Source organism: Aquimarina sp. ERC-38, from assembly GCF_026222555.1.
Taxonomy (GTDB): Bacteria; Bacteroidota; Bacteroidia; order Flavobacteriales; family Flavobacteriaceae; genus Aquimarina.
Genome location: NZ_CP098511.1, coordinates 340,515 through 398,185 on the forward strand (window position 1 = coordinate 340,515; position 57,671 = coordinate 398,185).

General features: G+C 35.7%; 45 protein-coding genes (2 of these 45 cut by a window edge). 12 read left to right on the top strand and 33 right to left on the bottom strand.

The genetic code is table 11. The annotated features are described in order from the left end of the window. The 4 genes from NBT05_RS01570 to NBT05_RS01585 all read right to left on the bottom strand — a co-directional run. Positions 1–1,099, bottom strand: the 5' portion of a protein-coding gene (locus tag NBT05_RS01570) for an OmpP1/FadL family transporter (RefSeq protein ID WP_265771665.1). It extends 155 nt beyond the left edge of the window; the window shows 1,099 of its 1,254 coding nt (coding positions 1–1,099); it begins with the start codon at positions 1,097–1,099; its stop codon lies off the left edge, out of view. A gap of 124 nt (positions 1,100–1,223) precedes the next feature. Continuing rightward, the gene (locus NBT05_RS01575) at positions 1,224–1,988 is read right to left on the bottom strand and encodes an alpha/beta fold hydrolase (protein ID WP_265771666.1); all 765 of its coding nucleotides are present in this window, start codon (positions 1,986–1,988) and stop codon (positions 1,224–1,226) included. 126 nt (positions 1,989–2,114) lie between these two features. Then, entirely contained in the window at positions 2,115–3,071 is a 957-nt protein-coding gene (locus NBT05_RS01580; RefSeq protein WP_265771667.1) for an expansin EXLX1 family cellulose-binding protein, read from the bottom strand. A gap of 260 nt (positions 3,072–3,331) precedes the next feature. After that, positions 3,332–4,048: a pyridoxine 5'-phosphate synthase gene (locus tag NBT05_RS01585; protein WP_265771668.1), complete on the bottom strand. Its 717-nt coding sequence runs from the start codon at positions 4,046–4,048 to the stop codon at positions 3,332–3,334. Positions 4,049–4,144: 96 nt separating this feature from the next. Here NBT05_RS01585 and NBT05_RS01590 point away from each other — a divergent pair, with 96 nt between their 5' ends. The 8 genes from NBT05_RS01590 to murI all read left to right on the top strand — a co-directional run bounded on the left by NBT05_RS01590 (position 4,145) and on the right by murI (position 12,223). Next, complete coding sequence (locus tag NBT05_RS01590) at positions 4,145–4,801, top strand: CBS domain-containing protein (RefSeq protein ID WP_265771669.1); 657 nt, start codon at positions 4,145–4,147, stop codon at positions 4,799–4,801. A 5-nt stretch (positions 4,802–4,806) separates the two neighbouring features. Continuing rightward, a complete protein-coding gene (locus NBT05_RS01595; RefSeq protein ID WP_265771670.1) occupies positions 4,807–5,691 on the top strand; it encodes an NAD kinase in 885 nt (294 codons plus the stop codon). Between the two features lie 100 nt (positions 5,692–5,791). Continuing rightward, positions 5,792–6,475, top strand: coding sequence for a DUF6089 family protein (locus NBT05_RS01600; RefSeq protein WP_265771671.1), 684 nt, complete (start codon positions 5,792–5,794; stop codon positions 6,473–6,475). Between the two features lie 7 nt (positions 6,476–6,482). Continuing rightward, positions 6,483–7,220 carry an isoprenyl transferase gene (locus tag NBT05_RS01605; RefSeq protein WP_265771672.1) on the top strand — a complete coding sequence of 246 codons (738 nt, stop codon included), beginning with the start codon at positions 6,483–6,485 and terminating at the stop codon, positions 7,218–7,220. Then, the gene (locus NBT05_RS01610) at positions 7,153–9,900 is read left to right on the top strand and encodes a BamA/OMP85 family outer membrane protein (RefSeq protein ID WP_265771673.1); all 2,748 of its coding nucleotides are present in this window, start codon (positions 7,153–7,155) and stop codon (positions 9,898–9,900) included. The genes NBT05_RS01605 and NBT05_RS01610 overlap by 68 nt, the downstream gene beginning before the upstream one ends. A 36-nt stretch (positions 9,901–9,936) precedes the next feature. Then, complete coding sequence (locus tag NBT05_RS01615) at positions 9,937–10,767, top strand: OmpH family outer membrane protein (protein WP_265771674.1); 831 nt, start codon at positions 9,937–9,939, stop codon at positions 10,765–10,767. A gap of 48 nt (positions 10,768–10,815) precedes the next feature. Beyond that, positions 10,816–11,325: an OmpH family outer membrane protein gene (locus tag NBT05_RS01620; protein ID WP_265771675.1), complete on the top strand. Its 510-nt coding sequence runs from the start codon at positions 10,816–10,818 to the stop codon at positions 11,323–11,325. A 103-nt stretch (positions 11,326–11,428) separates the two neighbouring features. Then, on the top strand, positions 11,429–12,223 hold the full coding sequence (gene murI, locus NBT05_RS01625) for a glutamate racemase (RefSeq protein ID WP_265771676.1): 795 nt from the start codon (positions 11,429–11,431) through the stop codon (positions 12,221–12,223). A gap of 64 nt (positions 12,224–12,287) precedes the next feature. On the opposite strand, the gene NBT05_RS01630 is transcribed toward murI, so the two are convergent. After that, positions 12,288–13,328, bottom strand: a complete 1,041-nt coding sequence (locus NBT05_RS01630; protein ID WP_265771677.1) for a type IX secretion system membrane protein PorP/SprF — start codon at positions 13,326–13,328, stop codon at positions 12,288–12,290. A 221-nt stretch (positions 13,329–13,549) separates the two neighbouring features. Here NBT05_RS01630 and NBT05_RS01635 point away from each other — a divergent pair, with 221 nt between their 5' ends. From NBT05_RS01635 to NBT05_RS01645, 3 genes are all read left to right on the top strand, one after another. After that, positions 13,550–14,464: a NifU family protein gene (locus tag NBT05_RS01635; RefSeq protein ID WP_265773194.1), complete on the top strand. Its 915-nt coding sequence runs from the start codon at positions 13,550–13,552 to the stop codon at positions 14,462–14,464. Positions 14,465–14,740: 276 nt separating this feature from the next. Continuing rightward, positions 14,741–14,941, top strand: a complete 201-nt coding sequence (locus NBT05_RS01640) for a dodecin family protein (RefSeq protein WP_265771678.1) — start codon at positions 14,741–14,743, stop codon at positions 14,939–14,941. Positions 14,942–15,649: 708 nt separating this feature from the next. Then, entirely contained in the window at positions 15,650–16,345 is a 696-nt protein-coding gene (locus NBT05_RS01645; protein WP_265771679.1) for a hypothetical protein, read from the top strand. Between the two features lie 215 nt (positions 16,346–16,560). On the opposite strand, the gene tsaB is transcribed toward NBT05_RS01645, so the two are convergent. From tsaB to NBT05_RS01780, 27 genes are all read right to left on the bottom strand, one after another. Continuing rightward, complete coding sequence (gene tsaB / locus NBT05_RS01650; RefSeq protein ID WP_265771680.1) at positions 16,561–17,220, bottom strand: tRNA (adenosine(37)-N6)-threonylcarbamoyltransferase complex dimerization subunit type 1 TsaB; 660 nt, start codon at positions 17,218–17,220, stop codon at positions 16,561–16,563. Positions 17,221–17,247: 27 nt separating this feature from the next. Then, positions 17,248–18,630 carry a TolC family protein gene (locus tag NBT05_RS01655; protein ID WP_265771681.1) on the bottom strand — a complete coding sequence of 461 codons (1,383 nt, stop codon included), beginning with the start codon at positions 18,628–18,630 and terminating at the stop codon, positions 17,248–17,250. 50 nt (positions 18,631–18,680) lie between these two features. Then, a complete protein-coding gene (locus NBT05_RS01660) occupies positions 18,681–19,799 on the bottom strand; it encodes an efflux RND transporter periplasmic adaptor subunit (RefSeq protein ID WP_265771682.1) in 1,119 nt (372 codons plus the stop codon). 45 nt (positions 19,800–19,844) lie between these two features. Next, the gene (locus tag NBT05_RS01665; RefSeq protein ID WP_265771683.1) at positions 19,845–21,110 is read right to left on the bottom strand and encodes an ABC transporter permease; all 1,266 of its coding nucleotides are present in this window, start codon (positions 21,108–21,110) and stop codon (positions 19,845–19,847) included. Between the two features lies 1 nt (position 21,111). Then, positions 21,112–22,362, bottom strand: a complete 1,251-nt coding sequence (locus NBT05_RS01670; protein ID WP_265771684.1) for an ABC transporter permease — start codon at positions 22,360–22,362, stop codon at positions 21,112–21,114. Continuing rightward, a complete protein-coding gene (locus NBT05_RS01675) occupies positions 22,355–23,056 on the bottom strand; it encodes an ABC transporter ATP-binding protein (protein WP_265771685.1) in 702 nt (233 codons plus the stop codon). The genes NBT05_RS01670 and NBT05_RS01675 overlap by 8 nt, the downstream gene beginning before the upstream one ends. Before the next feature lie 238 nt (positions 23,057–23,294). Beyond that, entirely contained in the window at positions 23,295–23,441 is a 147-nt protein-coding gene (locus NBT05_RS18380; RefSeq protein ID WP_322874193.1) for a hypothetical protein, read from the bottom strand. A gap of 93 nt (positions 23,442–23,534) precedes the next feature. Next, positions 23,535–24,074, bottom strand: a complete 540-nt coding sequence (locus NBT05_RS01685) for a DUF420 domain-containing protein (RefSeq protein ID WP_265771688.1) — start codon at positions 24,072–24,074, stop codon at positions 23,535–23,537. Between the two features lie 2 nt (positions 24,075–24,076). After that, positions 24,077–24,802 carry an SCO family protein gene (locus tag NBT05_RS01690; RefSeq protein ID WP_265771689.1) on the bottom strand — a complete coding sequence of 242 codons (726 nt, stop codon included), beginning with the start codon at positions 24,800–24,802 and terminating at the stop codon, positions 24,077–24,079. A 21-nt stretch (positions 24,803–24,823) separates the two neighbouring features. Further along, entirely contained in the window at positions 24,824–25,477 is a 654-nt protein-coding gene (locus NBT05_RS01695; protein ID WP_265771690.1) for a hypothetical protein, read from the bottom strand. Between the two features lie 97 nt (positions 25,478–25,574). Further along, entirely contained in the window at positions 25,575–25,937 is a 363-nt protein-coding gene (locus NBT05_RS01700) for a cytochrome C oxidase subunit IV family protein (protein ID WP_265771691.1), read from the bottom strand. A 22-nt stretch (positions 25,938–25,959) separates the two neighbouring features. Beyond that, positions 25,960–27,045 (bottom strand): cytochrome c oxidase subunit 3, encoded by a 1,086-nt coding sequence (locus tag NBT05_RS01705; protein WP_265771693.1) that lies wholly within the window; start codon positions 27,043–27,045, stop codon positions 25,960–25,962. A gap of 110 nt (positions 27,046–27,155) precedes the next feature. Further along, on the bottom strand, positions 27,156–27,737 hold the full coding sequence (locus NBT05_RS01710) for a cytochrome c oxidase subunit 3 (RefSeq protein WP_265771694.1): 582 nt from the start codon (positions 27,735–27,737) through the stop codon (positions 27,156–27,158). Continuing rightward, positions 27,728–28,639 (bottom strand): heme o synthase, encoded by a 912-nt coding sequence (gene cyoE, locus NBT05_RS01715; RefSeq protein WP_265771695.1) that lies wholly within the window; start codon positions 28,637–28,639, stop codon positions 27,728–27,730. Before cyoE ends, NBT05_RS01710 begins: the two co-directional genes overlap by 10 nt. Positions 28,640–28,803: 164 nt before the next feature. Then, positions 28,804–29,556 carry an energy transducer TonB gene (locus NBT05_RS01720; RefSeq protein WP_265771696.1) on the bottom strand — a complete coding sequence of 251 codons (753 nt, stop codon included), beginning with the start codon at positions 29,554–29,556 and terminating at the stop codon, positions 28,804–28,806. Positions 29,557–29,716: 160 nt separating this feature from the next. Beyond that, positions 29,717–30,442 carry an energy transducer TonB gene (locus tag NBT05_RS01725; protein WP_265771697.1) on the bottom strand — a complete coding sequence of 242 codons (726 nt, stop codon included), beginning with the start codon at positions 30,440–30,442 and terminating at the stop codon, positions 29,717–29,719. A gap of 120 nt (positions 30,443–30,562) precedes the next feature. Then, a complete protein-coding gene (locus NBT05_RS01730; RefSeq protein ID WP_265771698.1) occupies positions 30,563–30,970 on the bottom strand; it encodes a VanZ family protein in 408 nt (135 codons plus the stop codon). After that, positions 30,942–31,322 carry a glycine cleavage system protein GcvH gene (gene gcvH / locus NBT05_RS01735; RefSeq protein WP_265771699.1) on the bottom strand — a complete coding sequence of 127 codons (381 nt, stop codon included), beginning with the start codon at positions 31,320–31,322 and terminating at the stop codon, positions 30,942–30,944. Before gcvH ends, NBT05_RS01730 begins: the two co-directional genes overlap by 29 nt. 340 nt (positions 31,323–31,662) lie before the next feature. Further along, on the bottom strand, positions 31,663–38,784 hold the full coding sequence (sprA, locus tag NBT05_RS01740) for a cell surface protein SprA (RefSeq protein ID WP_265771700.1): 7,122 nt from the start codon (positions 38,782–38,784) through the stop codon (positions 31,663–31,665). A gap of 137 nt (positions 38,785–38,921) precedes the next feature. Then, positions 38,922–39,503, bottom strand: coding sequence for a Holliday junction branch migration protein RuvA (gene ruvA, locus NBT05_RS01745; protein ID WP_265771701.1), 582 nt, complete (start codon positions 39,501–39,503; stop codon positions 38,922–38,924). 249 nt (positions 39,504–39,752) lie between these two features. Then, complete coding sequence (locus tag NBT05_RS01750) at positions 39,753–42,050, bottom strand: NADP-dependent malic enzyme (protein ID WP_265771702.1); 2,298 nt, start codon at positions 42,048–42,050, stop codon at positions 39,753–39,755. 183 nt (positions 42,051–42,233) lie between these two features. Further along, positions 42,234–43,160: a tRNA epoxyqueuosine(34) reductase QueG gene (queG, locus tag NBT05_RS01755; RefSeq protein ID WP_265771703.1), complete on the bottom strand. Its 927-nt coding sequence runs from the start codon at positions 43,158–43,160 to the stop codon at positions 42,234–42,236. Positions 43,161–43,165: 5 nt separating this feature from the next. Beyond that, on the bottom strand, positions 43,166–44,500 hold the full coding sequence (locus NBT05_RS01760) for a cytochrome P450 (RefSeq protein ID WP_265771704.1): 1,335 nt from the start codon (positions 44,498–44,500) through the stop codon (positions 43,166–43,168). Positions 44,501–44,547: 47 nt separating this feature from the next. Continuing rightward, positions 44,548–45,570, bottom strand: a complete 1,023-nt coding sequence (gene ruvB / locus NBT05_RS01765; RefSeq protein WP_265771705.1) for a Holliday junction branch migration DNA helicase RuvB — start codon at positions 45,568–45,570, stop codon at positions 44,548–44,550. 288 nt (positions 45,571–45,858) lie between these two features. Beyond that, on the bottom strand, positions 45,859–48,543 hold the full coding sequence (locus NBT05_RS01770) for a T9SS type A sorting domain-containing protein (RefSeq protein WP_265771706.1): 2,685 nt from the start codon (positions 48,541–48,543) through the stop codon (positions 45,859–45,861). 450 nt (positions 48,544–48,993) lie between these two features. After that, on the bottom strand, positions 48,994–52,023 hold the full coding sequence (locus NBT05_RS01775) for a carbohydrate-binding protein (protein ID WP_265771707.1): 3,030 nt from the start codon (positions 52,021–52,023) through the stop codon (positions 48,994–48,996). A gap of 278 nt (positions 52,024–52,301) precedes the next feature. After that, complete coding sequence (locus NBT05_RS01780; protein ID WP_265771708.1) at positions 52,302–54,869, bottom strand: RICIN domain-containing protein; 2,568 nt, start codon at positions 54,867–54,869, stop codon at positions 52,302–52,304. Positions 54,870–56,446: 1,577 nt separating this feature from the next. Here NBT05_RS01780 and NBT05_RS01785 point away from each other — a divergent pair. Next, the gene (locus tag NBT05_RS01785) at positions 56,447–56,722 is read left to right on the top strand and encodes a hypothetical protein (protein WP_265771709.1); all 276 of its coding nucleotides are present in this window, start codon (positions 56,447–56,449) and stop codon (positions 56,720–56,722) included. Between the two features lie 318 nt (positions 56,723–57,040). Here NBT05_RS01785 and NBT05_RS01790 read toward each other — a convergent pair whose 3' ends face one another. Then, on the bottom strand, positions 57,041–57,671 hold the final stretch of the coding sequence (locus tag NBT05_RS01790; protein WP_265771710.1) for a cytochrome c oxidase subunit I. The gene runs 1,196 nt beyond the window's last position; 631 of the gene's 1,827 nt are visible here — the last part of the coding sequence; its start codon lies beyond the right edge, outside the window — the gene reads right to left on this strand; it ends in the stop codon at positions 57,041–57,043.

Here is a 57,671-nt window from a genome sequence, read left to right on the forward strand (position 1 = left end):
CCAGGTTAGGTGTAATATTTACACTTACCCCACCGGTAAACCCATTGGAATCGTTTCTGGGCGTTTCCGGGGCAAAAAACCCGGATTGTACTGGAGATCCGTCAAAATAATACCCGGCACGTAAAGCAATATTTTCTGTAGCCATATATTGTAACCCGAATCGGTATGCAGATGAATTTTTATAATTACGGGGATTGTTTGAGACTAACCCGGTGCCAAATTCAATATCAAGGGATTCATAAACATCCCAGAATTGCCTGTTATAATCAAAGGCTAACAGCCATTTTTCTTTAAAGGCATAAGAAACACCTAGCGATAACTCTGCGGGTAACGGTAGACTAGCATTAAATGTGGTGTTCCCATTTTGAGGTAGTAAGGGCGTATCGGGAAAATTAGCAAAAGTAGCATCTCCACCTTCAGCTTCAACTGATATTTCACTCCGATAATTAAAACCTAAGTGTAAATCTTCGGTAGGGCTAAATAAAGCAGAAGCACTCCACCCCCAGTTAGTCACTCCGGATTCATCTACAGTAATACTGGATCGATTTCCTTCAATATCCGTTAACGTACGGCTGGCATTTCGATTAAAGTTTACGGATCCCTGTACGTAAATAGGACCTCCCCCAATACTTAATTTCTCATTAATTTTAATAGAAACCACGGGTTGAATATATACCGCAGCTAAATCTATGTTATTTACTAAATGAGAACCTTCCCAATCCGTGGGCCAGTCAACTGCACTTCCGTAAGGTGTATAAATCCCCAGACCTAAAACCAACCAATCATTGATTCGATAAGATGCGTACACATTAAACGGAGTTCCTACACTATTATCTGTTTCAGAAAATATATTTAGTTCTTCATTCTGAAAAATAACATCTGCAAAAATAGCACTGGCACCTACACTTACGTTTAAATCATTTTCAAGTTTGACCAAACCTGCCGGATTAAAAAAGACGAGTTCAGCGCTATTGACTACTGCTACCCCGGTATGACCCATAGCCATCGCTCTTTGTCCCTGAATACTTACCCTATACCCTCCGGCATAAGAGATAAAAGTACCAAGTGCAAAAAGAATTACAAATGATAGTTTTTTCATAATTTATTAAAATTAAATATGTTTTATTTAGAAATCCTTAATAAGATACTTCAAATTTAGAAGAAAATACTAATTTTCCAACAAATTAAAGAAAATATTATGCATACATAGTAAATCTAATGAATTATTCAACTAATTCCACTAATTTCTCTAAAAATTCCGGTTGATTTTCCGCATGTAACCAATGGCCAGCATTAGAAATAACCTCTAGATCTGCTTGTGGAAAATGATGCTTGATCAAAGTTTCGTCTTCTTTTCTGATGTAACTGGATTTTGCTCCCTTTAAAAATAGTGTTTTTCCCTTAAAAGAAAGATAATCCGGTAGTTTTTTTCCGATTTCACTTACGTTTGTTACTAAACTGTCCAACGCCATCCGAAGTCCAAAGGTTTTTTGATCAATTCGAACCAGGTTTTTTAATAGAAACATCCGTACTCCCGCGTCCGGAACAAATGGAGCTAGCGCCTGGTCTGCCTCATTTCGTGAAGTAATAGTATTAAAATCAAGGGCTTGCAGTCCATCTAGAATATCCTGATGGTGTAAAGGATAGTATTTTGGTGAAATATCCGCAATAATCAATTGATCTACCAGATTGGAATTTTCGCAGGCGAATTGCATCGCAGTCTTTCCTCCCATAGAATGACCTAGCAAAATACTTTTCTGTATAGTATGATCTGTAAAGTACTGATGTAAATCCTGAACCATAAGATCATAAGAAAATTGATCACTATGAGGACTTCGCCCATGATTTCGTTGATCTACCAGATGCACTTCAAAACCCTTTTCCGTTAGTTTTTTTCCTACGGTTTTCCAGTTATCTCCCATTCCTAAAAAACCATGAAGAATAATAAAAGGGTGTCCCTCTCCAAAAATATTCGAATATAATTTCAAAATTACCTACGTTTAAATGATTATTGTTTTAGTCGTAAAGCTAAAATAATAATCAAGAATATTTTTGAATTGCTTTTATTGAATTACAATCGATTAATCATCCGGAAGAATTTAATATAAATTAGCTTAAAAATTTCTTTTTATAAACCTATAAAAGGTATTTTCTTCAACCTGTATTAGATATACACCTTTGGCTAGAAGAGTAACATCTATTTTAGGATTTTTTCCATTTAGAAGTAATTTTCCGTTAAGATCCAGCAGTTTCCACTGCCTTTCTTCCAACCCATTGATAATAAGATAATCAGTTACCGGATTTGGAAATAAAGTCATAGCCTCATAATTTTCGCTATGGTTTAATTCTTCAATAGAAAGTAAATTATTACAAGTTTCCGGAGTATTAAACTGAAGCCTAGTTTGCTGATCTGTAGTTGTATTTATAGAGACATTCGAAATAATAAGTTGTTCTCCCAGTATTGAAGTAGCTCTTAATTCCATAGGACTGGTTATACCCTTGGGTTCAATAAAAAAATTAAACAGTTCCCTGTTCATTTTTATCCAGTTATTCGAACTGTTTTTATATTCCAGAGAAGCTACCGCATGATTTGTATTTCTTAGTTGAATTGCCGTCCAGAATGGGCTAGAACCTTCTTTAAAATGAACACTTATTTTTTGATTGGAACCTTGATTAAAACAGGGTACAAAATGCCATTTTATAGGTACTCTCCCATCGATGACTTCAGCGATTTCTGAGAACGCTTCTTGTGTCATATCCACATCCCCTTCTTTACATTCGGGACATCGATCGACCACTTTTAGTTTTACCTTACCTTTAGGGCCTTCAACCAGGATACAACTGCCACAAGCATTACTGCCATCATAATTAATATTGTTCAATGCCGCATGATAAAAGTCATTAGCGGCCACAAGTGACGAACAATTCCCCTTGGATCCGCCTGCAACTCCGTCATAATAGGTGCCCTCACCTTCTTTAACTACATCGTTACATTCCTGGCTGGTTATTGATATATGGACTAAGCATAATACGAATAAAAAACCAAATGTTAGCCTATTTAGCTTTTTCATCTTCCGAAACTATTATTTGTTATCATTAGTATCTGGTTAAAATAAATTCAAATCTATAAAGCATAGTAGCATACGATAATTCTAAACTTTAAAGTATGAGCTCATTGCTTTTTTACTATTTTTAAAAGTAATTTGTTCTTTAACATAAATATTAATTTGAAATAGTATCATCATTAGTCTTGGTTCTTGATTCTAGAAGCGATAGCGACCTGCCCGTCCGCAGGTGGGTCCGGAATCTTTACCGGAACACTACTAATTCGTTATTTCAATTTGTATAAATACATCTGTACCACGTTCTCCAACCCCATATATAAAGATTCACTAATTAAAGCATGACCTATAGAAACTTCTAATAAACCTTCAATATGTTGAGAAAAATAGGCAATATTATCTAATGATAAGTCATGTCCGGCATTGATACCTAATTCTAATTGATTTGCAATTTTTGAAGCTGCTACATATGGGCGTATGGCATCTTCTTTAGTTCCTTTATGATATCCGGTAGCATAATCCTCCGTATACAACTCAATCCTGTCCGTACCCGTTTCTTTTGCTCCTTCCACCATTTTATCCACCGGATCTACAAAAATAGAAGTTCGAATATGATTTTTTTTGAATTCAGCAATAACCTCTTTTAAAAAATCTTTGTGTCGGATAGTATCCCATCCGGCATTACTGGTGATAGCATTTACAGCATCTGGAACCAGGGTTACCTGGGTTGGTTTTACCTCTAGTACGAGATCCATAAATTTCCGGTTAGGATTCCCTTCAATATTATACTCCGTATGTACCACTTCTTTTAAATCCCTTGCATCTTGATACCGAATATGCCGTTCATCCGGTCGGGGATGTATTGTAATACCATGTGCTCCAAACCCCTGTATTTTTCTTGCAGCTTCCAAAATATCAGGAGTGTTGCCCCCTCTGGCATTTCTGAGTGTGGCAATTTTATTTATATTAACACTTAATTTTGTCATAGATATCTTTAAAAAGATGATTCCTGCAAAAATACAAAGTTGAACTCCCCGTGGTTACATAATTTTAATTAATTTGCAGAGCAAAGACCCCTTACTATGACAACAGATTTATATTTAGTTACAGATATGGAACCTCTTGACATTAATACTAGTGTGGTGGAGGCCCAACAATTATTTAATAATGTTACTTACTCTCATTTTCCTGTAATCAAAGAGGAAGTTTATCAGGGATGTATTGCAGAAACAGATATTCGTTGTTATGAAAGTGATAAGACATTAGTGCATTATCAATATGCTTTAGAAGGTTTTTATGTACGTGAAGACGCCAACTGGTTAGATATTCTGGAAGCTTTTGCCCAAAATAACAGTAACCTAATACCAGTGTTAGATCATAATAACACCTATCAGGGGTTTTTTGAGTTAAAAGATATTATGAATCTCTTTAATCAGACTCCTTTTTTAAGCGAACCCGGACATATTCTCATTGTCGAAAAAGGCTTTATGGATTATTCTTTTAGTGAGATATCTCAAATTATAGAGTCTAACAGTTCTCGGATCTTAGGTGTTTTTGTTTCTAATTTACAAAATGATGTAGCCCAGGTGACCCTGAAAATTACCAATAGTGATATTAATACTATAGTACAAACTTTTAGAAGATACAGTTATAATATCGTTTCTCAACATAGTGAAGACAGCTTTCTGAACAATTTAAAAGACCGTTCTAAATATTTGGATAAATACTTAAATATATAGATGGAATGAAAGTTGGAATTTACGGTCAGTTTTATCATGAACATTCAGGTACATATATTCAATTATTATTGGACACCTTGAAGAAAAACAAAGCCGAAATTTTTATTGAAAAAAATTTTCTGGAAGTAATTAACCAAAATGATGAAGTTGAAAAAAATTATTCAAGCTTTTCTGTTTTTGAAAATTTAGATACTTCTTATGACCTCCTGTTTAGCATCGGGGGTGATGGTACTATTTTAAAGACTATCACCTACGTAAAAGACCTGGGAATTCCCATTGCGGGTATTAATACCGGAAGATTGGGTTTTCTGGCTACTATTAAAAAGGAAGAACTGGAGGAGAGTATTACCTTACTACTTCATAACCACTATAAAATATCAGCTCGTACCTTGCTAAGTGTAAAGACGCAACCCCCGCACGCTGATTTTAATAATTTAGATTTTGCCATGAATGAGATTACGGTAAGCCGTAGAAATTCTACCTCTATGATTACCGTACGAACTACTTTAAATAATGAATATCTGACCACCTATTGGGCAGATGGTTTAATTGTAGCAACACCCACAGGTTCTACCGGCTATTCTTTAAGTTGCGGAGGCCCGGTAATGACTCCTGATGCCAGTTGTTTTGTATTAACGCCTATCGCTCCTCACAATTTAAATGCAAGACCCTTAGTAATTCCGGATAACCAGGAAATTAAACTGGAGGTAATAAGTCGCGAAGGTCAGTATCTCACCTCTTTTGATTCGCGAATGCATTCTTTACCTAATGAAACCACTCTGATTTTAAAGAAGGCTTCTTTTAAAATTAAAATGGTAGTCCTGGAACATGACAGTTTCCTAAAAACACTCCGTAAGAAAATGCTGTGGGGGGAAGATAAGCGCAACTAGTGCAATAAAATCATGTAAAAAAAGTTTTATTTTTTAACTACTTGAACCAAATACTATTGCAACCGGAGTTAATTAGTATATTTGCAAACTTTTAAGATTTATGAGATATTTCATTTGTGCGGTTATGACTTTACTAACATCACTGGCTCTACAAGCTCAAACCTATGAAGTAGGTATGATGTTAGGTGGGGCTAATTATATTGGTGATGTAGGGTCTACCACCTTTATTTCCCCAAATGATTTCTCGATCGGTGCTATTGCAAAATGGAATCGCAGTAAAAGACATGCGTTCCGTGCTTCTTTCCTATACGCAGGTATTAGTGCAGATGATGCGAACGGAGATGATCGTAGGGAAGTAAGGGATTTCTCCTTTACAAATTCAGTTAAGGAACTATCATTAGGGATAGAATATAATTTTTGGGAATGGTACTTATACGATGGTGAACCCCAGTTCACACCTTACTTATACACAGGTATTACTGCTTTCTCATATGGTGCTCAGGTGGTGGATGCTGGTGATAATAACCGTATTAAAACCTATGACAATACTATCAATATGGCAATTCCTATGGTGGTGGGCATTAAAAAAACGGTAAGTCGTTCCTTTGTACTCGGGGCAGAGATCGGTGCACGATATACGTTTACGGATAACCTGGATGGCAGTGATCCTGACAGTTCGGTAGGAAGCGGATTCGGAAACCTTAATAATAACGACTGGTATGTATTTACCGGACTTACCTTTTCTTTTACCTGGGGCCGAATTCCGTGTTATTGTACATTCTAATTAACTTATGATCACTAAAGAACAGCTTACCGCAAACATCCCGGAACATGTAGCTATTATTATGGACGGTAACGGAAGGTGGGCAAAAAAACAAGGATTTTTTAGGGCGGTAGGACATGAAAATGGTACAAAGGCAGTAAGAGAAGTAGTAGAGGGAGCCGTAGATGCCCGTATCAAATACCTAACCTTATATGCTTTTTCTACTGAAAATTGGAAACGACCCAAACTGGAGATAGAGGCTTTAATGAAAATTTTAGTAAATAGCCTTAAAAAAGAGGCTCCTACTTTCCATAAAAATCAGATACGATTAAATGCCATCGGCAACCTGGATGCTTTACCAAAGAAGGCAAAAAAAGAACTTTTTGAAGTTATTGAAAGCACAAAGGAATATCGTAGAATGACATTAACCCTTGCTCTGAGTTATGGTAGCCGGGAAGAGCTTATAAAAACTATCCAAGAAATAAGTATTAAAGTTAAAAATAGTGTAATTTCGCCACATCTTATAAATGAAGAAGTCATTAATGAGCATTTGTATACCTCAGGTTTGCCAGATGTGGATTTATTGATACGAACAAGCGGAGAACAACGTATCAGTAATTTTCTTTTGTGGCAAATAGCGTATGCGGAATTATATTTTACGGATATATTATGGCCGGATTTTAAACGAACACATTTATTTGAAGCCATCTATAATTATCAACAAAGAGAAAGAAGATTTGGAAAAACCAGTGAGCAGCTCAGTTAATAAGAAGGCAACACACACAACACTTACCTTACTAACCCTACTAATTTTAATCCTTGGCACTACATTACTTTCTGCTCAGAAACTTCCTGGCATTAATGGTAAGGAATATATCGTCGGAGATATTAAGATTACCGGTATCACTACTTACAATGAAAATACGGTAATTACCTTTACCGGGTTAAAAAAAGGGGATAAAATTACACTTCCGGGAGACCGCATCAGTAAGATCATTAAAAAGCTCTGGGATCTGGAGCTGTTTAGCGATATTAATTTTTATATCACGAGTGTAGAAGGTAATGTGGCAAATCTTGAAATCAATATCCAGGAGGTACCTGAATTAAAAGAAGCCCGTATTGTAGGGGTGAAAAAAGGAAAAGCAGAAACGCTTGTCAAAGATAACGGATTAATTAAAGGTACTAAGGTTACTGAAAATTTACTTACCACTACCCGTAATTTTATCGTTAATAAGTATAAAAAAGAAGGCTTTTTAAATACTAAAGTGGCTATAAACACCACTAAAGTGGAAGATACAGTGCCTACGAACAAAGTAAATATGGTCGTACGTATTGACAAAGGAGAGCGGGTAAAAGTAGACGCAATTAATATTGCCGGAAATGAAAAACTATCGGACAAAAAGATCAAAGCGGCCATGAAAAATACCAAGGTTAAAGAGCCTTTACGCTTCTGGAAACGGTCCAAGTACATTAAAAACGATTTTAAAGAAGATAAAGAAAGTATTGTCAGTAAATATAAGGAGAAAGGATATCGTGATGCACGTATAATTGCCGACACTCTGATCAAGAATGAAGACAATACCGTAACTTTAAATCTGGAAGTAGAAGAAGGAAAGCGGTACTACTTCGGTGATATTAAGTTTTTAGGGAATAGTGTGTATACCGATCGGCAATTAGCCCGACAGTTAGTGATTAAAAAAGGGGATGTCTACAATGGGGTGTTGCTGGAAAAACAAATTCAGGATAATACAAAACCGGATGCGGATGATCTGACTAATTTATATCAAAATAACGGATATTTATTTTCTAACATAGATGCGGTAGAAACCAAAGTTAGAAACGACACGATCGATTTTGAAATCCGAATCCGGGAAGGAAAACTTGTTCGTTTTGATCATATCACCGTTTCCGGAAATGAAAGAACAAATGATCAGGTAGTCTATCGAATCCTACGAACCAAACCCGGACAAACTTACAGTAAAGATTTGGTGGTACGAACCGTCCGTGAAATCGGACAACTAGGTTTCTTTGACCCAGAACAGTTAGAACCACAATTCCAAAATGCCAATCCGCAAGCAGGAACCATTGATATTAATTATCCGGTAGTAGAAAAAGGGGCCAGCCAGATTGAGCTACAGGGTGGTTACGGAGGTGGCCGGTTTATCGGTACCCTGGGGTTAGCTTTTAATAATTTTTCTATTCATAATATATTTAAAAAAGAAGCCTACACTCCTTTACCTATGGGTGACGGACAGACCTTACGGATTCGTGCGCAGGCAAGTCAGATTTTTCAAACTTATAGTTTAAGTTTTATCGAACCCTGGTTGGGTGGTAAAAGGCCCTTTCAATTTTCATCCTCATTTTCTCATACCATACAGTTTCAGTTTGACCGGGGCACCGGAAGGATTATTGAAGACCAGCGCTTCTTAATTACCGGTGGTTCTCTAGGAATAGCAAAACGGCTTAACTGGCCGGATAATTACTTTACCTTGTCTCAGTCTATTAGTTTTCAACATTTCGGATTACGTAACTTTAATACGGCACTCTTCTCTTTTGGAAACAATGGTTTCTCCAATAATTTAGCTTACACGATTGGTATTAACCGAAATAATACGGCTATTAACCCTATTTTCCCTACTTCAGGTTCTGATTTTAATATTACCGCAAAATTCTCCTTACCCTACTCCTTATGGGATGGAAAAAATTACGAAGAACTTGCTACCGAGAGAGAAAATCTTACCCAAGAATTGATAAAGATACAGGCTGATAACCCTAATCTAAGGGACCAAAGAGGACAACTTCGGATTGGTACGCCGGGTGTTGCTCAATTTATGAGAGCCAATGATCGTATTGAAGAAATTGATCAGGATCGTTTTGACTGGCTGGAATATTACAAAGTTAAATTTGATGGAGATTGGTATACTTCGCTTTTCAAGATTGGTAAATACCCTATAGTATTAAGATCATCTGTAGAATATGGATTTCTAGGTGCTTATAACAATAACAGGGGGAACATACCATTTGAACGATTTTCTCTAGGAGGTGATGGTCTAAATCAGGGTAATTTTAACCAGGTTGAAGTTGTAGGTTTACGTGGATATGAAAACCAATCTATAATCCCGGAGAACCGGTTTGTTGATGGAGGTTCCTTAAGAGATGGTTCTACCATTTATGATAAATATTCATTAGAGCTGCGTTATCCGGTGACCTTAAAACCTTCAGCTTCCATTTACTTATTAAGTTTTTTAGAGGGAGGATCTGCTTATGACAATTTTAGAGATTTTAATCCGTTTCAGTTAAAACGATCCGCTGGTGCAGGATTACGTATTTTTATGCCGGCATTCGGATTGTTAGGAATTGATTTCGGATATGGATTTGATCCGCAACCCGGTGAGATTGGAGCACACGGTTGGGAAACACATTTCATAATTGGTCAGCAATTCTAAATTTGGCATGATTATTTCTAAAGCTTTGATAAGATTATGAATTTTAAACGTATTTTAATAGGTTTTATCCTGGGGAGTTGTTTATCTAATACATCAGCATTCGCTCAGCGAGGTATTCGGATTGGGTATATTGACATGGATTATATATTAGAAAATGTACCTGAGTTCAATCAGGCTTCTTCAGAATTAGATAGTAAAGTTCAAAAATGGAAAGTAGAGATTGAAACTGAAATCAAAGCTGTTGAAGAAATGCGTAAAGAGCTAAACAATGAGCGGGTATTGTTAACTAAAGAATTGATTGAGGAGCGTGAAGAAGATATTAATTTTAAAGAAAAAGAAATTTTAGACTATCAGCAAAAGCGATTTGGCCCTAAAGGAGATTTATTCTTACAGAAACAACGATTGGTACAACCTGTGCAGGATCAGGTTTTTGTGGCAGTACAGGAGATCGCTAAAACCGGAAAATACGATTTTATTTTTGATAAAACCGCAGAACCGATTATGTTGTTTTCCGCAGATCGACATGATGTCAGTGATAAAGTACTTTTACGTATCAACCGGGCCTCTAAAAGAAGGCAATACGAAAGCCGAAAAGAAAAAAAGCAAGCTGAGAGTGATGAGGTAGAGTCTATCGACCAGGAAAAGGTAAGCAGTGAACGAGAAGCTTTGATCAAAGAAAGACAATCGGAACGAGAGAAAATATTAGAGCAACGTAAAGCACAACGGGATTCTTTACGTGCCGCAAAGAAGAAAGAGTTTACAGAGCGAAGGGAGAAATTGCTCCAACTTCAAAAACAACGTAAAGATTCTATTGCAAACCTTAAAAACCAGCTTCAAAACGAACAAGAAGCTGAAGAAGATAATTAATAAAAGTAAAGTTTAATTTTAATTTATATCACAACTAATATTGTAACAATGAAAAAGTTTAGAACCATATTTGCAACTTGCCTACTATTTATAGGAGCATCAAGTTTTGTAAACGCTCAATCAAAGGTTGCTCATATTGCATCTCAAGAACTTGTAGAAGCCATGCCTTCTTTTAAAAATGCAAAAAGCGAAATTGAGAAGCTTAATAAAACTTATGAAGCTGAAATAAAAAATATGATCCTTGAACTTCAAAATACAATGAAAAAATTTCAGGGAGAAGCAGCAACACAAACAGAAGAAGAAAATGCGAAAAGAGCACAGCAAATTCAATCTACTGAGAAAAGTATAGGAGACTATAAGCAAAATGCCGTACAGGATTTACAAAAGAAAGAGGTAGAGCTTATGAAACCTATTTATGAAAAAGCACGAACTTCCATTCAAAAAGTAGCTAGAGCTCAGGGATACGATTACGTATTAGATTCTACTACGGGTACGGGAGTTATTATGGCTGACGGTAAAGATTTAATGGCAGATGTTAAAAAAGACCTTGGTATCTAAGTCATTACTTATTATATAAAGTAAAGGTGGGCAGATGCTCACCTTTTTTATTGATTTCTATTTAAATTGATTTTAGTTTTATAATCCGCATAATTTTAAATGAATGGATAGTCGTCCTATAGGGGTTTTTGATTCTGGTATTGGTGGTACGTCCATCTGGAAAGAGATTGTAAAAGTGCTACCTTTAGAAAATACCATCTACCTGTCTGATAGTGCCAATGCTCCTTATGGTCTTAAATCAAAGGATGCTATTAAAAAACTTTGTGTAAAAAACACCGAAGAACTTTTACAATATGATGTAAAACTCATTGTTGTAGCCTGTAATACAGCAACTACGAATGCAATCAGCTATTTACGAGAACGTTATACCCTACCCTTTATAGGCATTGAACCGGCTATTAAACCGGCAGCTTTACATTCTAAAACAAAGGTTATTGGAGTATTAGCAACCAAAGGAACTTTGTCCAGCAACCTGTTTTCCAAAACTTCAGAAAAGATAACAGATGTAATTAAAATTTTGGAAGTTGAAGGTAACGGCCTGGTAGAATTGATAGAACAAGATCAGATTTATTCAGAAGAAATGTACTCACTCTTAAACAACTATCTACAACCCTTAGTTGCTGCTCAAATGGATTATCTCGTCCTGGGTTGTAGTCATTACCCTTATTTAATCCCGGTTATTAAAATGATAATCCCGGATCATATTACTATTATAGATTCCGGAGAGGCTGTAGCCAGACAAACAAAAGCTGTCTTACAAAAAGAAAATAAAATTAACACCGGATTACAAGAAGTTCTGAGAAAACATACATTTTATACAAACAGCAAACCCGGAATACTTAAAAATATGCTACAACCTTTATCAGAAAACTTAGGTATTTATCATAAAGTGTTCTAAAGTAATGGGACTAAGGTAAGAGAAAACAGTACCAAAAAAATTAAAGTGAGTTTATGGAGTTTGGCTATAAATTTATAGCAGGACAAAGGCAGGGATAGCGTTCTTTCCGTTTTCCAAAATCATACCCTAGCGTCAACTGGTGAAAACCACTGTTTGAAACTAAAATGTCATTCAATTGATAATTATAAGTATACCCTAACATCCATTGTTTGTAGTGAAACCCGGCAAAAGGGGTAATATACTGTAACTTTTGGGTTTCTACAGCAAGGCCTCCGGTTGAAAATTGGGCGCCGTCAAATGCACGACGGTAAGAAATACCTCCCCACAAGGTAAGCAGGCTCCCCACATCTTGGTATACTTTAGCATTGATATCTATGGTGTTCTCCCCAGTATTTTCTGTAATCTGGTATAAAAAGGAAGGTTCGATACTAAAACTATTACTAATTCCTATCGTCTTTCCACCCGAAAACAAGTAGCGCCTTTGATTGTTTGAATCCGCCGTAGTAATACGATTAGGGTCAGCAGGGTCAAAGTTAATTGCCGTGTTATCAAAAATATCCCGGTTAAAGGGAATTAAATTTTTAACCGTAAAGTGAGCGTACCAATTTAGGAAATTGTAAGAAAGCCCGAAATCCAGGTTAAAGTAACCGTCTTTTTGAACTCGGTTAGGTAGTATAATAGGATCCTGGTCCGTAGGGTCAAATAACCCTCTTAAATCTACATTAGATTGCGCAAATAAAGCACTCAACCCAAAGGATAACATATTAAGATCCGTACGATCCCTTGAGAATAACAAATGATAGGCGAAAGTCACATACCCCCCGCTCTGTTCAAAACGTCCGTTTTCGTCTTTGTAAAAGGCTGCACCTAAACCTACCTTATCTCCGGTTCTAAAATTAATATTGGCAGATTGTGTATTAGGAGCATTATCAATATCAAACCATTGTTTACGAGCAGTTAAACGTATTTTATTTGAATTTGCAGCACCTGCCATGGAGGGATGCACCAGGTATAAGTTATCTGATAAATAATCCGTATATAATGGAAACCCATCTTGAGCACTTACAAAGGAAACACTAAATAGAAAAAGAATAAAATATCTCAAATCATTCTAAGGTTAAGCTAGAAAATATATTCTTTGAACTAGCAGAAATTAATTTATTTAGACTTAGGGTTTTTTTAGTATGTATGCTTTGCTACACTCTAATTGATCCAAAGATATAAATTTAATCATAATTATCGATAAAATATTCAATTTATCCGATATATGACATTCTGTAATGTGTTTCAAGACTTGCTTTTTCGTAAATTTGTAAAAAAAAGATGATCAAACAATTTGAAGTTGTTATTGAACCTACTGCTAATAAGAGTATTGTCAAGTTTGAAACTAATCATTTTCTTACCAATCATACAAGCTATGAATTTGATAATATTGAGCAAGCCAAACAATCCCCGCTAGCTCAACAACTTTTTCACCTGCCGTTTGTAAAACGAATTTTTATAGCTCAGAATTTTATTGCTATTGACAAATATGATATTGTAGAATGGGAAGATGTACAGCAGGAAGTAGCTGATCAGATAAAAAAGCAATTGAACGAAGGCGTAGAAGTTATACAGGATACTGATGGTATGCCATCTAAAGTTCCGGTAACTATCTATGCTGAAAGTACTCCTAACCCATCAGTTTTAAAATTTGTTGCTAATAAAAAATTAGTAACCTCTATGCTTGAGTTTAAAAATATAGATGAAGCAAAAGATGCTCCTCTTGCACAGTCTCTTTTTCATTTTCCGTTTGTAAAAGAAGTGTTTATGGATGAAAATTACATTTCTATTCATAAATACGATATGGCAGACTGGCAGGATATTACATTAGAGATTCGGGAATTTCTGAAGAAGTACATAGAAGATAATAAACCCGTATATACGGGTGATTTACAGTTAGCAAAACAACAACATCAAGCCCAGTCTGTTCCAAATACTGAAAATTACAAAAATCTGGATGAAACTTCGCAAGATGTTATTTCAATTATTGATGAATATATAAAACCGGCGGTCGCTAGTGACGGGGGTAATATTTTATTTGATTCTTATGACCAGGAAACAAAAACGGTTAAGGTCATTCTACAGGGAGCTTGTAGCGGATGTCCTTCTTCAACCTTTACTTTAAAGAATGGCATTGAAACGATGTTAAAAGAAATGCTTGCCGGAAAGGTAGAATACGTTGAGGCCATCAATGGCTAATTATCGATGTTGTAAAAATGTTGTTAATAATTAGTATTATTTTAAATTGAAAAGGAAGTATCTTGTATATTGTACAGGAATCATATTAATGAAGTTGTTTAAACTTTCCTTAATTGGCTGCAAAATGTTCTTTTTCACTTACTTTTTATCATTTTTAAGTTCCGTGGCTACGGCTATGCAACTGAAAATGATTTTAATTAAGTAAAAAATACCTATTTTTCGCTTCAATCAGAAAAATTTAAACCACTTCAATTTTTAAATTAAAACAAATACATAATGGCAATTATTAAAGTTATTGAAGTACTGGCTAATTCTAAAGAAAGCTGGGAAGATGCAACAAAAAATGCAATACAACAGGCATCTAAATCTGTAAAAAATATAAGGTCTGCTTACGTAGCAGAACAAAGTGTCGTAGTTAATGACGATCAAGTAACTGAATTTAGAGTAAACTTAAAACTTTCTTTTGAAGTTAAATAAGTAAGTAAATCTTCGGTTAAATTAATTCTACTAAATAGTCTTTAAAGCTTAAATTTTAAAGACTATTTTTAGTTTACAAAAAATACTTTTCCACTAGAAAAATAGAAGTATTCTCAAATTTATAATTTAGGGTATATATGCCAATGGAATTTCTAGAAAAAATCTTAAAACACATACTGCAACAATTATAACTAATGGAGTAAATTAGTTATAGATTCAATAGATGATATTTAATAAAAAATTAGTATTTCATAAATAAATGCACCAAAAAATATAGTATATTTATAAATAGAGTTATAATTATACTATATTATTAATAGCTATCACATTTAAAACTATTAAATGTGATATCAAAGTAATGAATATTTTAAAAAGTATCTTTTACGTGTAAATCATACTTTCATCTATAAAAAGTGTATTATATCGATGTTTTATTACTTTAAAACCTTATAATTTATACGACTTTTTATTATTAATAGGATTGAAATACTTATATATTTTTATGTAACTACTTAATTTTCAAAACATAAATAACTTAAACATTATAGCATATAATTAGAGCATTCTAACGTAAATCAAGAATTCGTTAATAAATGTTGCTTATTTGTATTAAATCACTGATTAATCGATAAAAATTAAATTAAAACGACGGTTCTACCGTAATTTTTACTATTTTTACTAAACCAATAAATTTCAAAATCTACAGCTATGAGAAAAATATTACTTTTACCTTTTGTATGTATAGTTCAGATTGTCGTAGCTCAATTACCCCAATCTTTGATAGAACCAACAAAGAAAGTGGTTATGTTTGAAGAGTACGAAGGATCTATTTATAACAGTTTAAAATTTTCGAATGCTAGTGTAATTGACGAAAAATCCGGTACGTTTGAAGCCAAATTGAGATACAATATTTATCTAGATATTATTGAACATAAAAATGAGAATGGACTTTACAAGTTAGTAACCAGTCCTACGACACATGCAAGAATCGATAATAATTATCACTATTATTGTGAGTTTAGAAACCAGAGAGGACTAAAACAATCGGGATATTATATTTTAGTAGAATTAAATGAAAGATACCGGATTTATAAAAAATATGATTTGGATATAAGAAATCCGGTAAAAAAGTCTGCTTCTATAAATGTACTCGAACCTGGTAAAATCAGAAAAGAGGTTACCTACTATCTGGAAGAAAGAGGTACTATTATGGAGTTACCTGTGGATAAAAAAGAAATGCTTGCGGTCTTTAGTGATAAAGCTGATGATCTTAAAAGTTATATGAAATCAGAGAAGATTAAATTGAGAAAAGAAGAAGATCTGGTTCGATTGGTTTCCAGATACAATTCACTTAAAAGTGATGGAAATCTTCCTGCAAGAACCTTACTAAGCAATTCTCGATAATTACAAAACTGTGTTCTTAGCAGCACATGATAAAATTATAAAGTGAACTTGTAGATAACGAGTTCACTTTTTTTATCAGATTATTTTTGTGAACTTTATGTCTGTTTGAGATATATTACATAGTGAGTTGATTTAAATTTACTTAGCTATGTATCAGCTCAGCAATTTTTCCGAAAGAGAATATTGTATTTAGTAATATTTTATGTTTAGCAAACTTAGTTTACTTTAAACTCCTTCAAATAAAACGGATCAAAATAAGCAATATCTTCAAAATTCTGATTTTGATATTTCTGAAAAGATAGCGAAGCCATACTAGAGGCAGAAGGCATCTTATCTTCATAAAAAGATGCTTTAGGAAAATTAAGAAAGGTTCTACTTTTTGCAACACCATTGCCTATAAACCGTACCTTATCAGATTCTTTTATTAGGTTTCTGTAAATAGTGGCATCCACTATAGTGGCTTTTGTTTCTTGTACCAGCTTTCGGTTAAAAAATACACTATCATATACTTCCATCCTTCGGGCGTCCATCATCGGAATTAAAAAACAATCTTCTTCAAATACCTGACTAGCTAATGCTTCTAAGGAGTTAATAGCAATCAATGGCTTAGACAATGCATAACATAAACCTTTAGCAGTAGCCACTCCGATCCGTAATCCGGTATAAGAACCAGGACCTTCACCCACAGCAATAGCATCCAATTGATTTATCTTAATACTTGCTTGGCGAACCACTTCATCTATAAAAAGATGCAATTTTTCCGCATGAGAATAACCGGGTTCATTGTCTTCCAGACTTTGAATAACCTCAGCATCTTTAGCCAGAGCTACCGAACAATTAGTAGAAGACGTTTCTAAATTAAGTATAAAAGCCATGAACCAAATTTACAAGTTAGCTTGCAATTATAGTTTCATATCTGCAACTTTAATTCCGAAATACAATTCAAGTACTTTCAGTTTAAAAATAAAATCAAACTTTGCTTGAACTTCATTACTTAAAGCATTTTCTAACCTAAACTTTGATTGACTAAAGTCAAAAGCATTGGTTAATCCCACATCATAGCGGTCTTTTGCATATTGATAAGCTCGTTCCTGTGCCTTTACTGCTACTACCGTAGCTTCGTAAGCCTTGGCTGAACCTTTGGCATCTAAGTAAGCCTGATACACATTACTATCCAGATCGAGGGTAGCTTGTTCTAATTGAAACTCAGCCCTACGAGCATTTATCTGGTTACGCTTCACTCCATTTCTAACCTGAAAACCATTAAAGACAGGTATGGATAGTGAAAATCCGTAAATGATACTTCGGTTATCAGAAAATTGATCGAAGATATTGTCCGGGCTTGCAAAGATAGGGGTTGATGTTACAGGGTCTATACTAATAAACCTATCGGCTCCTGTTTCAAAGGTACTGGCTCTTACGGATCCCGATAAAGTAGGGTAATAAGCACCCTTGGCAATCGCTACATCCTGTTCCGCTAACAGTTTATTTTGTTGTGCAATTTGAACTTCATATCGGCTTTCTCTTGCCTTAGTGGTTATTTCAGTTATAGATTTGTTAAGGATGTCTGACGCCGGTACCAGGTAGTCCTGTTCACCGATGTCAAAATTTTCGTAGTCTTTAATTAATAAAGTTTGCGCTAAAGCTATTAGTGAAATCTGAACGGCGTTTTCTGCTTGTACGATACGAGTTAATTCATCAGCTGATGTTGCTTCAATCTCCAGTAAATCCCCTTGCGGCAACACCCCTGCATCTACCAATTCGCTCGTACGCTCTAGTTGTTCCAGGGTAATTTTATGTTGGGCTTCAATTACTTTTAGATTCTCCTTATTTAATAAAATCTGTAAATAGCTGTTAGCAACGAATAGAGCAATATCGTCTCTAGATTTCCCTAGATTATATTGACTTAATAGTTGATTGATTTTAGCCCTTTGGAACTGACGTACATTTCGCAGTCCGTCAAATAAGGTTACCGATAAATCAGCCCGGTACTCAGAGGTTCGAATCGTTTGATCTACGTTAGTTCCGGTTCTCGGGTCATTTACTAATCCCGAATTCCAAAAATTAGAAGCACTTGCATTTAAAGAAGGCAATATATTGCCCAGAGCATCTTTACTGTCAATTAAGGCCTCTTCTACTTGCAGTGCAGATTGTTTAATAGTTATATTTTCTTCTAAAGCATGCTCTATACATGCTCTTAACGTCCAGTTTTTTTCCTGCGCTGTGGTCAAGGAAATACAACTTAAGGTAAAGAAGCCGAGCAAAAGTATGTTATAAATTCTCATTTGTCTGTTTAAAAATAGTATCGTTTAAATTCTAAAAATTGCAATCCGGTTTAACCCTTCTTAAATTCCTCTTCTTCTTTAATTTGGTTCCAGACTTTTACTTTGTCATTTTTAGAAATACCGGATTTAATCTCTACATTGATACCATCACTAACTCCCAACTTTACATCTCGCTTTTCAAATTGTTGTTCACCTGTTTGTATTTCAACAAAGGGTTCTTTAGAATCTCCATCATACTGAATTAAAGCTTCTTTTAAGGCTAATACACTGTCTACTTTGGCTAATATGATTGAGGCATTAGCACTAAGTCCTGCACGAATAAAGGTGGTATCTTTTTTATCCAGCGTACCTTTAATTTCAAACTGCACTGCTCCGTTTTCTTCTTTACCCTTAGGAGCAATGTAATCTAAAATAGCATCAAACTTTTTGTTTTCAATAGCTCCTACCGTAATTTCAAGAGGCAACTCCTCTTTAATCCTGCCTACTTCACTTTCATCTACAAAACCTTCAAAAATCATTTTGCCTACATCTGCGACAGTTGCAATGGTTGTTCCATCGTTAAAATTGTTAGATTCGATTACCTGATTCCCTTCTTTTACCGGTACTTCAAGTACCATTCCCGTGACAGTTGACCTGATCAATGTATTTGCTGCACTACCTAATCCTCGGGCAGTTCCGGTTCTTACGATCTGGTAATTTTGTTTTGCCGCATCATAACTTTGGACTGCCTGCTGGTAGGTTACATCTACAGCATCATATTCATTAGCAGAAATTACTCCTTTATCAAAAAGTTCCTTTTGACGTTCGTATACCCTTTTTTGGTTATCCAAAGCAATTTTAGCCGACTGCATGGCATTTTTTGCACTTTGTAAAGAAGATACATTCGGTATTACTTTAATTTTTGCAATCAGGTCACCAGATTTAATTTGTTGTCCTGCTTCAATAAATATTTCATCGATAATTCCCGAAATATTGGGTTTGATCAGCACTTCATCTTTAGGTACAATACTACCTGTGGCTACTGCTTTTTTAATGATTGTTTGTGTAGTGGCTTCTTCCGTTTTATAAGTAACCGGGTCTTCTTGATTTTTCTGATACAAGTAGTACAATGCTCCGGTAAATACCAGAACAATAAAAATTAAAATAATTATGGTAACCTTTTTTTTCATGATGGTTGTTGTTGTTTATACTATTTTAAATTATTTACAACTTTACTAGTCACTTCGTAAAGCATCAATAGGTTTTGTTTTTATGGCGGTTTGCGCCGGAATTAATCCTGCTAATAGTCCACTACCAATTAGGATAAAAAGCGCTACAAAGATGACATTCAGATCCACACTGGGATCTGCAAACATGGTATCTTCATCCGGACCAGCACTATCCAGTATGAGGTTAATTAAAAAAATCAAGCCTGTAGACGCTGCAATACCTGCCATGCCGGAAATAATGGTCAAAAAGATAGACTCCAGTAAAATCTGACCTCTAACTGCCCAGGGAGAAGCCCCTAATGCCCTACGGATACCAATTTCTTTAGTTCGCTCCTTAACCACAATCAGCATAATATTACTTATTCCTATAATACCGGATAATAAGACCAGCACCCCTACGAAATATGCAACTACTTTTAATGCGATAAAAAGTCCGTTTACTTTTTTGAATTCCTGATAAAGATCAAAATTTCCAATGGCACGATCATCTTCAGGATGTATGGAATGATTCGTTCTTACGACTTCAATGATATTCTCTTTTAAACTGGTGATAGAATTGTTATCTTTTGCAGTAATGGCCATCCAGCCTACATCATCTGCCTGGTTAAAGGCTTGAGAAAAAGCGGTAAATGGAACGTATATTTCGTTTTGACCTTCCTGCGGATCTCCATTGTTAGATTTTTTAGTGTAGGTTCCGATCACCATAAAATTAACCCCTTGAATTTTTATATAACTCCCTATATGTTCTTCTCCCTTTTCATAAAGTTCATCTCGAACACTTTCGCCTATAATGGCAACTTTACGACGGTTATCAATATCCCCGTAATTGATAAATCGACCGGTAGTAATATTGATCGGATCTTGTTTAATAATTTCCGGATAATCCCCGTATACATTATAAGCTCCGGTTTTGAGTCCGCGGGTTACATTATTGGCTCCGCCAAAACCTCCCAACTGATTTCTGGGCGATATATAAAGTAATCCCGGTACCTGATCCCGAATGGAAGCAACATCACCTGTTTTAAAAGTAAACCTGCGTCCTTTAGGTAAGCCTTTATAAGGCATAGAAGCAATTTGCGTCCACATAAACATGGTGTTTGTCGCAATATCCCCGAACCCTTTTTTAACTCCGTTTTCTAAACCCTTTCCGGCCGCTAATAAAATTACCAGGATAAAAATACCCCAGAATACCCCAAAAGCAGTGAGTAAGGTTCTAAACCAATTGGCCGTCAGGGCTTCTAAAATTTCGTTCCAGCGATCTCTGTTAAACATATTATTCGTCTCTTAATGCTACAATAGGTTTTATCTTGGCTGCCCGCCAGGCTGGAAAAAATCCGGCTATCGCACCAGCAAGAATCAGGATAATAACCGTGGTTATTGCTACGTTAAAATCTACCGTAGGATTTTTAATAAATTCAGTTTCAATCATTGGGCCTACCAGTTCTAATAAAATTAAACTTGTAATCAGTCCCGTAAATCCGGCAATGGTAGTAACAAAAATAGATTCATGTAAAATCATCCCGATAATAGAAAACGGTTTTGCTCCGATTGCTTTACGAATCCCTATTTCTTTGGTTCGCTCTTTTACGATAATAAGCATGATATTACTGACTCCTACTACTCCGGCAATAATAGTACAGACACCCACCCACCAAAAAAATGCTTTAATCATAAATATTAACTGGTAAAAGCGTTTGGCACCTTTTAACGAATTTTGTATCCCAATGGCAGCTTCATCTTCCGGAGCAATGATGTGCTTCTTTTTTAAATAGGTTTCAATATTATCAGCAAAATCCAACGAACTTTGTACGGTTTCTTCAAATGTAGCTTTAGGTTTTAATGTGTAAGTTAATAATTGTACATTTCTCCCCTGGTTAAAGACTATCTGCGCCGTAGTACTCGGAACGATAACCTTTTGCTCTTCTCGATCTCCCCCTTCATCACTGTAAACCCCAATTACTTTAAATGGAACATCATTCAATTTTACATAAGAACCAACCACCTCTTCTTTGGTATTTTTATAAAGGTCTTTCCGAATCCGGTTACTGATGACGACCACTTTCTCATTTCTGTCCAGGTCTATATTATTGATAAACCTACCCATCATCATTCGTTCGTTTTCAACCACCTGAAAGCCCGGATAGGCACCTTCGATACGATAATTTCCGGATTCTTTACCGTATGAAATAATACCCTGCCAGATTCGAACTACCGAAGAATGATTTTCTATTACTGCTTCATTCTGTTTTCTGATAAAATTGTTATCATCATTAGTCATTATAATATCACGTCCGGGATTTAATCCTTTATATTTTACCGTAGTTTCTCTGGCCCATACCCAAATACTATTCGCTGCATCTTCTTCAAAGGCCTGCGAAATTCCGTTCTGCATTCCTTGTCCTACGGCTAGTAAAATCACCAAAATAAATATCCCTGAGGCTACGGAAAGACCGGTTAGAAAAGTACGTAGCTTGTTCTTTAGGATCGTTTCAAAAATTTCCTGCCAACGTTCGATATTAAACATGGGCTATAGCTCTTACTTGTTGTACTTCAGCATCGTCTATGATTAATCCGTCTTTTAGGTTGACAATACGTTTAGTCATATGGGCGATATCCTCTTCATGCGTTACGATAAGCACCGTTTTACCTTCATCATTAATACCTTGTATCAATTCCATAACCTCATAAGAAGTTTTAGTATCCAATGCCCCGGTAGGCTCATCTGCTAATAAGACTTTAGGCTCTGATGCCATGGCCCTTGCAATGGCTACCCGCTGTTTTTGTCCTCCTGACAATTCATTAGGTAAATGTGTTGCCCATTTTGCCAGTCCTACTTTCTCCAGGTAGTGCAATGCTTTATCGTTTCTTTCATTTCTCTTTACTCCCTGGTAATAAAGAGGAAGGGCTACATTATCCATTGCATTTTTATAAGTAATCAGGTTAAAAGATTGAAATATAAAACCTAAAAATTTATTTCGGTATTGTGCAGCAATTTTCTCATTTAGGTTTTTAATAGGAAGCCCATCTAAAAAATAAGTTCCTTCATCTGCTTCATCCAGCATTCCTAAAATATTAAGCAAAGTAGATTTTCCGGAACCACTAGAGCCCATAATCGATACAAGCTCCCCTTCTTTTACATCAAAATTAATTCCCTTTAATACATGTAAAGAATTAGCCCCCATTTTATAAGACTTATGTAATTGTTTTATTTCAATCATAGAATCATATCATTTATAATGTAAAAGGACTTTAGAAAATTCAAATAGAATAGTAAAGCCAATGCAAAACAGGTAAGGTTAAAGAGAAGTTGAATTGTCTATAGTTTAGTAATAAAATAAGACTTTTTAACTCGGTCTTTACTCCTATACAAACTAGACGCCCAAATATCTATGTTTGTTACTGTAGTAGATGTTATAAAAAAGTTAAAGATATACGGTATTTATATAACCTAATTTACTAAGCTTTTTTCTTGCGACTTTTATAAATTGCATAGCCTACAATTGCGATTAATACATAGGGTATAATCATTAAATATAAAATTCCATTATTAATACCTTGAGCTACTTCTTGCTTATCTCCATTTTCCAAAACTGCTCGACACATAGCGCATTGGCTGTAAGTGCGCTGTGTATTAAACAACATAAAGAAGAACATACTGACTAAGGATTTTATGATGGAAGACTTCATTCTTATAAATTAATAGTAGGGTGAAATCATTATATATACAATAACTCCGGTGACAGCTACATATAACCAAATAGGAAAGGTAATACGTGCAATTTTACGATGTCTTTCATACTGTCCGGTTATTGCTCGTACGTAAGTTACCAATACAAAAGGGATTACCCCTATGGATAATAGTATATGGGTAATTAATATAAAATAATATACATATTGCATCCAACCTTCTCCCCCGTATTTTGTAGAATCGCTAGTCATATGATACATTATATATAAAAGTAAAAAGAGCACTGAACAAGCTATCGCTAATTGCATAATACGTTTATGTACCTGTATTTTTTTATTTTTGATAGCCCATAAACCAACTACTAGTAATAATGCCGTAATAGCGTTAATTGTTGCGTATATGGGAGGTAAAAAGCTTAAAGGTTGAATATCAAAACCTAATTTCTTTAGATTTACACCAAATAAGATAGCTACTGCTACCGGAACCGTGATGGATAATATCCAAATCCATTTAGTGTATTTTTTTTCCTGAAGTAGTTTTTCATCCATAATTACTCTGACAATAGTTTCTCAATGTCTTCTATCAAGATCGAAACCTGCTCTTCTTCACCGTTTTCGTCTTTTTTTTCTTCTGTACTAACGGTACCCCGATAGTAAATAATCGGATTTCCGGAAGCATCATAACGTGAACGTATATATCCGTCTTTATCAATTAAAGCAAAAAAACCGTTATGCTCAAAGCCACCGGGAACTTCCGGAACTTCTGCTGCATAAATATTAAATCCGCGATTAGCCAGGTCATATAAATCTTCCCGATCCCCGGTTAATAAATGCCAATCCGGGTCAGTAATCTTATAGTTTTCTTCGTATTGTTTTAATCGGGTAGGCGTATCTCTTTCCGGATCAATGGTAAAGGAAGCTATCCCAAAATCCGCTTCATCTTTAAATTTATCCTGAACAGTAACCAGGTTTTTAGTCATTTTAGGGCAAATAGTCGGACAACTGGTAAAGAAAAAGTCTACAACATAAACCTTCCCTTTTAAATCATGATTCGTTACTAGTAGACTATCCTGGTTTAAAAATGCAAACTCCGGAATTTTCTTCGGTTTTTCATTTATTTTTATATAAGCCAGTTTACCATTTGTAACCTTACCTGCACTCATCCGAGTATCCTTTACTATCGTATCTTTCTTAACCCGTTCAATAATTCTTGGAATAAAAATAATTCCAAATACTAAAATTATAAAGGATATTCCAACGTACGAGTACTTTTTCATGATAGTATACTTACTGAAATTTTAATTTTTACGATCTGCTTTGTATTTTTTAAGCGCTAATCTGTACTCTGCCAGAATCACTTTGACGTCATCATTCATTTCATCACTTAACTCCGCTACCGAAGAAGCATTATAACCGTATTTACTTACTTCCTTTTTATTACTATCAGCATCTCTGCCCCTAAGATTGTTATCTTTATCAATTATAAAAACATAATCTGTTCCCAGATGTTCATCTAATTGGTACGGAGTTTTAAGAGATTTAAAAAAAGACTGAATTTGCTCCGGGGTTCCAAATAAATAATTCCAATTAGAAACGTCAGCTATATTACCTAATTCCTTTAATAGTTCGGTGGCTTTTGCTTCACTCCCGTACGGAAGGATTACTACAAATTGAAAATCTTTAAATTCATAGTTTTTCTTATAAATCTTTTGATTTAGATTAAAAGCATTTCCTTCTCTATGATGTAGCTGATCTCCTAAAAAACTAAGAATTGTAATTTTGTCCTGTAAAGTAACCACTTTCTGACTATCCAAAGGGGTAAAAGCGGTCAGATTACCCACGTTAGTTTCCAGAACGGGCAGTTTTGCAAAATTATGAACTCCCGAAGCAAAAAAAAGATAAGCAACAAGGGGTAATATAAATAATACGCCCAGAACTAAAAACTTTTTCATAAGACCTGTTTTCCTGCTAGTACAAAAATAAATAAGACGGTTGATATCAACCGTCTTATTCTGTGCTTTATTATGTTTTTAACGTATGTATAGTATCTTAAAAATCCCAGGCTTTATATCCGTCTTTAAATACTTCATAAATATAATCTCCCTCGGTTAATAATATAAAAATTAAATAACTAACAAGAAAAATACCCGTCCAAACTACTGCTCTTCGCAGGCCTTTAGTTTCCCCCTCCATATGCATAAAAGACCAGGTAATATAATATGCTTTATAAATGGTAAGGATGATAAAAATCCAGTTTAGCAATTTAATCCTTGCAACTGTAGTTTCAACTAAAAAGGCAGGTTTTATAATTCCTAAAATTACTTCGATAATGGTAACTACAGAAAGTAATATAAATACTTTCCAGATTTTACCGGTATTAGACTCATGGTGTCCGTCGTGCGTATGTGCCATTTTTAAACTTTAAATAAAGGTATTAAACAAGATAGAAGAAGGTAAATACAAATACCCAAACCAGATCGACAAAATGCCAGTAAAGACCTACTTTTTCTACCATTTCATAATTTCTTCTTCTTTCATAAGTTCCTAATATCACATTAAAGAAAATAATAATATTAATTACCACTCCTGAGAATACATGAAATCCATGAAATCCTGTAATAAAGAAAAAGAAATTAGCAAACAGCGGTGTTCCGTATTCATTATGTACCAGGTTTGCTCCTTCTACAATTCCTACGGCATCTCCTAATCTTTCCAGTGAATATTGTCTTTTATAAATAGCTTTTGCTCCGGTTTCTTCAGGATTTACTAGTTGCGCCTTCAAGCGTCGTGCCTCTTCTATATCTCTTGCATTTTCAGATTGTTCCAAAACTGCAATATCCGGTACTAATTCCTGAGTACGAATAAGCACCTCTTTATCTTTTGTAAATCCGGAACCTATTTCCTGAACCGTATAAGTAGGTAAATTATCTTCAGAACGGAACCAGATACCATTTTTATTTAAATGCTGTTTTCTTATATCTTCAACGGGTACGGCAAGTTCTTCCAGACCTACTCTTTCATAATGCACTTCTCCATCATGAGAAACAGGCTTTACGAACTGTAAAATATTTCCTCCTTTTGTTTCTAGTGCCCCGTACTCACCCTTAATAAAGTTTTTCCATTCCCAGGCTTGTGAACCTACAAAAATAAGTCCTCCGATAATGGTCAGGAACATATAAAAGATTACCTTTTTCTGCTTCATTTGATGACCAGCATCCACGGCAAGCACCATAGTAACGGACGAAAATATCAGTATAAACGTCATTAATGCCACATAATACATAGGAGCATCTACTCCATGTAAAAACGGAAAGTGATTAAATACTTCATCAGCAATAGGCCATGAATTAATATATTTAAAGCGTGAAAAACCGTAAGCTGCTAAAAAACCTGAAAAGGTCAAGGCATCAGATAGGATAAAGAACCACATCATCATCTTACCATAGCTCGCACGTAAAGGTTGATTGCCCCCGCCCCAAATTTTTCCTTCAGTTCCTGTTTTTGCGACAGTTGTGTCCATAGAAAATATCGGTATTGTTAATTTTTTGACAAAAGTAAGGAATTTAATTCTGTAAAGCCGCTCCTATACTTCAAAAATGACTTTAAATTTTAATGCTATTTCAAAAGAAATTAGCGTATAAAAAATAGAAATAAAAACAAATAGATCCATAACACATCTACAAAATGCCAGTACATAGAACCTATTTCCAAACCTAACATATTATTCTTCTGGTATTTATTTCGGAACTGATTGATTAAAACTACTGTTAATACAATGAGTCCTCCGGCAACATGCACTAAATGGGTAGCTATAATGATAAACATAAAGGTAGATACAATATTAGAAGTAGGCCCGGTAAAATGATATCCCTGCCCCATCATATCTTCAAAACCTATAAATTGCAACACTACAAAATTAATTGCCAGAAGAAACGTACCTATAATTAATAAGGTCGCTAGTTTTTGATTCTCCTTTTGTATAAAGAATTTAGCTGCGTATAACGTTGCACTACTCAAGAGAATAATAAATAAACTGGTAATAAAAGCATTTGGAAATTGTAAATCAACCGCCCAGTCTTCCCTGCTTTTACTAACCACATAGGCACTGGTCAGTCCTGCAAAGGTCATCGTCATACTGATCATTGCAAACCACATCATGGTTTTCTTTGACCTGGCAACTTTTTCGTTTCTTGTTCCTTCCGTTAGATCCATTCTCTCAAAAATTTATCTCCTACATAAATCACCTGTAACAATGTAATATAAGTTACACTCGCTAACATAAGTTGTTTAGCTGTCTTATCATCTCGCTTTCTATAGAGTTTAAAAGCATAATTCAATAAGAACAAGCCTAAAATTAAAACAATTCCGGCAGAGACCGGAGTTATATAAAAATCTCCGGTAACCCGAAAAACCGGGATTAAAGAAGTAATTACCGTCCACCCTGTATATAAAAGAATCTGAACTGCCGTGGTTTTGTTACGTTCTCCGGTAGGAAGCATAAAAAATCCTCCTCTTTGATAATCTTCATATAAAAACCAACCGATCGCCCAAAAATGCGGGAACTGCCAGAAAAACTGAATCATAAATAAAGTGCCGGGTTCGATCCCAAAATGGTTCGTAGCCGCCACCCAACCTAACATAAACGGAATTGCCCCGGGAATGGCTCCTACAAATACGGATAAAGGCGTTTTTGTTTTTAACGGAGTATACAAACTAACGTAAACAAAAATAGAAATAGCCCCAAACATAGCCGTCTTTGGGTTGATCAGGTAAAGGATGGTAATTCCGGCTAACGTAAATACACTGGCTATAATAAAAGCAGTTTGTACGGACATTCTTCCGGAGGGAATTGGCCTGTTTTTAGTTCTATTCATCAAACTATCCAGATCCCTTTCTATAATCTGATTAAAAGCATTAGATGCCCCTACCATAAAATAGCCTCCCAGACTTAAAAGTACTACCGTATTCCAGACCACCACATCAACACCTAATAAATATCCGGCTACCGAAGAAAAAACAACACTTAATGCCAATCGCATTTTTGTTATTTCTTTAAAATCAGCAATAGCTGAAGAGATGGATTTTTTGGATTCGGTAATACTTAAATTTTGCAATTTTTCTTTCTTTTTTGGGTAGTGCAAAGATACCGCTTAGAATAGATTTAAACAACCCTAATATATAATTCAAATACATTTAACATCTGTTCTACATAGCTGTATTATTACTAGTTAATTTTATTGTACCGTTGCTTAGTTATCTATATACGCGTTCTTTTTAATCAATCCTCCACCTTAAAATATATAGGCAATTGAAACTTTACGGCTACCGGAGTATCCCGTTGCATCCCAGGAATCATATTTGGTAATAACCCAATCACTCTACGGGCTTCTTGTTCTAACTTAGGGTGCGGAGCTCTTACTTTTACATTTTGAATGCTACCGTCTTTGGCTACATCAAACTGTGCTTGAATTCGCTGTGCCCCCGTAAGTCCATATTTGTTTCCCAGGCTGGTATTAAACTTACGCATCACTATTTTCCGGACTTTTTCATTAAAACATGCAGCACGTTCTTCATTTGATCCCAAAACTTCGCAACCCGGAAATACAGGAACCCTTTCTACCGCGACAAAAGGTACATTTTCCGGAACTTCATCATTAGGGATACTTTCTATAGTATCTACAGGAACTTCCGGACTCGCATTATCCGTAGGAACCGTATTATTATGATTGTTCGGTTCTAATACATCATTCTTGATAATTTCAATTTCATCCGGAATTTTAGTTTCCTTTGGTTTCTTAGCTTTTGCATATACTTTTTTATAAGTTTTCTTTTTGGGTTCAACTTTAAACCGATCCATGGTATGAATGGTCTCTTCCGGAACAGTTTGTACAGGTTTTTTCGAATAATTTACAGGAACTTTGGTGTAGGTCTCTATAAGAAGAAAGACAAAAAGTAAACTGGCAATTAAGCCGATTTGAAAATTAATAGTACCGTTTTTTCGTACATTTGCATCGTGTTTGTTATTCATCATATTTAGTTTTAATGTTGCAGTTACACTAAATCAACAAACATACCAAAATCCCGTAGCCATCACGACTACGGGATTATTTTTATAGTTAGAAAGTATAAAAAAAGCCTGTTTTTTACAAACAAGCTTTGTTATATAAACCTAAGTCTATTTTTATTTTTTATTAATCCTGAACCTGGAATACGATAGGCAGCGAATATAATACCCCTACGGATTTACCTCGCTGTTTACCCGGAGTCATTTTTGGCAATAAATTTACCACCCGTTGTGCTTCTTTTTCAAGCCTTGGGTGAGGCCCTCTTGCCTGTACCCCGGTAATATTCCCGTTTTTATCAATTTTAAAGCGAACATAAATTCGGTTTACACCAGATAAGCCTAATTCACTACCTAATTCAGTATTAAACTTACGGTTGACAAACTTTTTTACCTTTTCACTCATACACTTCTTCTTCGCAGTATTTCCGGACTCTTTTTCACATCCCGGGAAAACAGGTACGTTTTCAATTACTGCAAAAGGTACATCAGCGATTTCTTCTTCTACCTCTACATCTTCTACTTCTTCAATTTCTACGATTTCTTCTTCCTGATTTGTTTCCGTAGATTCGATAATAGTTTCCTCTACTTCTTCTTCATCTTCTACCACATCAATAACTTCAGGAGCTGGTGGCGGTGGCGGTGGCGGTGGTGGCGTATTCAAGTCCTGAGTAATTGGTACGTCTTCTTCATCTAGTTCATCTAGATTTAACTGCCCGATATCAACCGCAACATTATCATAAGTTTTATATTCTATTGCTTGCCAGGTAACAAACAATACTAAAATAAGGCCTAACTGAAAGAATAAAATACTTCTTTTAGACAAGTCGGCTTTGGGATTTTTCTTCGGTTCCATACTAAATAGGATATTGTTATTGCTAAAATAGCTAATTTCTTTTTTAAAAAGCAAGCATTATACCAAAATGTACGCTTTGTTTATTTTTAAAAAACATATTTTTCGGGGTATATGCAGTAATTACCACCACCTGTTTTTTATTTGTTCGATATATTTTAAATTATACTTAATAGCTATACCTGCCAGTAAAGCTCCAATCGTATTTGCCATAATATCAAACCAGTCAGCGGTGCGATAATCCGTTAACCAGGATTGCAGAACCTCCATAAGTATTCCAAATATTACGGAAAAAAAGATAGCGAAAACCAGGCTTTGATTGTTACTCTTTTTATACAAAACGAAAAAACAGGTAAACCAAACTACCGTCAAACCAAAATAAGCCAAAAAATGACCAATCTTATCGCTATAATTAAAATGAATTTGATCCGGTACCGAAATACGACCAATAGAAAGGTAACAGATCAAAGCAGAATAGGCAACTGCTCCAAATATGACTAAATTACGCACCAACCAATTCCGTATATGCATCTGGTGTTAACAAAGATTCGATCTGTGAAACATCACTAATCTGAAGTTTAATCATCCAGCCTTTACCGTACGGGTCGGTATTGACTAACTCCGGGTCTGCTTCTAATTCTTCGTTAAATTCTAAAATTTCACCGGTTAAAGGTAAAAACAAATCCGAAACAGTTTTCACTGCTTCTACGGTCCCAAAAACCTCTTCCTGTTCTAAAGTCTCGCCTACGGTTTCTACTTCTACGTAAACAATATCACCCAACTCACTCTGGGCAAAATCTGTAATACCAATAATAGCGACGTTTCCGTCAATTTTAATCCATTCGTGATCTTTAGTATATTTTAATTCAGCAGGTACGTTCATCTGATTTATTTTATTTAAACTTCTGTTCTTAACAGCGAAAATAATGCTTATTTCTATGAAAAATAAACTAATTTCTGTAGAATATCACCTATTGCCGGAATAAATGAACTGCACTGGATATTATTGATATATTCCTATTGAGAATAATTAATGTCCAATAAAGAATCAAGATCGCTATTGCTTCTAGAATCAAGAATCAAGACTAATTATTACATTATTGAAAATTAATTTGAAAAGAGTAGAAAAGCAACTTCCAAATACTTCAAAATTTGGGATCACCTTATTTTAATATACTTTACAAACTTTTACTTATTTAACCAGATACTAATAATTAAAAATTTTAATTTCCAAAGTTGTATCGTAATGTAATTCCGCTTCGAATTGAAGTTTGTGGAAAGGCTGTTGAGATAGAATATTCAGAAAAAGTATGATCGTAGAAAAATAAAGCTGTCAGGTTTTTACTTAAAGCATAATCTGCCGTAAACTTAATTGTATAAATATCTTGTCCTGCCGTAATCTGAGGATTATCAATATCCAGATAACGTACCACGGTTTCGTTCTGACGTAGAGAAAGGTCTGCCCGTAAGTTCAAATCACTCTTTAAGGTGGTTTTCTTTCCTCCTACTTTAGTTACAAAAGTCAAATCCTGGATTCGGTAGCCCATTCCGACTACATATTCATTCCCCTGAGTTTCCGTAAGTAAGTTATTATCAAAACTTAAAGATAATGTTCGATCCCTTTTTACTTCTGCAGTTAGTTTCACTGAATTTTTCATATCCATATCAAGACGTACCAGCGGACTAAACTGTTCTGATAGAGTTACATTAGAGTATAAAATTGGATTTTTATAATTACCCCCTTGATCTACTCCGTTCGGATTAGGTAATTGAGGTAGGTTAGGGTTAGAAAGATTTGTAAAAAACGGGTCTGCAAAATCCAGATTGGTTTGGAATTGATTAATGGTGTAACTGGATCTGTACGCATGGTTGATAGAGAATCTTTTAAACCTCTTTTTGAACCATTTTAAATTCATTAATCCGGTATATTTTACATCCCAGTTAGGCAATGGAATATCTCGAAATGCCCCGGTGTTTATACTTTCTGCATCCTTACCTGAGTAGGCTGCTAAAAATGCAGGTAATAATACTGCTTGGTTTGTCCCGTTAAGTCCTACCGGAAAAGCTTCTCCGTTTGCCGCCCCCGGAAGTCCCCGTTGTTGAGCTAACCTACGTGCAATTATTGCTCGGTTTGATTTGAATTCTTCGAAAGTTTCGGAATTAAAAGCACTGCTCTTTTTGAATGAGGTTCCAATCAATATGGTTGAAATACTATAATTCCCAAAAACATTAGGAGATAGTGACACGTACGGATTATCATTATTTTCCGTATCTACCCGGTAATTTTCATTATAGGTTTCTGAGTAAGCCCGGTTAGCACTAATATCAACACTAAAGTCTTTTAAGAGCCCTAAATTAGCTTGTATATTTAATGTTCGGTCTTCTGTCTCCCGATATTGCTGATTAAAGTTTTGATCTAGGGTTAACCAACCGTTTCTTGCTGCAATGTCCCTAACTTCTTCCTGGCTTCCAAAGGTAAATGCCGTGGTTGGTTTTAAAGTTCCGACAAACCCGGGAGCAATGACATATCCGGGCAAGAAGGTTCCGTTATTTTCCTGATAATTAACACTCACTTTTTTAACGGCAGTGACTAAACCAATGGCTGTATTAACTACTTTATCTACCGGAGATAATTTACTTTTAGTACGTTTTGATTTTCCCTTTTGACCTTTATCATCCTTAGTTCCTGATTTCTTGCTGTCTTTACCAGTACGCGCTGGAGACCCATTATTTTTATTTCCCGCACGGTTTCTACCCGGTTTCTTTTTTACTAAGCCCAGATATTTGTACAAAGAGTTCATATCCAAGTTACTGCTTAAAGTATGGGCGTTTGAATTCTGAACGGTATTTCCCTGATCCGGAACCCCATCAATATTTTTTAATGCTTCACTACCCTTAGTCCATTGAAAGTCTGCTGTATAGGAATAGGTAGAACGTATAAATTTAAACAACGGAATTTTGTTCAGTGGTAATTCATAGTTAGCCTGTATTTGCTGACTATGAAAGTTAGCATCTCCTACTTCAAACAGTCCGCTCCAGATATCAATTTCATTTTCATTTAGAATAGCTCCTTCATCATCGATAAAATCTTTTAATATCCGGTTATTTGAAGAAGTGAAATTGATATTTAGGGATTTAGACACATTGTGGTTAATTCCATATTGCCAGTCAAAAAGAAAATTACGTTGAAATAATTCCGGTAGTTCTCCCCCAGCTCCGTCATTAAAAAAATTAACCTCCCTAAACTGTTGTTTATTAAACTGCCTGTTAATGGTCGAACTTGCCGAAAGAGAAGTAGGTAACAGGTTAAAATTAAAATCCTTAATTAAATCGAAGTACTTGCTTTTATTTAAAAATCCGATATTTTTAAAAGGTTCAATCTCTTTAGGCTGAAAACTGTAATCGTAAGTGGCGTTTAACTGGACATCCTGATCCAGTGATTCTTTAATAACAAAATCTCGATGATCGGTCTGGTTATAAGTACCTGATAAGGTAAGGTTTTCAACATCATAAGGCATTGGCTTTTTATCTCCCACCCTTTCTTTTCGTAATCCGATCAGGTTTACACTTTGTCTTCGAGTGTATTCTGTATTTGTTTGAAAAATACTATCTCGTTTTTGCTGGTTATCCGCATTGATTAACTGCTGCTCGTATTCTATATCTTCATATAGTTGATCATATAAGGGAGTTATCAACTGTTCTCCTCTACTGTAATTAAATGGAATCTGTACACCCCATTTTTTAGGAAGTAATTGCCCCAGATTTAGGTTTGTGGTAATATCGTATTCTTTTAAATCTTCAAGGCTTCGCTCTAAAGGGCCTTGCTCTATCCCCCCAAAACCAATCGTACTAATTCTACCGGACGAACTTACATTTGCAAAATCTGCAATATTACCATCCATACTGGCGACCGTAGCCCATCCTCCCCGGTTTCTTAATTCACTTAAACGTAATTCGTTAAACCAAACCGATCCGGAAACTGTTTGTCCGGTTCGATTATTTTTAATCCCGACCATGATAACACGGACATCACCAATACTTGGATTACCGACAATACCTGCCTGTAAATTAGTTCGGTCAGGTACACTTTCCAGATTTAATACTCCTGGCTCCTGTCGTCTTCCGATATTTCTGGATTTTAACTCCTGTAAAAAGCTAAGGGGTAAATCAATTTCGTTTGCTTCCGGCCACACATCTTCTGCAGATGTATTACTCCTGGAGACCTGTAGGGTTTTTTCTATTTGATAAAAGTTATTCGTAAAATCACTTCCCATTCGGATAAAGGCAGACAAGTCTCCATCATTAAGTAAGGGTTCTCCGGGAACACTTTCTGCATGCAAAAACATTTCCAGGTTTTCATACTGACGCATGTCTATATTAAAATTTTTATAAACCGCCCTGCTATCCTGATCATTCAGATTTAAAACGGTAAGCGCTAATGACCTTTCGTCCTGCGGAATCTCTGTATTATTATTTACCAGGGATTCCCTGATAACTCCAGGAGGTGACTGATACGTTGGAGTTTCTTCAACACTGACGGAAGTCACAATAACATCATCCCCTTTTAGGTTGATCCCCAAAGTAGGATTGTTCGTAGTATTACCTGGTTGAATATACCTACGGTAGTCGCCCCGAATCAAGTCTAAGGTAGCAAATCGTAACAATACCGGCTGATCAAAATTGGTAAGGTACATACGCATAAAGCGAATAGACCTAAAATCACTTATGTTAAATGGCTCCGTAGGCTCGTAAATTGGAATTTTAAACCGAATCCAACGGGTACTTATGGTGCCCCCACCTTCAAGTGGTACAGGAACAGGTTCAGGAACATCAGATATATATCCGGTACCGCCATCGTTACCTACATTCATTCCATCAAAAATAGGAATGCGGTATTCAAAATAACTATCAATAGTATTCATGGTATTATCCCGGTTTACATCTTCAGCCGTAGGGAAGGTGGTACTCCCCCGATCTGTATCACCAAAAGCTACCGGAGAGTTTCCTTCGGTACCATTAAAGTTTTCGTAACGTTCAAGAACAGATCCGGAAGCCTGTAAAAAATATTCAAAATTATCTGCAGAAGGATCTTCTAACGAACTAAATGCCGGATATTTTATTCTCTCAGCTTCATCAGTTAAACCATCAAAACCAGCATCCTGATTAACCCGATCCTGACCATCACTATCAAAGGCGTAGACTAAAGATTGATTTGCCGGTACTCTGGCATAATCCGATTCGATGACAGCTGTATTCCCAGCGGAGGTAGGCAGTCCGTTTTCAAACTGCTTTCTTCCGTCTTTTAAGACATCTTCACTAATATTTCCTAAATTAAATACAATAGTACCACTAGTATCCTGCGTTAAAGGTTCTTGCGTCCCATTATTATCATAAAACGGATCCATCAACCAGAATTCAATAAACTCGACATTTGATTGTTCAAAATTAGTAGAAGTTAACTGACGGATAATCCCTCCAAAATTATCTTCCGGATTAGGAGGATTATTGCTATCCGGGGCATACCGTGGGTTAAAGTTATACGGTCCCCTTTCAGTAGGGTTATAGTTAATATCTAAAGAAAATAACGCTTGAGTTTGCCCAGGTACAATTTGTTCCTGCGGAAATATTTCATTGTTAAGAATACGCCTGGCTGTATTACCTTGAATATCCTGATCACTTACTCCGTCCGGACGATTTCCCTGATAAAAATTAGGTGCAATCTGATACCAGGACATTTTAGCCCGTCTATATCCTGATTCAATACCTGACTGTACGGTTCCTGCATTACCTTGCCCAAAACCTATCGGAACACTGGACAATTCCCAGGAAAGTGCAGAACTAACATCAATTGTCGTTTGTGCTCCTTCAAAGTCATCAACATAACTGGTGACTCTTCCGTCAAAATCGGTTCGACTGGGCGCATTTGCAAATAAATACGCTCCCTCAGCCCGGATAGAAACATTAGAAGGCACATCGGTATCTATGTTGGGTAACTTATTGACCATCCGGGTTAAAAAAGGTATTTCGGTATTATAATTAAGATTAAATCCTACCAATGTATTGTTGATAGGTTCAAAGCTATAGGTAGCTTTTTGGGTAATCGGACGTTCTTTTAAATTTAAAAAAGTAGCTCCCAAAATCAAGTCCTCACTAAATTTATGTTCTACGTCAATTCCGGCAAAACGTTTTTGATTCTGTCCAAATACGGCATTATTTTCCGTAGAAACATCAATAGGTACATTAGAAGCTAACAGCGCTTCATCCAGGATAGTCACCCGCCCCAATTGATAATTAACCGTATAATCCGTACCTTCCTGCAACACTCGCCCTCCGGCAGTTACTGTTACCGATCCCTGGGGTACGTTAAATGCTCCCAAAGAAATACCATCCTGTCCGGAAGATTTATAGCTTCCTCGTAACTGAAAAAGGTTTTTATCTGCTTCTTCCTGTTCGGCAATTACCTGAGTTGTATTATACAAAGAACGGTAAACGTATTGCAATTGATTTGCATTATAAGCCATCTGGTTAGGACTATCATAATCTGCCGGATTACGTACTCCGTCATTATCCAGTTTATTAAATAAATGCTGACCAAAAGGTTCTACGGTAGTAAAAATTATACGACCGTTTTCCGGGTCAATGGTAATTCCTGGTACGTAGTCAAAAAAACCGTCACCCCCCAATACAGGATCGCTATTAGGGTTTAATCTATCCATTTGAAAAACCCGAAGTAACCGGGTATCTTCCACATCATCCGGTAATAACAAATCATCACCTTCTACATCTTCCAGATAATTTAAGGGAGAAGGATTTTTATATACAATATTCATCCTAAAATCCGCAGGATCAATACTAAAAGCACCGGTATTGTATATGTTTTTCATCATCAAATCCCAAATCGGACGATCTACATTCACAATTGGACTACGAAGCATTTTTACGACCAGACTTTGACTATTACCTTGGGTCTGATTCGTATTAGTAGTCCCGTCGGCATTGATGCTTGCATTAGCATCCGTAGCGTCCACTCCATCATTAGCAAATTCCCCTACTTGAAATACGCGTCCTCCCACCGTATATTGAAAAGCAACCGCCAGTAATTCATCGTTGCTCAACCGCTGGTTTAAAGAAATATACCCTAATTGTGGGTTTAAGGTATATTCGTTAGGACTTAATTGCTTGGCATTTTCAAGAATGGCATAATCAAAACCTTCATTAAAGTTTGCAATAGGTCCTACAAAACCCTGTTGTGCCTGTGCTATTCTCCGAACGGTGGGCGTAACCGGCCCTGAAGGACTAATGGCAAAAGGATCCAGGTCATTATTACCGTTATCCGGTAAGGCACCTCCGCTTACATTAAAAAGGCTTGTCGGAATATTAAAATTACCGGTTACCGGCGCTTCTCCTAAATCCTGTAAAGCCACAATATTTCTGGCGTCGCTAAGCGTTTGCGCATTTGTTGCCCGATTCGTTACCCAAACTTCAATACGGGTGATCTGTACGTTACTATTGATAAACGGATAATTAGTCAGTGACTGATCATACGTATCCCGGAAATAGTGACTTAAAAAATAGTGCCGATCTTGATCGTAATTCGCAGCAAAAATTTCAAATCTCTCAACGGTACCCCCACCTTCTACACTTACCGAGCGGGTTTCCGAATTTTGGTCAGAATATACAGCAGTTACGCTAGTCCGCCCGAATTGCATACCAATTTTAGCTCCAAATAAACTTTGAGACCCTTGTATGAGTGAATTGTTGATAGGCATGGTTACATTACCTACTTCAATACTCTGGATAATATCATCTTCAGTTGGAGTATATTCTAATTTTATTTGATTTTGAAAATCAAAGGTAGATTGAGTATCAAAATTTGCATTGATCTGAAGTCGGGTACCAATTTTACCTAATAAACCCAGGCTGATTCGCTGGTCAAAGTCAAAGGTAAACTGGTCTTCCCTGTCCGGGGCGAAAGAAGGATTTTCTTGTTTAGTATACAAAAAACCTAAATCTATCTCTGCAGAACCTTGTGGAATAATTTCTATAGCATCACTTCCGAAGATTGTTTTAAAAAAATCATTATTTACGTAAAATATAGGTAATAAATTTTTTCGGGCTTCTTCGCTTCCTTCCGTTTTACCACTGAAAGCTTTGATCTTATCCCTGAAATAGGTGCTGCGCTGTTCTTGTTCGATCAGGGATTCAAATTCTTTAGGTGTTAAAAACAAAGGGTATTGCACATTAAAATCCCCGAGAATTTCACGGTAAATATATTTATTAGTAACCGGATCGTATTCATATTTATTAATAATGCTATCCGGATTAGGAAGCGTTAATTCCCCCATAGAATAAGTAGTACTGGTAGAATCCCGAATTGTCTCATTTTCCTGCCCGTATAGCGTACTACCTAGACAAGATAGAACGATTAAGCACAGAAAATTAACATACCTGTAATGTAGCTTACCTATAATATTCAACAGTACTATAAATTTTTTAGTGCAAGTTTAATAATATTTTCTACGGATTCGGACGGAGTATTTTTTAAAACACGATCTACCACTTTTTCAGCAATTTTGCGATTAAATCCAAGGGTTTCTAAAGCAGATAACGCTTCATCTTTATTAGTATTGCTCTTAGATACCGAAACTTCGTCTATATTGTAAACTTTAAGAATTTTATCTTTAAGGTCTAAAATGATTCGTTGCGCTGTTTTTGCCCCGATTCCTTTAATGGACTGAACTGTCGCTACATCGTTTCCGGCGATCGCTTCTTTAATTTGGTCAGGGTGCAGTGATGATAGCATGGTTCGGGCGGTACTTGTACCAATTCCGGAAACCGAAATAAGTAACCTAAAGATTTCCCTTTCGGATTTTTCCATAAAACCGTATAAGGTATGAGCATCTTCTTTAACCTGTAAATGCGTATATACCATTACAGCTTCCTGATCTGGAAGTAATGAATAAGTATGTAAAGAAATATTTACTTTGTATCCTACCCCATTGCAATCTATCACAAGATCCGTAGGATTTTTCTCAATTAGTTTACCTTTTAAATGTGTAATCATCACTTATCATTTTACCGAAATCGTACAACCAAATTAAATTTATGTAATATAAAGATATTTCTAGCTATACCTTAATCCCCATCCAAATCCTCAGATTTAAAATTATCAAAATACCTGTCTTCTTAGCTTAGCCCTACAAACAATTTGAGCTTTACCTGTGTTTGTAAAAGCTTTAGGCAATATACTTCTTATTACCAATAAGAATCTGGCAAATATACATTTACATTTTAATAATTAATTAAGAAATCCTTAAGAACCTGTTTGTTCCCGTAATTTCTTTTCTTTTTCTTGTGCATCGACTACCGCAACAGCAGCCATATTGATCATTTCATCTACGCTAGCCCCTAATTGTAAAATATGCACCGGGCTTTTCATACCCATCATAATAGGGCCGATAGAATCTGCTCCGTTTAATTCTTTTAACATTTTATAGGTGCTATTAGCGGCATCCAGGTTTGGAAAGATCAACGTATTTACTTTTTTTCCATTTAATTTTGAGAATGGAAATTTATCCTGTCGCATGTTTTTATTTAAAGCAAAGTCCATTTGCAATTCACCATCTACCGTTAAATGCGGATAATACCGATGTAAATAGGCTACTGCATCTTTAATTTTAGTGGCATTAGGATGACCCGATGAACCAAAATTAGTATACGAGATCATGGCTATGACCGGATCCATTCCGAACATTTCTACCGTTTTAGCAGTCATTTGGGCAATTTTTGCCAATTCAGTAGCGCTGGGATCAATGTTAATAGAAGTATCACTGATAAATAGAGGGCCTTTTTCAGTGACCATCACGTTTACCGCTGCGATCCGGGTAGCTCCTTTTGCAAGACCAATCAGGTCTAACATTGGTTTTACTACGGTAGGATAACTCCGTGAATATCCTGAGAGCAGTGCATCAGCATCTCCTTCTTTTACCATCATGGCGGCAAAATAATTACGTTCGCGCATGCGTCTTCTGGCGCCATATAAGGTAATGCCTTTTCTGCTTTTTTCTTTCCAGTATTCCTGGGCATAACGCTCGCGACGCTCGCGTTCTTCATCTAGTTTTGGGTCTATAATTTCAACTTCGGAAGCATCGAAATCCAATTCTTTCATCAGTTCCAGAATTACCTTTTTATGCCCTAATAACACGGGGATGGCAATACCCTCATCCCATACGGTTTGGGCTGCTTTTAGGACATCCAGGTGATCCCCTTCTGCAAATACCACCCGTTTCGGATTGGACTTTGCCCGGTCTAATAATAAACGAACCAGCTTGTTATCATTCCCCATTCTTTCCAGTAACTGATCCGTATAGGCTTGCCAATCCTGAATAGGTTCCCTGGCGACGCCACTTTTAATCGCTGCTTTTGCTACCGCAGGTGGAATCTTTGAAATTAACCGGGGGTCAAAAGGTTTCGGGATAATATAATCCCTACCAAAGTTTAACCGGGTTTTACCATAGGCAATATTCACCTGTTCAGGTACGGGGTCTTTGGCTAATTCTGCCAGGGCTATTACCGCCGCCATTTTCATTTCTTCGTTAATTGCAGTTGCCCTTACGTCTAAAGCACCTCTAAAGATAAAAGGAAATCCCAGTACATTATTTACCTGGTTAGGATGATCACTACGACCTGTTGCCATGATTACATCTTTTCGTGTTTGGATAGCCGTTTCGTATTCTATTTCGGGATCTGGGTTTGCCATAGCGAAGACAATCGGATTGTCGTTCATACTCTTAAGCATATCAGCAGATACCAGGTTTGCCATAGATAAGCCTATAAATACATCGGCATTGCGCATAGCATCTTCTAACGTATGTAAATCCCGGGTTGTTGCAAATTCCGCTTTTTCGGGAGTTAGGTTCGTACGGTCTTTTCGTATCACTCCTTTACTATCCGTCATTACAATATTCGCTTCGGAAGCTCCGAAAGCTTTATATAGTTTTGTACAGGAAATAGCCGCAGCTCCGGCACCACTTACGACAATGGTGACTTCTTCTATTTTTTTATCAGCAAGTTCTAATGCGTTAAGCAATGCAGCGGCGGAGATAATAGCCGTTCCGTGTTGGTCATCGTGCATTACCGGGATATCCAGTTCTTCTTTTAATCGCCGTTCGATTTCAAAAGCCTCAGGAGCTTTGATATCTTCCAGATTAATGCCACCAAAGGTAGGAGCTATATTTTTTACAGTCTCTATAAAAGCATCTACATCCTTAGTATCTACTTCAATATCAAAAACATCAATGTCTGCAAAGATCTTAAAAAGTAAGCCTTTTCCTTCCATCACCGGTTTGGATGCTTCCGGGCCAATATCTCCTAATCCCAGAACCGCAGTACCGTTAGATATTACTGCTACCAGATTCCCTTTGGCGGTATACTTGTAGACATCGTTCGGATTTTTTTCTATTTCTAAACAAGGTTCGGCTACACCGGGAGAATAGGCTAAAGATAAATCACGCTGGGTTGCATACTTTTTAGTTGGAACGACTTTTATTTTACCGGGGGTCGGTTTTTCATGATAAAGTAATGCTTCTTTACGCTTGCTTTCAATGCTCATTGCAGAATTTTAAATTTGTATTGTTTAGGTTGTTATATAACCGATTTTACCGATCGGGTGATAAAAATAACATTTTAAGAGGTATCCTGATATTAAAAAGCTTACTTTCTATTACACCTCTTATTTCGGTAGTACTTAGTACAAGTAAGAATATACGAATAGAAAGAGGAAAGTTGTTATATCTTACCTTTTTAAAAAATCCATATTTCTTTTCAAACCGGAAAATTTAGTTCGTTTTACCGCTGATTTTTTGAATATTTCTGAAAAAACTTCTTGTGTAATCTCCTCCCAGTCTTTTTTACTTTTAGATAATAATTCGGGATGCGGATTAAAAAGGGGTTCTTGATGTGGTTTTGAAAATCGATTCCAGGGGCAAACATCCTGGCATACATCACACCCAAACATCCAATTATCAAAACTACCCGCTACTTCCTTAGGTAATTCTTCTTTTAATTCGATCGTAAAATAAGAAATACATTTACTGCCATCCACTACATAGGGTTCTACGATTGCCTGTGTGGGACATGCATCAATACAATGGGTACAACTCCCACAATGATCGGTTACCGGATGATCGTAATTTAATTCCAGGTCAATAATTAATTCGGCAATAAAGTAAAAAGAACCTACTTTTTGAGTCAGGACATTACTATGTTTTCCTGCCCAACCCAGTCCGCTTTTTACCGCCCAGGCTTTGTCTAATACCGGTGCCGAATCTACAAAAGCCCTTCCTCCTACTTCGCCGATTTCTTCCCGGATAAAAGAAAGCAGTTCTTTTAATTTATCTTTAATCACAAAGTGATAATCCTGACCGTAAGCATATTTCGAAATTTTAGGTGCTTCAGGGTCTTTTTGTAGTTCCGGAGTATAGTAATTATATAGAAGAGAAACTACACTTTTTGAATCCGGAACTAACAAGGTTGGGTCAAGGCGTTTGTCAAAATGATTTTCCATATACTTCATTTTGCCATGATAAGCGTTTTGTAACCATTTTTCTAATCGTGGTGCTTCTTCTTCCAGAAATTCGGCTTTACTGACCCCACAAGATAAAAACCCCAACCTTTTGGCTTCATTTTTAATTAACTGGGTGTACGCCGATTTGTTGTCCATTTCAATTAGGCTCTCGATGTTAGGGTAACAAAGGCATTTTTAGGTTTAAGCGTAATTAACGGATTGATTTTGATAACCTGCTCCTCGGTGGTGATTTTGTAATTTTTAACTACCTCAAGTAAAGTGGCAACCATTTCAAACATGGCAAAATTACTACCTACACACATGCGGGGCCCTGCGCCAAAGGGAAAGTAATGATTAGCGTATTGTTTTTTATGATCTGTATGCATCCGATCCGGGTTAAAGGCTTCTGGGTTCTCCCAAAAACGTTCGTCCCTATGTATTTCATAAAAAGAAAATAAAAAAGTAGTTCCTTTTTTAATTTTTAGGTCTTCATACTCATCATTTTTAATAGCAATTCGATCTGAAAAATAAGCAGGTGGATACAAACGCATTGTTTCTTCAATACACTGGATGGTATACGGAGCACTTTTAAATACTTCCATTAATTGATCCATGACTTCCGGAACGCCTTTTGACTCCTCTACAATTTTCTCCTGAATTTCCTGGTGTTGCCCTAATAATTGAAATGCGAAAGTGAGTGCATTGGCAGTTGTTTCATGCCCGGCCACGAACAAAATTAAAATTTCATCAATTAATTGATTGGTAGTCATTTTTGAACCGTCCTCATAGGTAGAAGATAATAGCATATCCAGCAGGTCATCAAATTCTTCTTTTGAAGCCCGGCGTTCTTCAATAATCTCACGAAGAATAGTTCGGGATTCCTCAGATAGTAGCTTCGAACTGCGTACTTGCCCACTTAAAAAGAACCACCATTTATTATAAGGCTGGCGTATTTCACGTACCAAGGATTTCTGCGCAGCTTCGGTAATATGTTGCAATCTTGACATATTACTACCAATTTCTTTATAACTAAATAAGGACTTGGCTACCACATTAAAAGCCAAGTCAGCCATATAAGGCAAGAGGTTTACCTTTTTTTCTTTGGGTATTTTACCAATTTCTTCTTTTACTGCATTCTGAATAATGATGGCAATCTGGTCTAATTTTTTCTTGTAAAAAGCGGGTTGAATCAGACGGCGTTGTTGTTTCCAGTATTCACCATTTGAGGTAAGTAAACCGTTCCCAATGTATCGTGTTAATTCCCTGGTATTTAACGGAGATTTATGGTATTTTTTATGATTGAGTTGTAAGGTGTGCTTTGCCAATCCTGCATCTCGGGTAAAGACTATCTTTTTACCAAACCCCAGGTTTACTTCAAATAGGTTTCCAAATTTTTTAAAATTATCTTTATGAAAAGGTAAGGGGTCTTTTAAAATGCGTTGTGCATTTTGTAATACTTCAAAAAAGGATACTTTAGGAATAGTTCTACCGGACATCTTACTTTCTAATTTTATTTGATATATGTACTACTTACTGCTGACTGCTAAAATAATCCACCCTGAATGCCTGGTTTTAATTTACCCAGGTGTTTATAGGCTGCTTCGGTTACCTCTCTTCCTCTTGGTGTGCGCATAATAAAGCCTTGCTGAATTAAAAAAGGTTCGTAAACTTCTTCGATAGTCTCAGCACTTTCACTTACGGCAGTGGCTAAGGTGGTAATCCCTACCGGACCACCTTTAAATTTATCAATTAGGGTGGTCAGGATTTTATTATCCATTTCATCTAATCCGTGTGCGTCTACATTAAGGGCTTTTAAGGCAAATCTTGATATTTCTATATCTATTTTACCGTTTCCTTTAATTTGTGCAAAATCCCGAACGCGTCGTAACAGGGCATTTGCAATCCTGGGCGTACCCCGGCTTCGCCCTGCAATTTCTATAGCAGCTTCCATCGTAATCGGAACTTTTAGGATATGGGCGCTACGTTCTACGATCGTGGATAAAAGTTCTGTCGTATAATATTGTAGACGAGATTGTATCCCGAATCGTGCTCGCATAGGTGCGGTTAATAATCCGGATCTTGTGGTGGCACCTACCAGGGTAAAAGGATTCAGATTGATCTGAACGGTACGGGCGTTAGGTCCACTTTCGATCATAATATCAATTTTATAATCTTCCATCGCAGAATATAAATATTCTTCTACAATAGGGCTTAACCGATGAATTTCATCAATGAATAGCACATCCCGGTCATCCAGGTTTGTTAATAATCCGGCCAGATCGCCGGGTTTATCTAGAACCGGACCGGAAGTTACTTTAATGCCTACCGAAAGTTCATTAGCTAAGATATGGGCAAGGGTGGTTTTTCCTAATCCCGGGGGGCCGTGAAAAAGAGTATGATCGAGGGCTTCACCTCTTAAATTGGCTGCCTGTACAAAGATTTGAAGATTTTCTAACACCTGATCTTGCCCGGTAAAATCTTCAAATTCCAGGGGGCGTAAGGCTTTTTCAATATCTAATTCTTCTTTAGAAAAATTTTCTGTTGAAGGATCCAGGTTTTCATTCATAGCATCATAGCAATTCTGATCTTACAAAGATACTGGAAAAGATAGGGTTTTAAAAAGGAACAGATTGTTGTTATCGATTGAAATACATAAGTATCGGTAAAGATTTAAGATCACTATCGCTTTTAGAATACAAGATTAAGACTAATTACTATACTATTGAAAATCAATATTAGAATATTATGAATGTAAACATGTCAAATTACTTTCTAAAAAGTAAAAAGCGACCTGAAATGTATCGGGCCGCTTCATATGTTATATTAGTTGATGTTATTATACTACTTGTTACTCTTAGTTTTTAATAATCTTTCTGGTGATACCTTTATTATCTTCTGATTTTACAGAAACAAAATAAACTCCTGATGGTAAATCATTGATATTAATAGACATGGTCTCTTGATTACTTAGAATTTCTCTTTTAAGTACTCCTAAAACATCATAAATCTTGATAACTTCGTTGTTGAATACACCAGTTATGTTGATTAACTCATTGGTAGGATTAGGGTATATAGAGATGGCATCTTCTGGCGTAGCACTTCTGTTTGTCGGATTATATCCTTTCACGTATATCTTAAGAGGAACTGCCGTAGGCCTACCGGTTAGTCTATCAGACATAAATTCATTGAACACCACATATTTACCTCTTTTATCTGTTCTTAGGGTTCTTCCATTTAAGAATTCTCGCCTCAATCTGGATGCATTCCCAAAATTATAGGTTCTTTGTAAGGTAGGTTCCAGTTTTGGCGTATAATGTGCAAACTGGGTGCTACCAGCCTGATCAGTGACCGTTCCACGAATAGTAAATTTAAAATCTCTGTTAACATCAACTTCATCATCCATATTACTACTTTTCTTAAAAGTAACTTTAGCCCTAGGATCAACCTTCATATTCTTTACGACGATCTGATTACTGGTGTTGTCTTTATATGGTTTGAAGTTACGAGGACTATCCTTCCACTTTACATTGTTATAAATAAACCGGGCGTTCTCATTATTTTGTGAAAAGTTAGGTTTAGCATTTACGTTTACTCCTACTCTTTCATAATTATAAAAGGTTACATTGTTAAAATTAATATTGTCAGAATTGGTTTGAGTAAGTACACCGGTGGATTGCGAACTACCCCGCATACCATGAAATTTTGAGTCTTTTACTAAATAGCCAAAATTAGAAGAGATATACGCTCCAAACCTATTTGAATTCCATACGACCATATTGGAAACTACAGAAAGTACTCTATTAAAAGCACCTGTGACTCTACCCTGAGATTTAAAGCCGTCACCGCAATTAAAAGCTCTATTGCCGTCAAATCTAATTAAGGGTACTGCTGTTCTAACCACATCTTTCGTGAAAGGAAATGGGTTTACTTTACCATTTGCAGCAAATACGCTTGTATCTACTTTATCAGCTACAATGGTGTTTTCACCACTTCCTTGATAATGATAAGCAACCCCCACACTGGAAGCAACATTATTTACCATTTCAACAGCTCTACCCTGCAAACCATACCCTGCGCTTCCTCTAAAATCGTCATCGAGTACAGAACGTGTTGTTCTACGAATCTGAGCTGAAATTGTAATTTCGCCAGGACCAACTTTTTTTCTTTTTTCACCACCTCCGGCAACGTAATTATTACTCCAAATACCGGTCTCAGAACCACTTTCTGCAATCATAGAACCTCCTGATATTTCTAAAACTACATTTTCTGAAAAATTAGCATGACTATCATGGTGAACCATTCCCCAACCTGGAGATCCCCATACTACATTTCCTGTTGCTTGTATTAAGCGACCTTTATTTTTACCTCTTAAGGATTTATGGAAATGAAGTGCATACCGGCCTCGTTGATTTTCTATCTTAGAAGGATTGTCTTCCATCTTACCTTCGACCATATTGGGGAAATCAATGTCTGCATTGTTACCAGTTCCTGATAATACCGGCACTCCCAGTTTAAAATCGTCAAGAATGTTACTTTTATCGGTTCTTCCTAAATCTTTAAATAAGGCATTTTTAACGTCTACATCCCCATTAAACATAAACATGACATGACCCCGTCTGGTAAGGTTTTCTTCAATACCTGTAAAAGCTGATCTTACTACTATATTTCTGGTCAGGTTTGCTGTATAAGTAAAGTACCTTTTACCATCCAAGGTCATTCCTTTATGATCGTACTTTATATTCCGATCAACTTCAACAATTCTTCCTGAAATTGATTTGATAGCAAAGGTTTCATTTTCTCTACCCTTAGTTCCTCCTAGTACTATAGAATCTCCTACTCTCCATCCCCAAGGGTTCTTTTTTAAGGTGATCTTACGTTGATTTTTTAGGACATCCTTACTACATTCGGAAAAGTCTAATTTATTAATACCGTTAATCCTAACCTTTCCCCATGTCATTAAAGTAATAGAGGCTTGTCTTGGATCCCAACCATATCTTCCTAATACCCCCGGACCGTCATTTGGAAACCTCTTACCAAAATGATCAGTTACTCTTTTTCCATCCGAATAATGAGCTTTTGCTCTGTTGTTCCATGGAAAACCACCTATCTGACCTTTCTTTTTTCTTTCAATATCAAAGGCTTTTAAAATAATTTCTATGGTACCATTTGAGTTTTGACCTGCATTTATATTCAAATAAGAATCTGCTGAATTTACAAAAGTATCAACGATAAGCTTTCTCTTCTTTCGTTTAGGGGAAAAAAAATGAAGGGTTCCGTCATTTCTGATGGCAAATATATGAGCGTCGCTATATACGTTATAGTTTACAGTAGTGCCTTTAGGAATTAATACTATTGAAGAGGTGGTTGGTACTTTCTTGCTACTCCATATGGTAGGATCGTTCCAATTCCCACTTTTTTCTGCTTTATGTGTAACCGTATTATTTGGTATTAACTTTTCAAATTGAGCCCTACCTAAAAAAGAAGTGCAAACTAAAGTTAAGAACAACAATAGACATTGTCGTAAGGTAAAGATTTTCATGATTTTAACTATTTAAGTGTTAATAAAAACCAAGCCTTTAAAAATTCAACTACATTTTTTAAAAACAACATTAGTTAAATGTTTGTCTTAAAATACCTGAACTTTTACTAAGTCAGATTAGCATCTTTTTATGGCTTAATCAAAAGTTGATTAAATTTTAAAATATTACATCTAAGGAATTATAAATTTGGGGTACTGCACTACCAGTATATTTATAAAATAATTTAATAAGTGGTAAAGATAGTTAATTATTTCTAAAATCGCTATAATTTGATTACTAAATAACTGTAATTCAGAAAGATAAAGGTAATACTCCCCGTATTTTTATAGTCTTGTATATCTAAAAAAAAATATCGAGGATATAAAAATCCTCGATATTTATTCCAAAGCTAATCGATATACTATTACCTACCAGCTTCTAAATTAGCAGTTTATCCTTTAATTGCAGAACTATTCTTTGATCAGCTTTCTGATAACACGCGTATTATCTTCCCTAAGAATATTCATTAAATAATATCCTGAAGAAAACTGACTCATATCAATAGTTGTAGTGGCATCTTCTTTTACTACTACTTCTTTTTGAAGCATCCCTAATGTATTATATACCTTAACAATATCACCAACTACCAATCCGGTTACATTTACAAGGTCTTGAGTTGGGTTTGGGTACATGCTTATTTCAGCATTACCATCCTCCAGTGCTTTTCCACTAGTGTAGGTAATTATCAATTGCGGAGCAGCTTTTTTACCATGTTCTTTTGATGCAAAAGCAAAATCATTTCCAGAAACTGCGGTTAACAATAAGGATATTTTTCCTTTCTTCATTAATCCGGTTTTTAATTCTATGCTTTTCTTTTCATTAAGACCAAACTTTCCACTAAAGCTACCTAATATACCTAAAGATGCAGGTTTGTTGCTATTTGATAGATTATTTTCTGTCCAATTAACCCCTTTTCCTACATTTACATTTAATTTACCAGCACCCGGATCTCCTTCAATCTGGAAGGTAAGTTCCGCTTTTTTAATTTCACCTTTGATGGCAGATAAATCATACATTAGATAGGCGGTTCTTCTTCCTTTCTCTACACGAACTATGTTCGTATTATAACGAGAAGTTCCCTGTAGATACGCATCATGAATTGGCTTTAAAGTTACCGTATTCGTTTTATTACCATTACCTGTTCCCGTATTTTGAGATTTAGAAACTGTTACTTTATCTAGGTTAAATAAATATCCAGCTCCTCCTTTGAACATTAATTTTAATGCTTTTTTACCTTTTGATAAAGAAACATTTTTGCTATAAGTTTTATAGTCATGCCATTTTCCATTACCGGGAACGGTAATTGTTCCTACTTTTTTAGCACCTTCCATAATATCTATAGTTCCCCCTTTGGTTCCGCTAGAAGCAAGAACTTGAAAACTATAGGTTCCGGCAGAGGTTACCTCTACAGCATACTCTGTAAAGTCACCATTGTTGATAAAGCCTAAATTCTTACCACTTCCTCCCGGAGTGTTTTCAACGACAACATTTCCTGATTTTTTACTAAAAGCTTCCGCTTCAAAAGATCCGGGAATTGCTATACCAGTAACAGGATCAGGATTCGTAGTTCCCTTTTTCTTTCTAGTAACTGTAATTGAATTATTAGATACTGAGAATTTTCCGGTTGATAAACCTTTTCCAGAAACATTCTTTCCTGAAAGATTTAGGTTACCGGTATAAGACAATCCGTATACTCTACAAATTCCTACTGATGTTCCTTCAAAATCATGAGAAGAAGCTTCTGTAGTTAAAATTTTACCGGCTGCATCTGTAATTAAATAAATATATTTAGAATTCTTAGGTGCTGTGCTTGTATTTTTAAAATTAATTACGTCAGGATTGTTATCCCCGGTAATGGTAGTAACAGCAACTTGTCCGCTAGCCGTGGTTACTCTACCACCGTCTACTACAGGAACGTTAGTATTTCCACAATTTATTAATACCTCAGCAGGACCAGTTCCTACAGGTTTTGTGTAAGCTTTGGATAATACAAATTTATCGATCTGAAAACCGTCTTCTCTCATTGAGAAAGAAATGGTATGAACTCCGGCAGTAGGAACCTCTAAGTAAATTTTTCTTTCTTCCCCACAATGTTTAGCAGGCGTACGTTGCTTGCTTTCCCAAGTCCATTGTTTTTTTCCATTACACCACTGCATTCTGGCTCCTGTTGCCGGCCATTTTCCGTCAAGACCAACGTGAATTCCGTTATCCTCAGAGTTGGTTGACAAGGCTCTTACCCAAACAAAATATTTCCCTGGGCTACTAAACCTCACTTTATAATTAAGAATGGCCATATTACCGGGAGTCGGAGAATAATTTTCACCTATAATCAACGGGTCACCGTGAGTTACTCTGGTATCTGGTAACAATTCTAAATATTCACCACTACTAGCACCAGGATGAACCGGATCCGGGTCTGGCTTAGGAAGGGAACCACTGGTAGAATTGTACCATCTTCTTTTACTTGTTAAGGTTTGACTAGCAAAGTGTTCTGCTTCTACAGCAATTACTCCATTCTTTTCAATAGCTACACAGTTATCTGTAGGTGGTTCCGGATCCGGATCCGGATCTGGATCTACACTTCCACCAGTAATCCCTTTACCGATAAAATCTTTTAGTTTCACCTGATTACCGTTTTCATCATTTTTAATTAAAAACCAAGTCATTCCGGCATCAGACATATCAGGTTTACCGGTTGCCTGCATTCTTTTATATACCCATCTGATAGATTCATCCTTGTGGTTAAGCATCCAGCTCCAATAGCTCCACTTATTCGCAAGACCATTTGTATTAAATCCGAAATTGGCTTGATTTGGCCCATTTTGATCTCTAAGGTCAATAAACTTAGGAGAGTTAGGTCCTTTAAATTGCGCTTTCATTTCTGGCCAGGTAGTCCCTCTATGGTAATCCCACTGTCCGGGGTTTTTATGATCTGAATGTCCTTCGTTCCAATCTGAATGAGAGATAAGAGTTACAAACTTTCGTTTATCAGCTTGTGCTCTTTGTAATCCCCTTGCCACAACTTCCGTAGGCCCACCGATAATGATAAAAAGCGGATTGGATGCAGAAGATTTATTTACCTCATCTCGCACTCCATTAAATGCAGCCTCCTGGTTATTTATAGCCTCAATGAATTTGGTTTTTTTAAAACCCCATCTATTTCTGGCACCTTTAATACTGGCATCCATTTCCTGAAGACCTGGAGAATTATTTAACCAGATATGATCACTGTACGTATATAAAGCAAGTTTATCCTGTAAACCTGCCTTGGCAAGCATCATAAGGGAAGCGGCAGAAGCTGCCCAGTCATCCTTATCATGTGCATTACCATCTGAGCTTATCGCAATTCTACCTTTTGAAAAAGGAATTTGCGCATAAGCATCACTACCCAGGAAAATCATGAGTAGCATTAATAAAAAAATTGTTTTCGTGTGTTTCATAATAATGTAGTTGACGATTAAAATTTGTAGTTAATTTTTAATATTGTATTCCTAATGGAAAGGGGGAGTAAATCTTTATATTAAGAGTTAATTAATTTCTGATCTCCAGAACCCTTTATCTTAAGGCTTTATAATTTCATATAATTGGATTATTTACCTGTTTTAAAACTAGTGTCTTTAATATCTATTATTCTTCTTTATTAAAATTGTCGCTTAGAAAGTAGCAAGCAATAAACGCTACGCTTGTTATCTTTTGGTTTTCAAAAAAAGCTGTTTTACTATTCTTTTATAAACTGTAACTTCCCTTTCCCAGCTATTGAGGCTATATAGACCCCCGGACTTAGTTCTGATAGATCGAATGATTCTTCTTCGCTTCCGGCAATTCTCTGATTAAGGGTTTTTCCAAGAAAATCATATATGGTAATGACTGCTCCTTCTTGTATATTAGAAATGGTAAGGTTATTCTTTACCGGATTGGGTGACATTACGAATTGCGTATTAGAATCCAGAACTTCTGTATTTTTACCACTAGTTGCAGATGTTATTTTCCACTTCTGATTTACGTTATTACTACTATAATTCCAGATTTGAACATTCGCATTAGTAGTTCCTGATCTTCTATCTAATCCCATTTTCTGGCAATGAAGTGGTTTTAATCCAAAACTAGCACCATTCTTTACTATTCTCCATTTCTGATGGTCACCCCTGGCAGCAGTCCAGGTAGCTACATTTTCACTGTTTCCGCACCCTGCAAAAGGTACTTCCATAAATCTTTTAGTGCCTTTATTTTGTATAGTATAAATATTATTACCCAAATGTTTAAACTCCCATTTTTGGAAATCCAACCCAAAGGGTTTCATCATCTCTACGTTGTGAGCATTGTCACTTCTAGACCTTAATCGTTGAGTAGAGGTCGTAGAAGATATATAATAAGTACCATTCTTTATGAACTGACCCCCTTTATCATTATCATTGTTGTTATTATTATTGGAAGAATTTCCGGTGTCCTCAATCGCATTAATTCCTGCGGTCCATCTGGTACCATTGAGTTCATACGCACCTATATCAGGTGAGGCTCCTTTGAATTTTTTAGAAAAACCTTTAATAACTCTTCCTTTATCCACCACGGCGCTGTTTTTCCTTGGCATAAAATTTCTACCTTTTACATTTTCAAAGGGAGAAGTTCCGGAGATCACATTATTTTTTATATCGAAGGCAGGTGCTTTATACCAATCTCCTACGTTGGAGTAATTGTTATAAATTCGGTTATTTTTCTGAACATACCCATTTACCCAGGAACCCATTGCTCGTCCGGAATTCCAAATGGTATTATGAAAGAAATCAAGATTCCAATTCCCCCAGTTTACCTGGTATCCGGACCAGGATACATTCCAGATTACATTGTGGTGAACTTTTACCCCTTTACTATTATTATCTAGATAGATTCCAGCCGCTTTTCCATCGGTATAAGAAGGAGCCTTAGCATCGTGAAACCAGTTATGGTGAATTTCGGTTCCTTTTAATTCGTCATTCCCCACCATATAGAATAATCCGGAATCACTATTAATTCTTTCCGCATAAGATACATCGTTATAGGCAACTTCAGAATTACGACCTCCTACGTACATCCCATCTCTACCGGAATTTCTAATTACGTTTTTCAGAACCTTCATGTTCTTTGCCTTTGTTCTGATAGGAGAAGAATGAATACCCAGGTAATTCGTATTTAAAACCGTATTTTGTTCGATCCTTGTATTGGTTTGCCTATTATTATTGCTAGGAATTAGTATGCCATTATTAGCACAATGATTAATTAAACAACCTTTTACCAAAGTATTAGAACCAAATACCTCTATGGCCCCTTCACCCAGACTTGCATTAATATTATCAAGCCTATCATAACCTTCATTTCCATGGACTACTTTATTATTTTGGAAAATATTATGGTCACCTTGTATTCTTATGCTACCTCCGAAGAAGTTGATTCCTTCTATTCTAACATATTTACCTTTAATTTGGGCGGTGTACCTACTTTTAGCTACCTCAACCGTACCCCGAGCTGGAATCTGCCCATTTGGTGTTTGAAAATATAAAGTTTTAGTTTTACTATCATAATACCATTCTCTGGCATAATCTAAAACTTCTAATTTATTAAATAGAAACAATTGTCCTCTACCACCTTTACCTCTATTCAAAGTAGGGTTATGTGGCCTGAATGGCCAGTTATTAACATTTACTCCTGTGTGATTTATTCTTCCTGGAGAAGATCCTGTAATTTTTCGTGTCCAGCTCGTTCCGGAATGTCCTCCCAAATAGTAAACTAAACCACCCTTCCAGTTAATATTAGGAATGCCGTCTACTAAAAAAGAAGACCCACTTCCGCCTTTTACTTTTTTACAATCTATGGTCCAGCGATTGTTATCCGTATTGTTAGGCCATCTTGCCAAATCCATATATTCCTTTTTAAAATATACGGCATTTAACCGATCTAAGCCCATAGCCACATTAGCTTTGTAAATACTGCCTTTATGTTTTGTCCAGTTATTTACTTTTTTTGTAGCGTTAATGTAAACCTTATCGCCCGGAACCGCTTTAAAAGTTAAATAATTACCGGGGGCTCCACTTCTACCAATATTCAATTCCTGCTCGTAAGTACCGGCTTTGATAAAACATGTATCTCCGGGGGACATCACGGAAACAGCCTTAGCAAAAGTGGCAAAGGGTGAATTTATGGTACCGGAATTACTATCTTTTCCATTAGGTGCTACATAAATAGTTTTAGAAAAGACTGAAAAACTATTGACTGTAATAAGGAGAAGTATAATTAAATACGTAGTTGTTTTCATAAAAAGAGTTTGTATAATTAGTTGAGAATGTGTTATTAGTTGTATGTATTGAGTAGTCTTTTTTTAATTTGATATTTAAATTTTCAACATAAAATTGAATAGCACGTTTGTTTATATCATATCCAAGAAATGAACGCTGTACATTGTATGTATTATCCAAGTTCACCAAATTCGTTTGAGAATATGTATAGTTAATGTCTATGAAGAAAACGATAGTAAGTATGAAGAGCATATGAAAACCCTTCAGTTTGGCTTGAAAATAATGTATATTTTGAGGCATTTTATACTTTCTACTTATTAAAACAGTCAATATGTCTATGTTAAATTAAGTTAACAACAAGGATTTGAATTTTATGTAAGTATTTCATCAGAACCTGATCGAAACTAAACTTAACGAGATTCACCTTCAAATTATGTTAAAACCTTAACTAATGAAGGTAAGATCATCCACTTCGAAATTAGAAAAAAGCATTTAACCTATTTGACCTATTATACTATTTGAAAGAAGCTTACTAGAATTCGTAGTTTCTCATATATTATTCGTTTAATTATTATAATATTATAAATTTTACTATATAATTATTAATAATTCAATAAATAGCTCCTGTAGTATTTAAGTCAAAGATTATAATTCCCTTAAAAAATCAAATTTTAACTAGATTGGATATTCTTTTATTACAAAAGTTAATAAATCCATTGATTCTTTATGCGAATTGTTAAGGTTATAATAATTTTTGAATAAGTATTTATACAAATTTCACCTTATTTTAATAGCAATTATCCAAAATAAATGCTAATCTGATGATAGTGTTATAGAGAATCCATTTTTTTTAAACTATCTGGTTTTAATGTTCCCCTTATCAAAAATTGTAAAAAGAAAAACATACTTAGGAAGTCCACCGTGTTTAAAATTGCAGCAAAGAAGTGGCTTGATACATACAATTCATGGATAGGTACCATAGCATTTACAACAATAGAACCAGTAGCTGAAACACATAGAAAGAAAGCATGAGTAAACCTGTTTTTTATATATACTATAAAACAAACAATTAAGTAAGAAAATAAGCTAATTAGAATTAGAATAATGAAACCTATAGATTCTTCTAACTTTACAAAAACCATTTGCAAAATGGATATAGTCAAATATGAAATTAAAAAAATTGTGACAATTGCGGGTATACTTATTAATTCTTTAATTTTCCAACTTTTAAATGGTGCGTAAGGAGTTAGTAAAAAAATATTAAGGAAGTAAAAAGACGATAATAAAAAGCCAACTATCTTAAAATTTATTTCAAAATTTTGAAGAACAAAAGCATCATTCACTGCAATTATTAAAATGGTTAAAGGAAAAAGCCAATGTACCTTTGCTTTATTTTCGATATATAGATATATAAGTGAGAAACCGGATAAAGGTTTTATGATAAGTAAGAGTTCATTACCTCCTAAAAAACCACATAACAATAGCGTAAAAACAGTGCAATAACAAATAATATGTGCGGGAGTATAAAAACTCAAAGTGAATACTTGTATGTATTAAAATTCTATAAAGGTAGTTCCTTAACTTAGATAAGTGATAATTGAGGTATGATTTTAACGCTTTACGAATATTTATCTTTGTAATTATCCTGAATTTTGAAGCTATCTTTAAAAGCAAAGCTATGAATACTTCTAAAAATTCTCCTTTATCAAATAAAAATCAAAGTGAACAAAACGAACCTGCATCTATTTCGTTTAAACAACATCTGGAAAGCAGATCAAATTTTGATTATCTAAATCCTGATCAAAAAATAATAGATGAAAAACGGGAAAATAGATCAGAATCAATTGATGACGACATTGATACCCTGTTATAAAATGAAAGTATCCTTTTGTTATTAATTCCATCATGATATTAAGTGGATTATAATCATAAAATATTAGTGTCTAGTAAAGAATCAAGATCCGCCTGCGGACGGGTAGGCCGATATCGCTTCCAGAATCAAGAATCAATACTAATCATTTTAAAAAAGTTAGAAAGCAACCTTTAAATACTTTAAAGGTTAAAAATGCCTATTTTACGCTACATTAGATACTTTTATTTGTTCTAAACGGACATTAATGATACTAAAAAAGTCTTTTCAAAATGAAAAGACTTTTTTAGTAATAACAACGTTCGTTATGTATGTGTATACTTAATGATTTAATTCTTCTTCTTTATCTTGAAGTGGGACTATTTGTGGTATAAAGTCTTGTCCTGGAATTACATACTCCCCATCTTCATTTGTTTTACTATAGTCATATGCCCAACGATAAACAGATGGAATCTTACCTGGCCAATTACCATGAATATGTTCTACCGGAGTAGTCCATTCTAACGTATTTGATTTCCATGGGTTCTGTACTGCTTTTTTACCGTAGAACATAGATCTTATAAAATTGTACAAGAACAATAATTGACCTGCGGCTGTAATCATAGCGAAGACAGAAATTAATACATTGGTATCTGCCAAATCGTCAAAATACGGAAAATAGCTATTCGTATAATACCTTCGTGGTAATCCCGCCATGCCTATAAAATGCATTGGAAAAAAAACTCCATAAGCTCCAATAGCCGTTATCCAGAAATGGGCATATCCTAAGTTTTTATTCATCATTCGCCCGTACATTTTAGGAAACCAATGATATACTCCTGCAAATAATCCGTAAAGTGCAGAAATACCCATTACTAAATGGAAATGCGCTACTACAAAATAGGTGTCATGTACGTTAATATCCAGCGTACTGTCTCCTAATATTATCCCGGTTAATCCTCCGGTAATAAAA

Coding starts and splice junctions, on each gene's coding strand:
- NBT05_RS01580 (WP_265771667.1), bottom strand. CDS start 3,071: ATGAAAAAGCTAAATAGGCTAACATTTGGTTTTTTATTCGTATTATGC.
- NBT05_RS01585 (WP_265771668.1), bottom strand. CDS start 4,048: ATGACAAAATTAAGTGTTAATATAAATAAAATTGCCACACTCAGAAAT.
- NBT05_RS01590 (WP_265771669.1), top strand. CDS start 4,145: ATGACAACAGATTTATATTTAGTTACAGATATGGAACCTCTTGACATT.
- NBT05_RS01595 (WP_265771670.1), top strand. CDS start 4,807: ATGAAAGTTGGAATTTACGGTCAGTTTTATCATGAACATTCAGGTACA.
- NBT05_RS01600 (WP_265771671.1), top strand. CDS start 5,792: ATGAGATATTTCATTTGTGCGGTTATGACTTTACTAACATCACTGGCT.
- NBT05_RS01605 (WP_265771672.1), top strand. CDS start 6,483: ATGATCACTAAAGAACAGCTTACCGCAAACATCCCGGAACATGTAGCT.
- NBT05_RS01615 (WP_265771674.1), top strand. CDS start 9,937: ATGAATTTTAAACGTATTTTAATAGGTTTTATCCTGGGGAGTTGTTTA.
- NBT05_RS01620 (WP_265771675.1), top strand. CDS start 10,816: ATGAAAAAGTTTAGAACCATATTTGCAACTTGCCTACTATTTATAGGA.
- murI (WP_265771676.1), top strand. CDS start 11,429: ATGGATAGTCGTCCTATAGGGGTTTTTGATTCTGGTATTGGTGGTACG.
- NBT05_RS01640 (WP_265771678.1), top strand. CDS start 14,741: ATGGCAATTATTAAAGTTATTGAAGTACTGGCTAATTCTAAAGAAAGC.
- NBT05_RS01645 (WP_265771679.1), top strand. CDS start 15,650: ATGAGAAAAATATTACTTTTACCTTTTGTATGTATAGTTCAGATTGTC.
- tsaB (WP_265771680.1), bottom strand. CDS start 17,220: ATGGCTTTTATACTTAATTTAGAAACGTCTTCTACTAATTGTTCGGTA.
- NBT05_RS01655 (WP_265771681.1), bottom strand. CDS start 18,630: ATGAGAATTTATAACATACTTTTGCTCGGCTTCTTTACCTTAAGTTGT.
- NBT05_RS01660 (WP_265771682.1), bottom strand. CDS start 19,799: ATGAAAAAAAAGGTTACCATAATTATTTTAATTTTTATTGTTCTGGTA.
- NBT05_RS01665 (WP_265771683.1), bottom strand. CDS start 21,110: ATGTTTAACAGAGATCGCTGGAACGAAATTTTAGAAGCCCTGACGGCC.
- NBT05_RS01670 (WP_265771684.1), bottom strand. CDS start 22,362: ATGTTTAATATCGAACGTTGGCAGGAAATTTTTGAAACGATCCTAAAG.
- NBT05_RS01675 (WP_265771685.1), bottom strand. CDS start 23,056: ATGATTGAAATAAAACAATTACATAAGTCTTATAAAATGGGGGCTAAT.
- NBT05_RS18380 (WP_322874193.1), bottom strand. CDS start 23,441: ATGTGTCGAGCAGTTTTGGAAAATGGAGATAAGCAAGAAGTAGCTCAA.
- NBT05_RS01685 (WP_265771688.1), bottom strand. CDS start 24,074: ATGGATGAAAAACTACTTCAGGAAAAAAAATACACTAAATGGATTTGG.
- NBT05_RS01690 (WP_265771689.1), bottom strand. CDS start 24,802: ATGAAAAAGTACTCGTACGTTGGAATATCCTTTATAATTTTAGTATTT.
- NBT05_RS01695 (WP_265771690.1), bottom strand. CDS start 25,477: ATGAAAAAGTTTTTAGTTCTGGGCGTATTATTTATATTACCCCTTGTT.
- NBT05_RS01700 (WP_265771691.1), bottom strand. CDS start 25,937: ATGGCACATACGCACGACGGACACCATGAGTCTAATACCGGTAAAATC.
- NBT05_RS01705 (WP_265771693.1), bottom strand. CDS start 27,045: ATGGACACAACTGTCGCAAAAACAGGAACTGAAGGAAAAATTTGGGGC.
- NBT05_RS01710 (WP_265771694.1), bottom strand. CDS start 27,737: ATGGATCTAACGGAAGGAACAAGAAACGAAAAAGTTGCCAGGTCAAAG.
- NBT05_RS01720 (WP_265771696.1), bottom strand. CDS start 29,556: ATGATGAATAACAAACACGATGCAAATGTACGAAAAAACGGTACTATT.
- NBT05_RS01725 (WP_265771697.1), bottom strand. CDS start 30,442: ATGGAACCGAAGAAAAATCCCAAAGCCGACTTGTCTAAAAGAAGTATT.
- NBT05_RS01730 (WP_265771698.1), bottom strand. CDS start 30,970: ATGCATATACGGAATTGGTTGGTGCGTAATTTAGTCATATTTGGAGCA.
- gcvH (WP_265771699.1), bottom strand. CDS start 31,322: ATGAACGTACCTGCTGAATTAAAATATACTAAAGATCACGAATGGATT.
- sprA (WP_265771700.1), bottom strand. CDS start 38,784: ATGGGGGAATTAACGCTTCCTAATCCGGATAGCATTATTAATAAATAT.
- ruvA (WP_265771701.1), bottom strand. CDS start 39,503: ATGATTACACATTTAAAAGGTAAACTAATTGAGAAAAATCCTACGGAT.
- NBT05_RS01750 (WP_265771702.1), bottom strand. CDS start 42,050: ATGAGCATTGAAAGCAAGCGTAAAGAAGCATTACTTTATCATGAAAAA.
- queG (WP_265771703.1), bottom strand. CDS start 43,160: ATGGACAACAAATCGGCGTACACCCAGTTAATTAAAAATGAAGCCAAA.
- NBT05_RS01760 (WP_265771704.1), bottom strand. CDS start 44,500: ATGTCCGGTAGAACTATTCCTAAAGTATCCTTTTTTGAAGTATTACAA.
- ruvB (WP_265771705.1), bottom strand. CDS start 45,570: ATGAATGAAAACCTGGATCCTTCAACAGAAAATTTTTCTAAAGAAGAA.
- NBT05_RS01770 (WP_265771706.1), bottom strand. CDS start 48,543: ATGAAAATCTTTACCTTACGACAATGTCTATTGTTGTTCTTAACTTTA.
- NBT05_RS01775 (WP_265771707.1), bottom strand. CDS start 52,023: ATGAAACACACGAAAACAATTTTTTTATTAATGCTACTCATGATTTTC.
- NBT05_RS01780 (WP_265771708.1), bottom strand. CDS start 54,869: ATGAAAACAACTACGTATTTAATTATACTTCTCCTTATTACAGTCAAT.